The organism is Streptomyces nymphaeiformis (assembly GCF_014203895.1).
GTDB classification, from domain to species: domain Bacteria; phylum Actinomycetota; class Actinomycetes; order Streptomycetales; family Streptomycetaceae; genus Streptomyces; species Streptomyces nymphaeiformis.
Genome location: NZ_JACHJY010000001.1, coordinates 1,194,434 through 1,250,528, shown reverse-complemented (window position 1 = coordinate 1,250,528; position 56,095 = coordinate 1,194,434). Strand labels below are relative to the sequence as shown.

The 56,095-nt window shown below is 72.2% G+C and carries 51 protein-coding genes (2 of these 51 cut by a window edge); 17 read left to right on the top strand and 34 right to left on the bottom strand.

What is annotated here, in order from left to right:
- Positions 1-2,691 carry the 3' portion of a SpoIIE family protein phosphatase gene (locus GGE06_RS05570; protein ID WP_184930124.1) on the top strand. It extends 72 nt beyond the left edge of the window, so 2,691 of the gene's 2,763 nt are visible here — the last part of the coding sequence; its start codon lies beyond the left edge, outside the window; it ends in the stop codon at positions 2,689-2,691.
- A gap of 51 nt (positions 2,692-2,742) precedes the next feature.
- Entirely contained in the window at positions 2,743-3,978 is a 1,236-nt protein-coding gene (locus GGE06_RS05565; RefSeq protein WP_184930123.1) for an amidohydrolase, read from the top strand.
- A 57-nt stretch (positions 3,979-4,035) separates the two neighbouring features.
- On the opposite strand, the gene GGE06_RS05560 is transcribed toward GGE06_RS05565, so the two are convergent.
- Together GGE06_RS05560 and GGE06_RS05555 are read right to left on the bottom strand one after the other, a co-directional pair.
- The gene (locus tag GGE06_RS05560) at positions 4,036-5,493 is read right to left on the bottom strand and encodes an APC family permease (protein ID WP_184930122.1); all 1,458 of its coding nucleotides are present in this window, start codon (positions 5,491-5,493) and stop codon (positions 4,036-4,038) included.
- Entirely contained in the window at positions 5,490-6,761 is a 1,272-nt protein-coding gene (locus GGE06_RS05555) for an amidohydrolase (RefSeq protein WP_184930121.1), read from the bottom strand. Before GGE06_RS05555 ends, GGE06_RS05560 begins: the two co-directional genes overlap by 4 nt.
- Positions 6,762-6,964: 203 nt before the next feature.
- Here GGE06_RS05555 and GGE06_RS05550 point away from each other — a divergent pair, with 203 nt between their 5' ends.
- Both GGE06_RS05550 and GGE06_RS05545 read left to right on the top strand, forming a co-directional pair.
- On the top strand, positions 6,965-7,660 hold the full coding sequence (locus GGE06_RS05550) for a GntR family transcriptional regulator (RefSeq protein WP_184930120.1): 696 nt from the start codon (positions 6,965-6,967) through the stop codon (positions 7,658-7,660).
- Positions 7,661-7,788: 128 nt separating this feature from the next.
- The gene (locus GGE06_RS05545) at positions 7,789-8,598 is read left to right on the top strand and encodes an NAD-dependent epimerase/dehydratase family protein (protein ID WP_116161640.1); all 810 of its coding nucleotides are present in this window, start codon (positions 7,789-7,791) and stop codon (positions 8,596-8,598) included.
- Positions 8,599-8,911: 313 nt separating this feature from the next.
- On the opposite strand, the gene GGE06_RS05540 is transcribed toward GGE06_RS05545, so the two are convergent.
- Positions 8,912-9,916, bottom strand: coding sequence for an AraC family transcriptional regulator (locus GGE06_RS05540; protein WP_221517663.1), 1,005 nt, complete (start codon positions 9,914-9,916; stop codon positions 8,912-8,914).
- Between the two features lie 115 nt (positions 9,917-10,031).
- Here GGE06_RS05540 and GGE06_RS05535 point away from each other — a divergent pair, with 115 nt between their 5' ends.
- Positions 10,032-11,267 (top strand): TerD family protein, encoded by a 1,236-nt coding sequence (locus GGE06_RS05535; RefSeq protein WP_246532308.1) that lies wholly within the window; start codon positions 10,032-10,034, stop codon positions 11,265-11,267.
- A gap of 3 nt (positions 11,268-11,270) precedes the next feature.
- On the opposite strand, the gene GGE06_RS05530 is transcribed toward GGE06_RS05535, so the two are convergent.
- From GGE06_RS05530 to GGE06_RS05515, 4 genes are all read right to left on the bottom strand, one after another.
- Entirely contained in the window at positions 11,271-12,287 is a 1,017-nt protein-coding gene (locus GGE06_RS05530) for a 1-aminocyclopropane-1-carboxylate deaminase (RefSeq protein ID WP_116161637.1), read from the bottom strand.
- Between the two features lie 53 nt (positions 12,288-12,340).
- Complete coding sequence (locus tag GGE06_RS05525) at positions 12,341-13,180, bottom strand: GntR family transcriptional regulator (protein WP_184930119.1); 840 nt, start codon at positions 13,178-13,180, stop codon at positions 12,341-12,343.
- A gap of 54 nt (positions 13,181-13,234) precedes the next feature.
- Positions 13,235-14,659, bottom strand: coding sequence for an alkaline phosphatase PhoX (locus GGE06_RS05520; protein ID WP_116161636.1), 1,425 nt, complete (start codon positions 14,657-14,659; stop codon positions 13,235-13,237).
- Between the two features lie 197 nt (positions 14,660-14,856).
- A complete protein-coding gene (locus tag GGE06_RS05515; RefSeq protein ID WP_184930118.1) occupies positions 14,857-16,311 on the bottom strand; it encodes a hypothetical protein in 1,455 nt (484 codons plus the stop codon).
- Positions 16,312-16,521: 210 nt separating this feature from the next.
- Between GGE06_RS05515 and GGE06_RS05510 the strand changes: the two genes are divergently transcribed.
- Entirely contained in the window at positions 16,522-18,387 is a 1,866-nt protein-coding gene (locus GGE06_RS05510) for a DUF8508 domain-containing protein (protein WP_184930117.1), read from the top strand.
- 12 nt (positions 18,388-18,399) lie between these two features.
- On the opposite strand, the gene GGE06_RS05505 is transcribed toward GGE06_RS05510, so the two are convergent.
- Complete coding sequence (locus tag GGE06_RS05505; protein ID WP_184930116.1) at positions 18,400-19,113, bottom strand: antibiotic biosynthesis monooxygenase; 714 nt, start codon at positions 19,111-19,113, stop codon at positions 18,400-18,402.
- 100 nt (positions 19,114-19,213) lie between these two features.
- Between GGE06_RS05505 and GGE06_RS05500 the strand changes: the two genes are divergently transcribed.
- Both GGE06_RS05500 and dapA read left to right on the top strand, forming a co-directional pair.
- Positions 19,214-19,657, top strand: coding sequence for a GNAT family N-acetyltransferase (locus GGE06_RS05500; protein ID WP_116161632.1), 444 nt, complete (start codon positions 19,214-19,216; stop codon positions 19,655-19,657).
- 105 nt (positions 19,658-19,762) lie between these two features.
- Positions 19,763-20,635 (top strand): 4-hydroxy-tetrahydrodipicolinate synthase, encoded by an 873-nt coding sequence (dapA, locus tag GGE06_RS05495; protein WP_184930115.1) that lies wholly within the window; start codon positions 19,763-19,765, stop codon positions 20,633-20,635.
- On the opposite strand, the gene dapD is transcribed toward dapA, so the two are convergent.
- From dapD to GGE06_RS05480, 3 genes are read right to left on the bottom strand one after another with little or no spacing between them, the layout of a single operon-like run.
- The gene (dapD, locus tag GGE06_RS05490) at positions 20,636-21,619 is read right to left on the bottom strand and encodes a 2,3,4,5-tetrahydropyridine-2,6-dicarboxylate N-succinyltransferase (protein ID WP_116161630.1); all 984 of its coding nucleotides are present in this window, start codon (positions 21,617-21,619) and stop codon (positions 20,636-20,638) included.
- 44 nt (positions 21,620-21,663) lie between these two features.
- Positions 21,664-22,260 (bottom strand): TetR/AcrR family transcriptional regulator, encoded by a 597-nt coding sequence (locus tag GGE06_RS05485; protein ID WP_116161629.1) that lies wholly within the window; start codon positions 22,258-22,260, stop codon positions 21,664-21,666.
- A complete protein-coding gene (locus GGE06_RS05480) occupies positions 22,260-22,580 on the bottom strand; it encodes a DMT family transporter (protein ID WP_116161628.1) in 321 nt (106 codons plus the stop codon). The genes GGE06_RS05485 and GGE06_RS05480 overlap by 1 nt, the downstream gene beginning before the upstream one ends.
- Positions 22,581-22,643: 63 nt before the next feature.
- Between GGE06_RS05480 and GGE06_RS05475 the strand changes: the two genes are divergently transcribed.
- A complete protein-coding gene (locus tag GGE06_RS05475; RefSeq protein ID WP_116161627.1) occupies positions 22,644-23,717 on the top strand; it encodes a DUF7847 domain-containing protein in 1,074 nt (357 codons plus the stop codon).
- Positions 23,718-23,774: 57 nt separating this feature from the next.
- Here GGE06_RS05475 and GGE06_RS05470 read toward each other — a convergent pair whose 3' ends face one another.
- From GGE06_RS05470 to GGE06_RS05430, 9 genes are all read right to left on the bottom strand, one after another.
- A complete protein-coding gene (locus GGE06_RS05470; RefSeq protein ID WP_017238620.1) occupies positions 23,775-24,113 on the bottom strand; it encodes a metal-sulfur cluster assembly factor in 339 nt (112 codons plus the stop codon).
- Positions 24,110-24,571: a Fe-S cluster assembly sulfur transfer protein SufU gene (gene sufU / locus GGE06_RS05465; RefSeq protein ID WP_116161626.1), complete on the bottom strand. Its 462-nt coding sequence runs from the start codon at positions 24,569-24,571 to the stop codon at positions 24,110-24,112. The genes GGE06_RS05470 and sufU overlap by 4 nt, the downstream gene beginning before the upstream one ends.
- Before the next feature lie 10 nt (positions 24,572-24,581).
- Complete coding sequence (locus GGE06_RS05460) at positions 24,582-25,850, bottom strand: cysteine desulfurase (protein WP_116161625.1); 1,269 nt, start codon at positions 25,848-25,850, stop codon at positions 24,582-24,584.
- Positions 25,847-26,611, bottom strand: a complete 765-nt coding sequence (gene sufC / locus GGE06_RS05455) for a Fe-S cluster assembly ATPase SufC (RefSeq protein ID WP_041128637.1) — start codon at positions 26,609-26,611, stop codon at positions 25,847-25,849. The genes GGE06_RS05460 and sufC overlap by 4 nt, the downstream gene beginning before the upstream one ends.
- Positions 26,612-26,618: 7 nt before the next feature.
- Positions 26,619-26,936: a bifunctional 3-phenylpropionate/cinnamic acid dioxygenase ferredoxin subunit gene (locus GGE06_RS05450; RefSeq protein WP_030322524.1), complete on the bottom strand. Its 318-nt coding sequence runs from the start codon at positions 26,934-26,936 to the stop codon at positions 26,619-26,621.
- Positions 26,936-28,117 (bottom strand): Fe-S cluster assembly protein SufD, encoded by a 1,182-nt coding sequence (gene sufD / locus GGE06_RS05445; protein ID WP_116161624.1) that lies wholly within the window; start codon positions 28,115-28,117, stop codon positions 26,936-26,938. The genes GGE06_RS05450 and sufD overlap by 1 nt, the downstream gene beginning before the upstream one ends.
- Positions 28,118-28,182: 65 nt before the next feature.
- Complete coding sequence (gene sufB, locus GGE06_RS05440; RefSeq protein ID WP_116161623.1) at positions 28,183-29,598, bottom strand: Fe-S cluster assembly protein SufB; 1,416 nt, start codon at positions 29,596-29,598, stop codon at positions 28,183-28,185.
- Positions 29,595-30,320: a helix-turn-helix transcriptional regulator gene (locus tag GGE06_RS05435; RefSeq protein WP_116161622.1), complete on the bottom strand. Its 726-nt coding sequence runs from the start codon at positions 30,318-30,320 to the stop codon at positions 29,595-29,597. Before GGE06_RS05435 ends, sufB begins: the two co-directional genes overlap by 4 nt.
- 103 nt (positions 30,321-30,423) lie before the next feature.
- Entirely contained in the window at positions 30,424-31,233 is an 810-nt protein-coding gene (locus GGE06_RS05430; RefSeq protein WP_184930114.1) for a DUF72 domain-containing protein, read from the bottom strand.
- 114 nt (positions 31,234-31,347) lie between these two features.
- On the opposite strand from GGE06_RS05430, the gene GGE06_RS05425 reads away from it, so the two are divergent.
- The 3 genes from GGE06_RS05425 (at position 31,348) to GGE06_RS05415 (ending at position 34,184) form a co-directional block, all read left to right on the top strand.
- A complete protein-coding gene (locus GGE06_RS05425; RefSeq protein WP_116161620.1) occupies positions 31,348-32,298 on the top strand; it encodes an ABC transporter ATP-binding protein in 951 nt (316 codons plus the stop codon).
- Between the two features lie 88 nt (positions 32,299-32,386).
- On the top strand, positions 32,387-33,151 hold the full coding sequence (locus GGE06_RS05420; RefSeq protein ID WP_116161619.1) for an ABC transporter permease: 765 nt from the start codon (positions 32,387-32,389) through the stop codon (positions 33,149-33,151).
- A 64-nt stretch (positions 33,152-33,215) separates the two neighbouring features.
- The gene (locus tag GGE06_RS05415) at positions 33,216-34,184 is read left to right on the top strand and encodes a COX15/CtaA family protein (protein WP_116165605.1); all 969 of its coding nucleotides are present in this window, start codon (positions 33,216-33,218) and stop codon (positions 34,182-34,184) included.
- 22 nt (positions 34,185-34,206) lie between these two features.
- On the opposite strand, the gene GGE06_RS05410 is transcribed toward GGE06_RS05415, so the two are convergent.
- From GGE06_RS05410 to GGE06_RS05400, 3 genes are all read right to left on the bottom strand, one after another.
- Positions 34,207-35,301, bottom strand: coding sequence for an amidohydrolase family protein (locus GGE06_RS05410; RefSeq protein WP_184930113.1), 1,095 nt, complete (start codon positions 35,299-35,301; stop codon positions 34,207-34,209).
- 70 nt (positions 35,302-35,371) lie between these two features.
- On the bottom strand, positions 35,372-35,692 hold the full coding sequence (locus tag GGE06_RS05405; protein WP_116161617.1) for a hypothetical protein: 321 nt from the start codon (positions 35,690-35,692) through the stop codon (positions 35,372-35,374).
- Between the two features lie 100 nt (positions 35,693-35,792).
- On the bottom strand, positions 35,793-36,746 hold the full coding sequence (locus GGE06_RS05400; protein WP_376773499.1) for a heme o synthase: 954 nt from the start codon (positions 36,744-36,746) through the stop codon (positions 35,793-35,795).
- A gap of 342 nt (positions 36,747-37,088) precedes the next feature.
- Here GGE06_RS05400 and tkt point away from each other — a divergent pair, with 342 nt between their 5' ends.
- From tkt to pgl, 5 genes are read left to right on the top strand one after another with little or no spacing between them, the layout of a single operon-like run.
- On the top strand, positions 37,089-39,176 hold the full coding sequence (tkt, locus tag GGE06_RS05395; protein ID WP_116161616.1) for a transketolase: 2,088 nt from the start codon (positions 37,089-37,091) through the stop codon (positions 39,174-39,176).
- A 37-nt stretch (positions 39,177-39,213) separates the two neighbouring features.
- On the top strand, positions 39,214-40,332 hold the full coding sequence (tal, locus tag GGE06_RS05390; RefSeq protein ID WP_116161615.1) for a transaldolase: 1,119 nt from the start codon (positions 39,214-39,216) through the stop codon (positions 40,330-40,332).
- Between the two features lie 5 nt (positions 40,333-40,337).
- Positions 40,338-41,870 (top strand): glucose-6-phosphate dehydrogenase, encoded by a 1,533-nt coding sequence (zwf, locus tag GGE06_RS05385; protein ID WP_184930112.1) that lies wholly within the window; start codon positions 40,338-40,340, stop codon positions 41,868-41,870.
- Complete coding sequence (gene opcA, locus GGE06_RS05380) at positions 41,867-42,937, top strand: glucose-6-phosphate dehydrogenase assembly protein OpcA (protein WP_184930111.1); 1,071 nt, start codon at positions 41,867-41,869, stop codon at positions 42,935-42,937. The genes zwf and opcA overlap by 4 nt, the downstream gene beginning before the upstream one ends.
- A complete protein-coding gene (gene pgl / locus GGE06_RS05375; RefSeq protein WP_116161612.1) occupies positions 42,934-43,716 on the top strand; it encodes a 6-phosphogluconolactonase in 783 nt (260 codons plus the stop codon). Before opcA ends, pgl begins: the two co-directional genes overlap by 4 nt.
- A 31-nt stretch (positions 43,717-43,747) precedes the next feature.
- On the opposite strand, the gene GGE06_RS05370 is transcribed toward pgl, so the two are convergent.
- The 11 genes from GGE06_RS05370 to GGE06_RS05320 all read right to left on the bottom strand — a co-directional run.
- A complete protein-coding gene (locus tag GGE06_RS05370) occupies positions 43,748-45,334 on the bottom strand; it encodes a PH domain-containing protein (RefSeq protein ID WP_184930110.1) in 1,587 nt (528 codons plus the stop codon).
- Positions 45,331-45,831, bottom strand: a complete 501-nt coding sequence (locus GGE06_RS05365) for a PH domain-containing protein (RefSeq protein WP_116161610.1) — start codon at positions 45,829-45,831, stop codon at positions 45,331-45,333. The genes GGE06_RS05370 and GGE06_RS05365 overlap by 4 nt, the downstream gene beginning before the upstream one ends.
- Positions 45,832-45,836: 5 nt before the next feature.
- Complete coding sequence (gene pgi, locus GGE06_RS05360; protein ID WP_246532351.1) at positions 45,837-47,540, bottom strand: glucose-6-phosphate isomerase; 1,704 nt, start codon at positions 47,538-47,540, stop codon at positions 45,837-45,839.
- Positions 47,541-47,709: 169 nt separating this feature from the next.
- Positions 47,710-48,045, bottom strand: a complete 336-nt coding sequence (locus GGE06_RS05355) for an RNA polymerase-binding protein RbpA (RefSeq protein ID WP_078908267.1) — start codon at positions 48,043-48,045, stop codon at positions 47,710-47,712.
- A gap of 77 nt (positions 48,046-48,122) precedes the next feature.
- Positions 48,123-48,353 (bottom strand): preprotein translocase subunit SecG, encoded by a 231-nt coding sequence (secG, locus tag GGE06_RS05350; RefSeq protein WP_116161609.1) that lies wholly within the window; start codon positions 48,351-48,353, stop codon positions 48,123-48,125.
- 97 nt (positions 48,354-48,450) lie between these two features.
- A complete protein-coding gene (gene tpiA / locus GGE06_RS05345) occupies positions 48,451-49,230 on the bottom strand; it encodes a triose-phosphate isomerase (protein ID WP_116161608.1) in 780 nt (259 codons plus the stop codon).
- 7 nt (positions 49,231-49,237) lie between these two features.
- Positions 49,238-50,449, bottom strand: coding sequence for a phosphoglycerate kinase (locus tag GGE06_RS05340; protein ID WP_184930109.1), 1,212 nt, complete (start codon positions 50,447-50,449; stop codon positions 49,238-49,240).
- A 112-nt stretch (positions 50,450-50,561) separates the two neighbouring features.
- Complete coding sequence (gene gap / locus GGE06_RS05335) at positions 50,562-51,572, bottom strand: type I glyceraldehyde-3-phosphate dehydrogenase (RefSeq protein WP_116161606.1); 1,011 nt, start codon at positions 51,570-51,572, stop codon at positions 50,562-50,564.
- 218 nt (positions 51,573-51,790) lie between these two features.
- The gene (locus GGE06_RS05330; RefSeq protein ID WP_184930108.1) at positions 51,791-54,742 is read right to left on the bottom strand and encodes a M14 family metallopeptidase; all 2,952 of its coding nucleotides are present in this window, start codon (positions 54,740-54,742) and stop codon (positions 51,791-51,793) included.
- Between the two features lie 167 nt (positions 54,743-54,909).
- Positions 54,910-55,899 carry a DNA-binding protein WhiA gene (gene whiA / locus GGE06_RS05325; RefSeq protein WP_030205188.1) on the bottom strand — a complete coding sequence of 330 codons (990 nt, stop codon included), beginning with the start codon at positions 55,897-55,899 and terminating at the stop codon, positions 54,910-54,912.
- Positions 55,890-56,095 carry the final stretch of a gluconeogenesis factor YvcK family protein gene (locus GGE06_RS05320; protein ID WP_116161604.1) on the bottom strand. Its footprint extends 820 nt past the window's final position, so 206 of the gene's 1,026 nt are visible here — the last part of the coding sequence; its start codon lies off the right edge, out of view — the gene reads right to left on this strand; its stop codon occupies positions 55,890-55,892. Before GGE06_RS05320 ends, whiA begins: the two co-directional genes overlap by 10 nt.

The window sequence follows — 56,095 nt, the reverse complement described above, 5'->3', positions numbered from 1 at the left end:
GTGTTCGCCCTGGAGGCGCTGATCGCGCTCCTGGTGATCGCGGTGGCGGCGTTCGTGGTCTTCCACCAGGAGCGGCGGGACACCGAGCGGGACGCCCGGATCCGCTCGCTCGCGGTCGCGGAGGCCTTCGCGCACGCGCCCGGCATCGACGCGGCGCTGACCTCGCCGAATCCGACGGCGGAGCTGCAGAGCCGGGCGGAGGCGACCCGGAAGGCGACGGGCGTGGACTTCATCGCGGTCCTGAGCCCGTCCGGGGTGCGGTACACCGACTCCCAGCCGGAGCTGATCGGCCAGAAGGCGACCGGGGACCTCTCGCGGGCGGTGGTGCAGGGCGAGGCGTACACCGAGCTGTTCCGGGGCGCGCCGAACGACGCGGTGCGGGCCGTCGTCCCGGTGGTGGACGACAAGGGCCGGATCGTGGGCCTGGTCAGCAGCGGCATCGAGGTGGAGAGCATCGCGCACTCGGTGCAGGACCGGCTGCCGCTGCTCATCGGCGCGGCGGGCGGCGCCCTGGCGGCGGCCGTGGGCGGGGCGGCGCTGGTGAGCCGGCGGCTGCGGCGGCAGACGCACGGGCTCGGGCCGGCGGAGATGACCCGGATGAAGGAGCACCACGAGGCGGTCCTTCACGCGGTGCGCGAAGGGGTCCTGATCGTGGGCGCCGACCACCGTCTGCTGCTCGCGAACGACGAGGCCCGCCGGCTGCTCGGCCTCTCGGCGGAGGCGGAGGCGCGGCACGTCTCGGAGCTGGGGCTCGATCCGCGGACGGTCGAGCTCCTGGAGTCGGGGCGGTCCGCGACGGACGAGGTGCACCGGGCGGGCGACCGGCTGCTCGCGGTGAGCGTGCGGCCCACGCTGACGCACGGTTCGGAGTCCGGGTGCGTGATGACGATGCGGGACACCACCGAGCTGGCGGCCGTGACCGGCCGGGCGGCGGTGGCCCGCGGGCGGCTGCAGCTGCTGTACGAGGCGGGGGTGCGGATCGGGACGACGCTGGAGGTCGTACGGACGGCGGAGGAGCTGGCGGAGGTGGCGGTGCCGCGGTTCGCGGACTTCGCGACGGTGGAGCTGCTCGAACCGGTGCTGCGCGGGGAGGAGCCGCCGGAGGGCGCGGCCGCGGCCGCGGAGATGCGGCGGACGGCGCTGAGCGGGCTGCGGCCCGACCAGCCGCTGCAGCCGGTCGGGGACACGGTCCACTTCGACGTCCGCAACACCCCGATGGCGAAGGCCCTGCAGGCGGGGCACGCGGTGGTGGAGCCGGAGCTGTCCGTGGCGGAGGGCTGGCGGGCGCAGGATCCCGAGGGGGCTGCGCAGGCCCTGGCGTACGGGATGCACTCGCTGCTCACGGTGCCGCTGCTGGCCCGTGGGGTGATCCTCGGGATGGCCAACTTCTGGCGCGCGGACACCCCGGAGCCGTTCGGGGAGGAGGACCTGTCGTTCGCGGAGGAGCTGGCGGCGCGGGCGGCGGTCGCGATCGACAACGCGCGCCGGTTCACGCGGGAGCACGCGATGGCGGTGACGCTCCAGCGGAGCCTGCTGCCGCGGGTGCTGCCGGAGCAGAGCGCGGTCGAGGTGGCGTACCGCTATCTCCCGGCGAAGGCCGGGGTCGGCGGCGACTGGTTCGACGTCATCCCGCTGCCGGGCGCGCGGGTGGCGCTCGTCGTCGGGGACGTGGTGGGGCACGGGCTGCACGCGGCGGCGACCATGGGGCGGCTGCGGACGGCCGTGCACAACTTCTCGACCCTGGACGTGCCGCCGGACGAGCTGCTCGGCCATCTCGACGAGCTGACGGGCCGGATCGAGAACGGGGACACGGAGGGCGCGGCCGGTGAGGCGCGGCGGCGGGACGAGGGCATCACCGGCGCGACCTGTCTCTACGCGATCTACGACCCGGCGTCCGGGCTCTGCCAGGTGGCGAGCGCGGGGCATCCCGGTCCGGCGCTCGTGGATCCCGACGGGAGGGTCGAGTTCCCGGAGCTGTCGCCGGGCCTGCCGCTGGGGCTCGGCCTGGGCGACGTGCCCTTCGAGTCGACGGAGCTGCGGCTGCCGGAGGGCAGCAAGCTGGTCCTGTTCACGGACGGGCTCCTGGAGGACCACGGGCGGGACATCGACACGAGCCTCGGGCTGCTGAGGTCGACGCTGTCCCGGGCGGACCGGAGCCCGGAGCAGACCTGCGCGGACGTGCTCGCGACGCTGCTGTCCCCGACGCCGCGCGACGACATCGCGCTGCTCGTGGCGCAGACCCGGCTGCTCGACCGGGGCCGGATCGCCGAGTGGGAGGTGCCCCGGGACCCGTCGGCGGTGTCGCCGGTGCGGAACGCGGCGGCGGCGAAGCTGTCGGAGTGGGGGCTCGACGGGCTCGCGTTCACGGCGGAGCTGATCCTCAGCGAGCTGATCACGAACGCGGTGCGGTACGGGGCGGATCCGGTACGCGTACGGCTCCTCCACGACCGGACCCTGATCTGCGAGGTCTCGGACGGCAGCAGCACCTCCCCGCACCTGCGCCACGCGGCGACGACGGACGAGGGCGGCCGCGGCCTCTACCTGGTCGCCCAGTACGCGGAGCGCTGGGGCACCCGGTATGCCAGACGCGGCAAGACGATCTGGGCGGAACTGAGGGTGGGAGCAGACGGCTCGGAACCGGTGGCGATGGTGGTACCGGACCTGGACGCCTTGGAGGACCTGGCCTGGTGAGCATGGTGGGCCCGCACCACGGGTACACCCCCAGGACCCGTGGTATACCAAATGGGGCATCAGCTGACCCCGCACCCAAGGAGCGCCCCCGTGACCGTCACCGTCTTCCACAACGTCCGCCCCTTCGGGGAGCAGCCCCGCGACCTGATCGCCGTGGACGGCGAACTGGTCGCGGAGATCCCCCCGGGCGCCGAGGTGGAACGGATCGACGGCGCCGGCCGCCTGGCCCTCCCCACCCTCGTGGACGCCCACATCCACCCCGACAAGACCTCCTGGGGCGAGCCCTGGCACAGCCGCCGCCCCGCGCACGGCATCGCCGAGTACGTCGCCGGTGACGTGGAGCTGGCCCGCGCCCTGCCGACCCCGGTGGGCGAGCGGGCGCTGCGGCTCATGTCGCACGCCGCCGCCCGGGGCACCCGGGCGATGCGCGCCCACGCGGACGTGGCCCCGGCCTACGGGCTCTCCGGCATCGAGGGGGTCGCCGAGGCGGCCCGGAAGCTCGCCGGGATCGTGGACGTCGAGCTGGTCGCGTTCCCGCAGCACGGGGTGGTCCGGACGCCGGGGGTGGCCGAGCTCCTGGCGGAGGCGGCCGCGAGCGGGCTCGTCACGCACATCGGCGGCATCGACCCGGCGGGCTTCGACGCGGACGGCGGTCGGGAGGGCGACAACGGCGACCAGCTCAGCACGGTCTTCGGGCTGGCCGAGAAGCACGGGCTCGGGCTCGACATCCACCTCCACGACCGGGGCGAGCAGGGCCTCGCGCCGCTGCGGGACATCGCCGCCCGCACCCGGGCCCTCGGCCTGCAGGGCCGGGTGAACGTGGGGCACGCCTTCGCGGTCGCCGCCCTCTCCGGCAGGGAGCTCGACGAGACGGCCGACCTGCTCGCGGAGGCGGGGATCTCGCTCACCACGGTCGCGCTGTCCGTGACGACGATCCTGCCGTTCGCGCGGCTCGCGGAGCGCGGGGTGACGGTCGGTCTCGGCTCGGACGGGGTCCGGGACAGCTGGAGCCCGTTCGGCGACGCGGACATGCTGCACCGCGCCTGGCTGGCCGCGTGGGCCCTGGACGCCCGGCTCGACGAGGAGCTGGAGGCCTGCTTCCGGGTCGCGGCCGACGGGGGCGCGGAGCTGCTCGGCCTGCCGGAGGCGGACCTCCGGCCGGGCTCGCCCGCCGACTTCATGCTGATGGACGGCGAGTGCCTGCCGCAGGCGGTGGTGGACGTGCCGCGCCGTGACCTGGTGGTCCGCGCGGGCCGGGTGGTGGCCCGGGACGGCCGCCTGGTCTGAGCAGCACGGCCGGGCGTACGGGGCGGGGGGCGGCCCCCGCCCCGTACGCGCACCCGGTCAGTCCCGCTCCACGTCCACCGTCGTGAGGGAGGCGTACCGCTCGGGGTCCGTGCGGCGGATGCGCCGGGCCACGAGCAGGCCGGCCACGAGGACCACCGGCAGCGGCACCAGGAGGGCCGTGTTCACGGCGCCGGTGCGGCCGGTGAGCAGGTCGAAGTGGACCACGGCCAGGACGGTCAGCAGGGCGAGGCCGGCGCAGGAGACGAGCGGCGCCCAGACGACGCGGGCGGCCGAGAGGCCCATCCGGTCGCGCCGGAAGTAGGCCCAGACGGCGAGCGCGGCGAGGGCCTGCATGCCCATGATGCCGAGGACGCCGACGCTGTTGGTCCACAGGAAGACCTCGCCGTACGGGTCGGCGGCGAGGAGCGCCCCGACGGCGACGACGGCCAGGTTGAAGCCGGTCTGGGCGACGACGGCGCCGCCGGGCGAGCCGTGCCTGCCGGAGACCGCGCCGAGGCGGCGGGGCAGCAGGCCTTCGCGGCCGAGGGCGTAGAGGTAGCGGGCTCCGGCGTTGTGGAAGGCGAGCGTGGCGGCGAAGGCGCTGACGATGATGAGGCCGTGCATGGCGTCCGCCAGCCAGGGCCCCGCGTACAGTTCGGCGGCCTTGAAGGTGAGTTCGGGTCCGTCGGCCGTGCGGGCGAGCTCGACGGCCCGGTCGGTGCCGAACGCGCCCATGATCAGCCAGCAGCCGAGGGAGTAGAAGACGGCGAGGAAGCCGATCGCGATGAAGGTGGCGCGGGGCACGGTCCTGCGGGGTTCGCGTACCTCCTCGGCGAAGATCGCGGTGGCCTCGAAGCCGGTGAAGGCGCCGATGACCAGGACGAACATGCCCGCGACGCCGCCGGCGGCGAGGGTGGAGGGGGCGAAGGAGGCGGTGTCGAGGGCGGCGGTGCCGCGCTCGCCGAGGATGCCGCCGTCCATGACGACGAGCGAGAGGACCTCCAGGACGAGGGCGATGCCGAGGACCTTGGCGCTGAGCGTGACCTTCAGCCAGCCGAGCACGCCGACGGCGAGGACGCAGAGTCCGGAGAGCAGCCACCAGGGCACGTCGGCGCCGGTGGCGTCGCGGACCGATCCGGCGGCGAAGTAGCCGAAGGCGGCGGCGACTCCGGGGGTGACGAGGTTGTACGAGACGACGGCGACGTAGGCGGTGCCGACGCCGAGGCCGCGGGCGACGTACGCGTAGAAGGCGCCGGCGTTGCGGACGTGCAGGCTCATCGCGGTGAACCCGGCGGCGAAGAGGGCGAGCAGGACGCCGGAGACGAGGTAGGCGAGCGGGGCGCCGGGGCCGCCGATGCCGATGGCGAAGGGGGCGACGCCGGCGAGGACGGTGAGCGGCGCGGCGGCGGCCACGACGAAGAAGACGAGGTCGAAGGTGCCGATCCGGCCGGCGGCGAGACGGCCCGCCGTCTCCGGGGCCTTCGGAGCCGTACGGGATGCGGTGTCGGTGTTCACGCGGCTCCTCCGGCGGACGGGACGAGCGCGGACGGGCCGGACGCGGACGGGACGAGCGCCGGGTAGTCGTCGTCGGCGAAGGGACCGACGACCTTCCCGGCGTGCAGGACGAGCAGCCGGCGGGGGTGGGCGGCGACGGCCTCCGCGACGGAGCCGGCGGCGACCGCGACGAGGTCGGCGCGGGCGCCGGGGGCGAGGCCGTAGTCGACGAGGCCGAGCGCGGCGGCGGCCTCGCCGGTGACGAGGGAGGCGGCGACGGACAGTTCGGGGTCGGTCATGAGACCGGTCCTGAGGCCGATGATCGTGGCGCGTTCGAGCATGTCGGCGGTGCCGTAGGGCCACCAGGTGTCGCGGATGTTGTCGGAGCCGGCGAAGACCCGGACGCCGTGCTCGCGCAGCCGGAGGACGGGCGGCACGGGGCCGCTCGGGCCGTTGGTCATGATCGCGACGCCGGCGGCGGCGAGGGCGGTGGCGGTGCGGTCGAGGTCGCCGTCGTCGACGTCACCGAGGGCGTAGGCGTGGCTGACGGCGACCTTGCCGCCGAGGCCGAGGGCGGCGGTGCGGGCGGCGATGTCCCGCAGCTGGGCGGTGCCGGTCTCGCCGCCGTCGTGGAGGTGCAGGTCGATGCCCTTGCCGTGGCGCTCGGCGAGGCCGAAGACGAGGTCGAGCTGGCCGGCCGCGTCGCCGTCGAAGCCGACGGGGTCGAGGCCGCCGACGAGGTCGGCGCCGTCGGCGAGGGCCGCGTCGAGGAGGTCGGCGACGCCGGGCGCGGCGACGACCCCGGACTGCGGGAAGGCGACGAGCTGGATGCCGAGCCGGTCGCGGAACTCCTCGCGGACGCCGAGGAGGGCGTGCAGGTGGTCGAGGCCGGTGTCGGGGTCGACGTCGACGTGGGAGCGGACGTGTCCGGTGCCGAGGGAGACCATGCGGCGGGCGAGCGCGGCGGCCCGTTCGGCGACGGGCACCTCCTCGGTGCGGCGGGACTCGCGCTCGGACTCGATCTGCTCCTGCAGGGTGGCGGTGGCCCGGTGCGGGCGCCAGGGGGCGCCGAGGAGCGTCTTGTCGAGGTGGGCGTGGCCGTCGACGAGGGCGGGCAGCAGCAGCGCGCCGCCGAGGTCGAGCGCGCCGGGCAGGGCCGGACGGCCCGGTACGTGCGGCTCGACGGCGCTCACCCGGCCGTCCTCGAGGTGGACGTCGGCGGTGCGGCCGTCGGGGAGGGCGGCCCCGAGGAGGGCGGTGGGCCCGGGCGGGGCGGAGGCCTCGCTCATGGTGTCTCCTTGGCGAAAGGTACGTACGAGTCGCAGGGGGCACGCCGGGATCCCCCTGGTGATCGCGGCGCGGCGCCAACGTAGCTGGTATACCGAATACCAGGCAATGGTGTGCGGGCCCTCACTTCGAGCCCCTCCCGAACCGGTCTGCGAAGATCGGGGAAGCACCGTCTCCGCCGCACCTCCCGACTGGAGCCCTCCCGATGACCACCCCCCGTCCCGCCGCCCGCAGCACCGCCATCGGGGACACCCACCCGTCCCTGCGGGAGCGGGTGTACGTGGAGCTGCGCGAGCGGATCATCGAGGGCGACTACCCGGCGGGGCTGCGGCTCGTCGAGCGGGAGATAGCCGACGAGCTGCGGGTCTCCCGGGTGCCGGTGCGCGAGGCGATGCAGCGCCTGGAGTCGGAGGGCTTCCTCTCGGTGCAGCCGCGCCGGGGTTCGGTGGTCGCGGAGTTCGGCCCGCGGGACGCCGAGCACCTCTTCGACGTACGGGAGAACCTGGAGGGCCTGGCCGCGCGGCTCGCCGCCCGGCACGCGAGCCCCGCGCAGCTGCGGGACCTGGAGCGGCTCCTGGCGCGGGCGAGGAGGGCGGCGGAGTCCGGGCGGCTGCGCGAGGCCGTCTCGCTCAACGCCGACTTCCACCGCCACGTCGTCGAGCTCTCCGGGAACCCGCTCCTGATGGACCTGATGGCCCCGCTCGACTCCCGGCTGCGCCGGCTCTTCCGGCTCACCTCGGCGCAGGCGGACGGCGAGCCGATGTGCGGGGCGCACGAGCGGCTGTACGAGGCGGTCCGCGACCGCGACGAGGACGGTGCGGAGGCCCTGGCCCGCGCCCACGTCGCCGACACCCGTGCCTCGGCCCAGCGCCTCCTCGCGGCGCTGCCGGACGCTCCCTAGGCCGGTCCGGTCAAGGCGATTGCGCACCTCCGTCAAGGTTCTTGACGCTCCGTCGGGCGCCTTCCTAGCGTGCCCACGGGGGTGAACAGCGCCCCCGCGCACGCCGCTCGACAGAGGAGACCCGCCCCATGACCGCACCCCGCACCGTCCTGCTCACCGGCGCCGCCGGAGCCGTCGGCACGATGATGCGGGAGCTGCTGCCCCCGTACGGCCACGAGCTCCGCCTCCTGGACGTCAACCCCGTGCCGGGCGCTCCCGACGCGGTCCGCGCCGACCTCGCGGACCGGGCGGCGCTGCGCGAGGCGGCCCGGGGCGTCGACGCGATCGTGCACCTGGCGGGCATCTCCCTGGAGGCCGACTTCGAGAAGATCCTGGCCGTCAACATCGCCGGCACCCACCACCTCTACGAGGCCGCCCGCGAGGAGGGCGTCCGGCGCGTGGTCTTCGCCTCCAGCAACCACGCGGTCGGCTTCACCCGGCGCCCGCGCGAGGGCGAGCCGCCGGTCCCGGTCGGCACCCCGCACCGGCCCGACACCTTCTACGGCCTCTCCAAGTGCTTCGGCGAGGACCTCGCCCAGCTCTACTGGGACCGGCACGGGATCGAGACCGTCTCCCTGCGCATCGGCTCCTGCACCCCGGAGCCCACCTCGGCCCGGATGCTCTCGACGTGGCTGAGCCCCGCCGACTGCGCCCGTCTCGTGCACGCCTCGCTCACCGCGCAGGACGTGGCCCACACGGTCGTGTACGGCTCGTCCGCCAACACGCGCGCGTGGTGGGACCTCTCCGCGGCCCGGGCGCTCGGGTACGCGCCGGAGGACGACGCGGAGGCGTACGCGGAGAAGATCCTCGCCGAGCAGGGCCCCCTGGTCGAGGGCAGCCCCGACGACCTGTACGTGGGCGGCCAGTTCTGCGCGGACGCGCCGCGCTGGCCGCACTGAGCGCGGGGCACGGAGGTACGCAGGACCCGGCCGGACTGATACGGGGGAGCCGGCCGGGGCCCGGGTCACGGGCGCGGGACTGCGCGCCGGACCTGCTCACCGTAGGCCCGCCCGAAGATCATCGCGAGCCGCAGAACGCGGCACCTGTCCGGAATGCGCGACGGGTCGATGCAGGCCCGGAAGCGCACGGTGCGCCCCTCCCGGTGGTGGGCTCGCGCTCCGTTCCCGATCGGGCGCCCGCTTCCTGTGGTCGCTCATGCGCCCCGCCCCCGACCCCGGTCAGGCGCCCGCCCTACGGCCGCCCAGCGACCCGTCAGGCGCTCGCCCTCAGCGTCCGGGACGGCGGCTCGCCGAACCGCTCCCGGTAGTGGGCCGCGAACCGGCCCTGGTGGGCGAAGCCCCAGCGCCAGGCCACCTCGCTCACGCTCACCTCGTCCGGCGCGGCCGCCCGCAGCTCCTCGCGGACCCGGTCGAGCCGGACCTCGCGCACGTACGCCATCGGTGACATCCCCACGTACTCGCGGAAGGACTCCTGGAGGCGGCGCACGCTCACCCGGGCCAGGGTCGCGAGTTCGGTGGTCGTGAACGGGTGCTCGGGTCGCTCCCGCACCGCGTCCATGGCGCGTTTGACGGGGGCCGGGCGCCGCGGTTCCCCCGGGTGGGCGAGCGCCTCGCGCCAGGGGTGCTCGGCGGCCAGGAGCAGCCCGTTGAGCAGGGCCTCCTGGAGGGGCCTCGCGACCAGCTCGTGCGTGGCGAGGCCCTCCCCGGCGAGCGCCTCGGCGGCGACCTGACGGGCGAAGCGCACCCAGCTCAGGCCGGGGCCGCGCGTGATGTCCAGGCGGGGCGCGAAGACGAGCGGGCCGCGCGGGGGACGGCCCATCAGCTGTTCGAGGCGGTCGCGCAGTTCGGCCGCGCCGACCTTCACGGACAGGGTCCGGCAGTCCCCGCTCCAGCGGTCGAGGAAGGTGTCGCCGGCCGGGTCGAGGAGCAGCGCCTCGGCGGGCGTGGCGACGATCCGGGAGCTGCCGCCCTGGCGCATTTCCATCGTTCCGCTCATGGGTGCGTTGAGGTGGTACGCGCCGAGCTCGCCGAAGCTCATCCGCACGTCGGCGCCGCAGCTGAGGTCGCCGATGACCAGCGGCCCGAGCGCCACGGTGTCGAAGCGGGCCGCGAAGGGGCGCCGCTCCCCGTCGACGACGGCCATGCGGTTCGCGTAGTACCGCGCGTCGAGCTCCTCGCGGGCCTCGTCCACGTCCTCCGTCCGGAACGAGCTCCCGCCCGATGTCCCCGCGCCGCCCGCGGCCCCCGCTTCTCCCATGGGTCGAAAGAATATTCTTATGGCGGATCTGACCGGGAATGGCCCCCGTCACCGGGGTGGCCGAACCGGTCGTCGGTAAGGGAACGGCAAAGGGGGCCTGATCGTTACCCCTGGCATGACCGCTATGACCCCCGGCTCGAACATCCCTCTCACCGCCGCGCGCGTGGCGGTGGACGTGGCCGCCCCCGTGCGGCTCGACGTCTCGGGCCTGCTGCTCGGCGCCAACGGCAAGGTGCGCTCGGACGACGACTTCATCTTCTACAACCAGCCGGCCGGGCCCGGTGTCACCTACCGCTCCGGCGGCGGGGCCGCGCCCGACGCGATCCTGGTGGACACCGGCGCCCTCCCCGCCGGCATCGAGCGGATCGTCGTCACGGCGAGCCCGGACGCCGCCGGCCAGACCTTCCAGGGCATCGAGCCGACGGCCACGATCCGGAACGCGGACGACGGCTCCGTGATCGCCACGTTCACGCCGCCGCAGCTGGCCACGGAGACGGCGCTCGTGGTCGTCGAGATCTACCTGCGGAACGGCGCGTGGAAGGCCCGCGCGGTCGGCCAGGGGTACGCGAACGGGCTCGCCGGCATCGCGACCGACTTCGGCGTCTCGGTGGACGACGAGCCCGCCGCCGCACCGGCCCCCGCGCCCGTCGCCGCAGCCCCCGTCGCCCCGCCGGTGCCGCCCGCGCCGCCCGCCGCCCCGGTGGACCCGCGCGTCGCGGCCTCCGTGCCCCCGGCCCCGGCCGCCGCCCCTGCCGCCGGCCCCGTCTCCACCGGCAAGATCAACCTCGACAAGGGCCGGGTCAGCCTCCAGAAGAACCAGACGGTGTCCCTGGTCAAGGGCGGCCGCCCGCTGCTCTCCCAGGTCAAGATGGGCCTCGGCTGGGAGCCCGCCTACCGGGGCAAGGACATCGACCTGGACGCCTCCGTCATCGCGTACGGCCCGCAGCGCAACCACCTGGACAGCTGCTACTTCGGCAAGCTGTCCATCCTGAACGGCTCGATCAAGCACTCCGGCGACAACCTGACCGGCGAGGGCGCGGGCGACGACGAGGTGATCACGGTCGACCTCGGCCGCCTCCCGGCCGACGCCACCGGGCTGGTCTTCACGGTCAACTCCTTCTCCGGCCAGAAGTTCACCGAGGTCGCCAAGGCCTACTGCCGGCTGCTCGACGCGGCGACGGGCGAGGAGCTGGTCCGCTTCGACCTGACCACGGCCGAGCCGCAGACCGGCGTGATGATGGCCAAGCTGATCAAGCAGTTCTCCGGCGAGTGGGAGATGACGGCGATGGGCGAGTTCGTGAAGTCGCGGACCGTCCGGGGCATGGTCAAGCCGGCCGCCCAGGCGCTGTAGGCCTCAGAACAGGGCGCTGTAGGCGTTGAGGGCGGGCTGGCCGCCGAGGTGGGCGTAGAGCACGGTCGAGTCCCGGCCGATCTCTCCCCGGTCCACCAGGTCGACCAGACCCGCCATCGACTTCCCCTCGTAGACGGGGTCGGTGACCATGCCCTCGGTGCGGGCGGCGAGCCGCATCGCGTCGAGGGTGGTCTCGTCCGGGATGCCGTACACCCCGGCGTGGTAGCGCTCGTCGAGCTCGACGTCGGCCGCCGTCACCTCGCGCTCGACGCCGATGAGGGCGGCGGTGTCCCGGGCGATCCGGGTGATCTGCTCGTGCGTCGGGACGGGCTTCGCGGAGGCGTCGATGCCGATGATCCGCCGGGCCGGGCCGCCCTCCTCGGCGAGCGCGGCGAAGCCCGCGACCATGCCGGCCTGGGTGGAGCCGGTCACCGAGCAGACGACGACCGTGTCGAAGAGGACGCCGAGCTCCCGCTCCTGTTCGGCGACCTCGTAGGCCCAGTTCGCGAAGCCGAGACCGCCGAGCCGGTGGTCGGAGGCGCCCGCGGGGATCGCGTACGGCTTCCCGCCGCCCTCCTCGACCTCGCGCAGGGCCTGCTCCCAGCTCTCCTTGAAGCCGATGCCGAATCCGGCCTTCACCAGGCGCACGTCGGCGCCCGCGAGGCGGCTGATCAGGATGTTCCCGACCTTGTCGTAGACGGAGTCGGGCCAGTCGACCCAGCTCTCCTGCACGAGGACGCACTTGAGGCCGGCGCGGGCGGCGACGGCGGCGACCTGGCGCGTGTGGTTGGACTGGACGCCGCCGATGGAGACGAGGGTGTCGCAGCCCTGGGCGAGCGCGTCGGCGACCAGGTACTCCAGCTTGCGGGTCTTGTTCCCGCCGTACGCGACGCCGGAGTTGCAGTCCTCGCGCTTGGCCCACAGGGCGGCGCCGCCGAGGTGGTGGGTCAGCCGTTCGAGCGGGTGGACCGGGGAGGGTCCGAAGAGGAGCGGATAGCGGTCGAAGTCGTTGATCGGCAAAGCGGCTCCCGGTGGGTGCGGCGACGGTCGACTGTCCTGGACGCGCTGGGGCCCTACGGAACCGGAGGCTCCGCGGGCACGAGCCTCTCGGGCACGGGCCTCTCGGGCACGGGCTTCCCGGGCACAGGATCCCCGGGCACGGGCTTCCCGGTGCCGGGCTCGTGGCTCCCGGGGGGCCTCCCACCCGCGATCTCCCCGGCCCCCTGGGCCGGTCCCGCGAAGATGCCCGTGACCTCGGCCACCTCGATGGCGTCGTCCGCGAGCTGTTCGAGCGCGGCCCAGATCTCCGTGGTGACCCGCACCGCCTCCTCCGCGTCCCCCGCCGCGCACGCCTCGATGAGCCGGGCGTGCAGTTCGGCCGATCCGCAGCTCCCGGCGTCGCCGAAGAGCCGCCGCTCGACGCGGCGGATCAGGGGGGTGTAGCGCGCGATCGTCGCGGCGGCGGCGTGGTTGCCGCTGGCGACGACGAGGACCTGGTGGAGCTCGTCGTCGGCGTCGAGCGCGGCCTCCACGTCGGAGGCGCGGACGGCCGCCGCGAAGCGCTCGTTGGCCTCGCGCATGGTGCGGATGCCCTCGGGGCCGAGCAGCGGCACCCCGGTCCTGGCGGCGAGCTCGTGCATCACCCGCACCACCGAGGCGGCGTCCCGGACGACCCGGCTGACCGGCCGGGTGACCCGGGTGTAGCTCTGCGGCTTGGACTCGACGAGTCCCTCGGCGCCGAGCCGGGCCAGGGCCTCGCGCACGGGTGCGCGCGAGAGCCCGAGCCGTTCGGCGAGATCGGCGTCCTTCAGCGGGACACCGGGGGCGAGGTCGCCGCGCACGATGGCCTCGCGCAGCGCCTCGTAGGCCCGGTCACGCAGCAGGGTCCGGCCCACGGGCCGCAGTGCGTCCATGGACTGACATGTTAGATGTCAGTCCATGGACCTGACCAGGGATCAGTTCAAGCCTCAACGACGGGGCTGGCGGCGCCAGGGACCGGTGATCGCGACCATGATGCCCGGGGTCTGGATGTTGGCGAACAGCGTGTCGCCGTCGGGCGAGAACGTCACGCCGGTGAACTCGCTGTCGTTGAGGTCGTTGCGGGCGATGGGGTAGGTGCGGCCGGAGTCGGTGGCACCGAAGAGGTGCTGGACGCCCTCGCCGTCCTCGGCGATGACGAGACCGCCGTACGGGGAGACGGTGATGTTGTCGGGGCCGTCGAAGGCGCCGTCCTCGTCCGGGGTGGCGTTCACGCCGAGGAGCACCTTGAGGGTGAGGGTGCGGCGCTTCGGGTCGTAGAACCAGATCTGGCCGTCGTGCGCGGCGCCGGGGCTCTCCTCGCGCGCGTAGGAGGAGACGATGTACGCGCCGCCGTCGCCCCACCACATGCCCTCCAGCTTGCGGGCACGGGTGACCTGGCCGTCCGTGAACTGCTTGCGGACGGAGGTGGTGCGGGCGTCGCGGTCGGGGACGTCGATCCAGTCGACGCCGTAGACGGTGCCGATCCGGGTGGCGCGGGACAGGTCGTCCACGAAGCGGCCCGAGGAGTCGATGCACTTGAAGGCCTGGAGCGCGCCGGCGTCGTCGGCGAGGGCGCGGAGCCGGCCGCGGCCGTGCTCGAAGTCCTGCGGCGGCACCCAGCGGTAGAGCAGTCCGTTGGGGCCGGAGGCGTCCTCGGTGAGGTAGGCGTGGCCGCGCTTGGGGTCGACGACGACGGCCTCGTGGGCGTACCGGCCGAAGGCCTTGACCGGCTTCGGGGCGAGGTTGGCGCGGCGGTCGTGCGGGTCGACCTCGAAGATGTAGCCGTGGTCCTTGGTCATGCCGTTCTTGCCGGCCAGGTCCTCGGTCTCCTCGCCGGTCAGCCAGGTGCCCCAGGCGGTGCGGCCGCCCGCGCAGTTGGTGGAGGTGCCGGCGAGGCCGACCCACTCGGCGACGGTGCCGTCGCGGTGCACCTCGACGACGGTGCAGCCGCCGGCCGCGGCCGGGTCGTAGACGAGGCCCTCGGCGAGCGGGACGGGGTGGGGCCACGAGGCGCGGGGGCCCTTGAGCTCGTGGTTGTTGACCAGGTACGTGGTGCCGCGCGGCCCGTCGAAGGCGGCGGTGCCGTCGTGGTTGGAGGGGGTGAACTCGCCGGACTCGAGGCGGGTCTCACCGCTGTGGGTGATGACGCGGTACGAGAAGCCCTCGGGCAGCGCGAGCATCCCGTCGGGGTCGGCGACCAGCGGGCCGTACCCGAGCGCGGGCTCGTGACGGTGGCCCGCCCCGTACGCCTCCGGCTCGTCGGAGGCGAGCGCCTCGGGCGCGGTGGCGAGAGCCCCGACGACACCGGTGAGGGCGAGCCCCGCACCGGCGACGGCGGACTGCTTGGCGAACTCTCTGCGGTTCAGCGGCATGGTGGTGGCGTCTCCCTGTGGTGGCCGGATCTCGCGGGCCACCCTCCCGCGCGCCCACGAACTCCACCTGAACACCACGGGAACACCACCGGGCGCGGTGCCGCGCGGAACCCGGGCCCGTACGGGCGCCCCCTCCCGGGACACCACCTCGGCCGCCCCTCGCGGAGGATTCCTCCGGGACCCGCCCAGGCCTCCGCTCAGGCCCCCGAGCGCGACCTCGCCTTGAAGGCCGCCTTGCGGGCGTCCTTCGCCGCAGCCTTGTCGCGGTGGAGGCGGCCCATCGCCTCCAGGACCTCCGCCGTCGCCGGGTGCTCCACGCGCCAGGCCGCCTCGAAGAAGCCGCTGTGGCGGCCGGTGAGGCCCTCGATGAGCTCCTGGAGCTCCTCCAGGTCCCCGTCCGAGTCGAGCTGGGCCGCGATCGTGTCGATGGCCAGCCAGAAGATCATCGACTCCGGCGGTGCGGGCACGTCCGCCGCGCCGCGCTCCGCGAGCCAGACCCGGGCGAGGCCGCCGAGTTCCGCGTCGTCCAGGACCTCCCGGACGGCGGGCTCGGCCTCGGCGCCCACGAGGGAGAGCGTCTGCTGGCAGTGGAGGCGGCGGAGCGGGGAGCCGGCGTCGGCGCCCCGGGCGGCGTGCAGCAGCTCGCGGGCCGCGTCGAGCGCGTCGCGCCCGGCCAGCCACGCGGCGGTCTCCTCGCGGGCCGCGGCCTCCGGGTAGCCGGCGATCCCGGTGAGGAGCACGTCGGCGCCCTTCTCCGTCAGGTCGCCGACGGCGGGCGCGTCGACGCCGGCCTCCAGCATCCGGGCGCGGACGCCGTAGAGCCCGAGCGGGGTGAGCCGGACCATGCCGTAGCGGGTGACGTCCTCGTCGTCGACGGGCGGCGCGGGCTCCTCGCCCTCCTCGGCCATGAGGGCCTCGTCGACGGGCTGGTACTCGACGAGCCCGATCGGTTCGAGCAGCCGGAACTGCTCGTCGAGCCGCATCATCGCGTCCGAGACCTGCTCCAGGACGTCGTCGGTGGGCTCGCCCATGTCGTCGGGGACGACCATCGACGCGGCGAGCGCGGGCAGCGGTACGGGGCCTTCGCCGGCGCCGCCCTCGCTGACGGTCAGCAGGTAGAGGTTGCCGAGGACGCCCTCCAGGAAGTCGGCCTCCGCCTCGGGGTCCCAGTCGAGCGCGTCGAAGTCGATCTCGCCGTCCTCGCCGACGAGCGCGTCCAGGTCGTCGAGGACGGGGGCGACGGCGTCGGCGAAGACGGCGTCGAAGCCGTCCAGCCAGAGGCCGAGGACGTCCTGGGGCGAACCGCCCGTGACCAGCGCGAGGTTCTCGCCGGGGCCGGCCTTGCCGGGGAGGTCGGCGTCCTCGCCCTCCTCGCCGTCCTCGACGGCGACGAGCCCGGTGTCGACGGCGAGCCGCCAGGCGTCGCCGGCCCAGGTCTCGCCGTCCTCGTCGTCGCCGAGGCCCAGGACCTCCGCGGCCTCGGGGAGTTGCTCGTCGACGAGCTCGCCGCCCGCGTCGACCCGGGTGTCGGGGCCGGCCCAGCGGGCGAGCCGTACGGCCTGGGCGAGGAGGGGGGCGGCCAGGGCGTCCCGCGCCAGCTCCGCGTCCGCACGCAGCCGAACGGGGGGAAGGGTGGGGTGCTCCGCTGACATGTGGGGGGTCTCCTCGACGCGTGCGTGGGTGGAGCCGAAAGGGGCTCGACGAGCTCCTCAGGGTAGACGCATCCGGGACCCCGTCCGGCGGTTCACGGAGCCGTCAGCCTTCGTACACCCCGTCGACTCTTGACAAGTGCCGCCCTCTCACAAGAGATTGACGCGCGTAGATTCATCTGCCGATCCTCCAAGCACCTTCGGAGCCTCTTGATGTCTTCGTCCATACCGAGATTCGCCGCGGTCTCCGCCGTCGTCGCCTCCGCCCTCGCCGCCGGCCTGCTCGCGGGTCCGTCGAGCGCGGCCGCGGAGAGCACCGTCGCGGAGGCCGCCGCCACGGACGGCGCCGCCGGCGTCCGTATCCACGACATCCAGGGCACGACGCGCGTCTCCCCCCTCGTCGGCAAGCAGGTCACCGGCGTCACGGGCATCGTCACCGGCGTCCGCACCTACGGCTCCCGTGGATTCTGGATCCAGGATCCGGAAGCCGACGCGAACCCGGCCACCAGCGAGGGCGTCTTCGTCTTCACGAGCTCCGCCCCGACCGTCGCCGTCGGCGACGCGGTCCGCCTCAACGGCACGGTCACCGAGTACGTCCCCGGCGGCCTGACCTCGGGCAACCAGTCGATGACCCAGATCTCGAAGCCGGTCGTCACGGTCCTCTCGAAGGGCAACCCGGTCCCGGCCCCCGTGACGATCTCGGACGAGTCGGTCCCCGAGGAGTACGCCCCCGAGGGCGACCCCGCCGCGGGCGGCTCGATCAACGGCCTGACCCTGGACCCCGAGACGTACGCCCTGGACCACTACGAGTCCCTGGAGGGCATGAACGTCGAGATCGGCTCCTCGCGCGTGGTCGGCGCCACCGACCCGTACTCCGAGCTCTGGGTGACGGTGAAGCCCTGGGAGAACGACAACGAGCGCGGCGGCACGGTCTACGGCTCGTACGAGTCCCAGAACACCGGCCGGCTCCAGATCCAGCAGCTCGCCCCGGTCTCCCAGCAGCCCTTCCCCAAGGCGAACGTCGGCGACTGGCTGGACGGCACCACCGAGGGCCCGCTCGACTTCAACCAGTACGGCGGCTACACGCTGGTGGCCCGCACGCTGGGCGAGCGCGTGGACGGCGGCCTGGAGCGCGAGGTGACGGACCGCCAGCACAAGAACGAGCTCGCGGTCGCCACGTACAACGTCGAGAACCTCGACCCGACCGACCCGCAGGAGAAGTTCGACGCGCTCGCGAAGGCGGTCGTCGAGAACCTCTCCTCGCCCGACGTCGTCGCCCTGGAGGAGATCCAGGACAACAACGGCGCCAAGAACGACGGCACCGTCGCCGCCGACCAGACGGTGAAGAAGTTCACCGACGCGATCGTGGCGGCCGGCGGCCCGGCGTACGAGTGGCGCTCGATCGACCCGCAGGACGGCAAGGACGGCGGCGAGCCCGGCGGCAACATCCGTCAGGTCTTCCTCTTCAACCCCGCGCGGGTGTCCTTCGTGGACCGCGCGGGCGGCGACGCCACCACCCCGGTCGCGGTCACCGGCGAGAAGGGCGACGCCCACCTCACCGTCTCCCCCGGCCGCATCGACCCGGCGAACACCGCCTGGGAGAGCAGCCGCAAGCCGCTCGCCGGCGAGTTCCGCTTCCGCGGCCGCACGGTGATCGTGGTCGCGAACCACCTCAGCTCGAAGGGCGGGGACGAGTCGATCGTCTCCCACCACCAGCCGCCGAACCGTTCCTCCGACGCCAGGCGACTGCTCCAGGCGCAGGCCGTCAACGCCTTCGTCAAGGACATCGAGGCCGTCGACAAGCAGGCGGACGTGCTCGTGGTCGGCGACATGAACGACTTCGAGTTCTCCGGCACCACGCAGGCGATGACGGACGGCGGCGCGCTCCGCCCGGCGATGCTGTCGCTGCCGGAGAGCGAGCGCTACTCGTACGTCTACCAGGGCAACAGCCAGGTCCTCGACCAGATCCTGACCAGCCCGGGCGTGCACCACTTCGAGTACGACAGCGTGCACATCAACGCCGAGTTCGCCGATCAGGACAGCGACCACGACCCGCAGGTCCTGCGCTTCCGCCCCTGACGGCCCGCCCCGTCACACGCCCGCGCTCAGACTGAGCGCGGGCGTGTACCGCATCACCCGGCCGCCCACGAGCTCCGGGTGGTCATGCACCCGCTTCCAGGCCTCGCTCTGCCCGGCGTCGTCCGCGAGCCACTCCTCATGGGCCCGCTCGCTCTCCCACTCGGCGTAGTTCAGGACCCGGACGCCGTCGGTGGACAGGTGGAAGTGGGCGTCGAACCCGCCGGTCGTACGCCCCGTCGCCGCGTCCTCGTCCAGGGCGGTGAACACGCTGTCCACCCAGGCCTCCCGGCGCCCGGCGACGGACCCGTCGAAGTCGGCCTCGGCCACCACGACGATCCCGGGCAGCTCCCCCGTGGCCGTCCCGCCGCGGACGGCGGACCGGTGGATCGGCGCGTAGCGGCGGAGCTCCACCCGCTCGATGCCGGGCACGGCGGCGTCGATCTCGGCGTTCCGGTCGTCGCGGTAGGTGCGGACGAAGTCCTCGTAGGCCTGCTCCTCGGTCCACTGCGAGTAGTGCAGCAGCGTGTCCCCGTCGGTCCCGATCGCGACGCTGTACGAGAGCAGGCCGAGGTCCGGCCACGCGCGGCTCTCCCAGGCCTTCCGGACGGCCTCGACGGCGGCGTACTGGCGCTCGGGGGTGCCGACCCTCCAGGTGCTGATGAGGACGGCGCCGACTCCGGGCCGGTGGAGGTCGGGACGGGCATCGGGGCGTGCGACGGCGTTCATGGAAGGTCTCCTCCTGCTGCCTGCTCGGTTCGGATGACCCGACCCTCCTCCCTCAACCATGGTTGAGGTCAAGGGCGTTCGCCGTGGGAGACTGCACGACATGATCCTTCGCCCCGCCACCCGCGCCGAACTGCCCTCCGTCCTCGCCCTGCTCGCCGACGAGGACCGGGTCGTGGACCCCGCCTCCGTCCCCGTCACCGAGGCGTACGAGCGCGCCTTCGCGGACATCGAGGCCGATCCGCGCAACGAGATGCTGGTCCTGGTGGACGGCGGTCTCGTCCTGGGCTGCCTCCAGGCCACGTACATCCCGGGGCTCGGCAAGGGCGGTGCCGAGCGGGCCCTGATCGAGGCGGTCCGGATCAGGGCCGACCGGCGCGGCGGCGGGCTCGGCCGGGAGCTGATGGAACGGGCCGTCGCGCGGGCGAAGGGGCGCGGCTGCGCGCTCGTCCAGCTGACCAGCAACAAGCAGCGGACGGAAGCCCACCGCTTCTACGCCCGGCTGGGCTTCGCGCGCAGCCACGACGGCTTCAAACTGGTCCTCTAGCCGGGCAGCAGGTCGCGCCGGACGGCCATCGTTCACGGAAACTGAATCCTCGAAGCAAGAAGATCTAAGTGGACCTTCACGGTCATGGGCGCACAGACTTCTCGAATGAACACTGAACGCCCCTTCGGGCGCGCCCTGTGCGCGATGGTCACCCCGTTCACCGCCGACGGCGCCCTCGACCTGGACGCGGCGGGGGACCTCGCCGCCCGGCTCGTCGCGGAGGGCTGCGACGGCCTGGTCCTCAACGGCACGACGGGCGAGTCCCCGACCACCACCGACGCCGAGAAGTCCGCGCTCGTCCGCGCCGTCCGCGCGGCCGTCGGCCCCGGCCCCTCGGTCCTGGCGGGGGTGGGCACCGCCGACACCCGGCACACCGCGGAGCTGGCGCGGCAGGCCGAGGAGGCGGGGGCGGACGGGCTGCTCGTCGTCACCCCGTACTACAGCCGTCCCCCGCAGGAGGCCGTCGAGGCGCACTTCCTGAAGGTCGCGGACGCGACCGGGCTGCCGGTGATGGTCTACGACATCCCGGGCCGCACCGGCACCCGGGTCGAGCCCGCGACGATGCGGCGGCTCGCCCGGCACCCGCGGATCGTGGCGGTGAAGGACTGCGCGAACGACCTGCTCGGCTCGGCCCGGCTGATCGCGGAGACGGGGCTCGCGTACTACTCGGGCAGCGAGGAGTCGAACCTGCCGCTGTACGCGGTGGGCGGCGCCGGATACGTCAGTACGGTGGCGAACGTGGCGCCGCGTCGGACGCGCGCGGTCCTGGACGCCTTCGACGCGGGCGACACCACGCGCGCGGCCCGCCTCAACGCCGAACTCCTGCCGCTGGTCGAGCTGATGATGGCCTCGGGCCTGCCGGGCACGGTGACCGTGAAGGCGATCCTCGGCGGTCCGGTGCGCGAACCGCTGCAGCCCGCCGGCCGGGAGGCGGCCGACGGGCTGCGCGCGGCGCACGGGGCGCTGCTGGACGCCTGATCAGTTGTGGCTGTGCAGGATGTCGTTCAGCCCGCCCCAGACCGCGTTGTTCGGGCGGGCCTCGACGGCACCGGTGACCGAGTTGCGGCGGAAGAGGATGTTCGAGGCGCCGGAGAGCTCGCGGGCCTTCACGACCTGGCCGTCGGGCATGGTGACCCGGGTGCCGGCGGTGACGTACAGACCGGCCTCCACGACGACCTCGTCGCCCAGCGCGATGCCGACGCCCGCCTCGGCGCCGATGAGGCAGCGCTCACCGATCGAGATGACGACGTTGCCGCCGCCCGAGAGGGTGCCCATGGTGGAGGCGCCGCCGCCGATGTCGGAGCCGTTGCCGACGACGACGCCGGCGGAGATGCGGCCCTCGACCATGGAGGTGCCGAGGGTGCCGGCGTTGAAGTTGACGAAGCCCTCGTGCATGACGGTGGTGCCGGCGGCGAGGTGGGCACCGAGGCGGACGCGGTCGGCGTCGGCGATGCGGACGCCGGCGGGCACGACGTAGTCGGTCATGCGCGGGAACTTGTCGATCGAGGTGACCTGGAGGTGCAGGCCCTCGGCGCGGGCGTTGAGCCGGACCTTCTCGACGTCGTCGACGGCGACCGGGCCGAGCGAGGTCCAGGCGACGTTGGCGAGCAGGCCGAAGACGCCGTCCAGGCTCTGGCCGTGCGGCTTGACCAGCCGGTGGCTCAGCAGGTGGAGGCGCAGGTAGGCGTCGTGGGCGTCGAGCGGCTTCTCGTCGAGCGAGGCGATGACGGTGCGGACGGCGACCACCTCGACGCCGCGGCGGGCGTCCACGCCGAGGGCCTTGGCGGCGCCTTCGCCGAGGGCGTTGACGGCCTCGTCGGGGCCGAGGCGCTCGGTGCCGGCGGGGCCGGGGGCGTCGGTCAGCTCGGGGGCGGGGAACCAGGTGTCGAGAACGGTGCCGTCGCCGGCGATGGTGGCGAGGCCGGCGGCGACGGCGCCGGTGGTGCGAGGAGCAGTGGTCATGACGGAAAACCTAACGGGCGGGCCCCGGCGCGGGCCAACCGGTCTCAGGTGTCGGTCGGCCGCGTGGGCGGTTCCGACGAGGTCCCGGCCTGCCGTTTCGGGTCTTCGTTCAGGATCCGGGCCAGCATCTCCCGGGCGTACCCCTCGTCGTACGGGACGCCCGTGAGCAGCACCTGGAGGCTGATGCCGTCCATGAGGGCGACCAGGGCGCGGGCGGTGACGGGTCCGGTGCGCGGGGCGAGGGCGGAGACCACCTCGTCGGCCCACTCGGCGGCGACGGGGCGCAGGGCGGGGCGGCGCAGGGCGGCGAGGTAGAGCTCGTACTCCAGCTCCACGCCGGTGCGTTCGGCGGACAGCCACTCCCCCATGAGCGCGGCCAGGCCGGCGGCCAGGTCGGGTGCGGCGATCTCGGGTCCCTGCCGGAGGCGGGCACCGAAGGTGCCGTTGACCCGGTGGAGCGCGGCGACGAGGAGTTCGTCGAGGGAGGCGAAGTGGTACGTGGTGGAGCCGAGCGGCACGTCGGCCTCGGCGGCCACCGTGCGGTGGCTGAGGCCGGCGATCCCGGCGCGGCCGACGACGGCGAGGGCGGCGTCGACGATCCGCTCGCGCCGGTCGGGGTCGTGTCTGCGGGTGCGTGCCATCAGTGCGCTCCGCCGAGGTTGAGGACGACGACGCCGGCGATGATGAGGGCGATGCCGGCGATCTTGGCGACGCTCAGGCTCTCGCCGAGCAGGAGGTAGCCGATGAGGGCGACGACGGCGGTGCCGACTCCGGACCAGATGGCGTAGGCGGTGCCGATCTGGAGCGTCTTGAGCGCCTGGGCGAGGAGCGCGAAGGAGACGACGTAGCCGACGCCGGTGAGGAGGGAGGGCCAGAGCCTGCTGAAGCCCTCGCTGTACTTCATCGAGGTGGTGGCGAATATCTCCGCCGCGATGGCGCCCGCGAGCAGTCCGTAACCCATGTGTACGAGCGTACACAGCAGGGCGTACGGGTGTACATGTCAGCCACCGATACGGTGTCCCGCATGACGTATCCCCCAGGCCCGCCGGGTCCGCCGTACGGCTACGGCTATCCGCCGCCGCCCCCACCGCCGCAACCCGGCGTGATACCCCTGGCGCCGCTCGGCTTCGGCACGATCCTGTCCGGCGCCTTCGCGACCCTCGGCCGCTACTGGAAGCAGCTGCTCGGGGTGACGGGGGCGGTCTACGGCGGCGCGCTGCTCGTCGTCGGGGCGGCGCTCGGCATCGCGTACGCCGCCGTCGGCGACCTCCTGCCCGAGGTGTTCGACCTGCCGGACGGCCAGGACCCCCGGTCGGACGACGTCCGGGCGCTGATCATCGCGTTCGTCTGCGTCTGGCTCGTCGCCATGGTCGCGATGGTCTGCGCGAGCGCCGTGACGGCGGCGGCCTGCCCGGCCGTGGTCCAGGAGGCGGTCCTCGGCCGGCCCACGACCTTCCGCGCGGTCTGGCGCCGCTCCTGGTCCCGGATGCCGGCCGTCCTGGGCACGGTGGTGCTGACGGGCCTCGCCCTGGTGATCCCGCTGGCGCTGTTCGTCGTGGCCTTCGTCTGGATGGTCGTGGCGACGCTCGTGGCCGCGGACGACTCCACGGGCACCCCGGTGACCGGCCTGCTGCTCGTCCCCCTGCTCGCCATCGGCACGGCCCTGCTCATCGCCCCGCTCGCGCTGTGGATCTGGGTGAAGTTCAGCCTGGCCCAGGCGGCGGCGGTGATGGAGGGGCAGGGCGCCTTCGCCTCGATGCGCCGCTCCTCGTCCCTGGTCCGCGGCTCGTGGTGGCGCGTGTTCGGCTGCCTGCTCGTGGCCGGTCTGATGGCCTCCGTGGTGAGCGGGCTGATCCAGCAGGCGCTCTCGCTCCTCGTCTCGGCCCCGCTCTCGGCCGTCGACTTCTCCGGTGACGACAAGGGCGCCCTGATCGCCTCCTTCGCGGTCCTCATCGGCTTCCTGGTCGTCGGCCAGATGGTCGTCCAGGCGGTCGTCTCGCTCTTCCCGCCGATCGTCACCGGTCTGCTCTACGTCGACCAGCGCATCCGCAAGGAGAACCTGGCCCCGGAGCTGGCCCGCGCGGCGGGTCTGTTCTGAGAACGTGAGAACGGCCGCGCCCCGAAGGGCACGGCCGTTCTCACGTACGCGTACGGATCAGACGTTGAAGCCGAGCGCGCGGAGCTGCTCGCGGCCGTCGTCCGTGATCTTGTCCGGGCCCCACGGGGGCATCCAGACCCAGTTGATCTTCAGCTCGTTGACGATGCCGTCCGTCGCGGACTTCGCCTGGTCCTCGATCACATCGGTCAGCGGACAGGCCGCCGACGTCAGGGTCATGTCCAGCGTCGCGACGTTCGAGTCGTCGATGTGGATGCCGTAGATCAGGCCCAGGTTGACGACGTCGATCCCCAGCTCGGGGTCGACGACGTCGTACAGCGCCTCACGGACTTCTTCCTCGGAGGCCGGCTTCATCGTGGCCTCGGCGTTCTCGGTCATGCCGACTTCCTCTCCGCGTCGCCCAGCGCCTGGGCGGTCGCGTCCTTCCACGCCATCCAGCTGAGCAGCGCGCACTTCACACGGGCCGGGTACTTGGAGACCCCGGCGAACGCGACCGCGTCCTCCAGGACCTCCTCCATCGCCTCGTCCGGCTCGATCTGGCCCTTGGACTGCATCAGCTCCAGGAAGGTGCCCTGGATCTTCTGCGCCTCGGCCAGCTCCTTGCCGACGAGCAGCTCGTTGAGGACGGACGCCGAGGCCTGGCTGATGGAGCAGCCCTGGCCCTCGTACGACACGTCCTCGATGCGCGAGCCGTCGTACTTCACGCGAAGCGTGATCTCGTCGCCGCACGTCGGGTTGACGTGGTGCACCTCGGCGTCGCCGTCCCGAAGACCGCGCCCGTGCGGGTGCTTGTAGTGGTCCAGGATGACGTCCTGGTACATCGAATCCAGCTTCACGAGGTGTCCCCTAGCCGAAGAAGTTCCGGACGTGCTCCAGACCCTCGACCAGGGCGTCGACCTCGGCCGGGGTGGAGTACAGATAGAACGACGCCCGCGTGGTCGCAGGAATTCCGTACCGCAGGCAGACCGGCCGCGCGCAGTGGTGGCCGACCCGGACCGCGATGCCCTGCTCGTCGAGGACCTGGCCCACGTCGTGCGGGTGGATGTCGCCCAGGGTGAAGGAGATCGCCGCGCCGCGGTCCTCGGCCGTGGTGGGACCGATGATCCGCAGGTCGGGAACCTCCTGGAGGCGCCGGACGGCGTACTCGGTGATCGCGTGCTCGTGGCGCGCGATGTTCTCCATGCCGATCGCCGACAGGTAGTCCACGGCCGCGCCGAGGCCGACGGCCTGGGCGATCGGGGGCGTACCCGCCTCGAACTTGTGCGGGGCCGGCGCGTACGTCGAGGAGTGCATCGAGACGGTCTCGATCATCTCGCCGCCGCCGAGGAAGGGCGGGAGGTCCTCCAGGAGCTCCTGCCGTCCCCACAGCACGCCGATGCCGGTCGGGCCGCACATCTTGTGGCCGGTGAAGGCCACGAAGTCGGCCTGGAGCGCCTGCACGTCCAGGACCATGTGCGGGGCCGCCTGGGAGGCGTCGATGCAGACGAGCGCACCGACCTCCTGGGCGCGGCGGATGATCGTCTCCACCGGGTTGATCGTGCCGAGCAGGTTCGAGACCAGCGTGAACGAGACGATCTTGGTCTTCTCGGTGATGACCTCCTCGATGTTCGAGAGGTCGAGACGGCCGTCGTCGGTGAGGCCGAACCACTTCAGCTTCGCGCCCGTGCGCTGCGAGAGCAGCTGCCACGGCACGATGTTGGAGTGGTGCTCCATCTCCGTGATCGCGATCTCGGTCTCGTGGTCCACGCGGTAGGGCTCGTCGGCCCAGCCCAGCATGTTGGCCACGAGGTTGAGCGACTCGGAGGCGTTCTTGGTGAAGATCACCTCGTCGCGGCTCGGCGCGTTGATGAAGGCCGCGATCTTGTCACGGGCGCCTTCGTACAGCGCCGTCGCCTCCTCGGCGACCGTGTAGACGCCGCGGTGGACGTTGGCGTTGTGACGCTCGTAGTACTGGTTGAGCGCGTCGAGGACCTGCCGCGGCTTCTGCGAGGTCGCCGCGGAGTCGAGGTACACGATCTTCTTGCCGTCGTGGACCACGCGATCCAGGAGCGGGAAGTCCTTGCGGATCGCCTCGGTGTCGAGGAGGCCGGTCAGCCCCTGATGGGCGGAAGTCACGCGGATGCGCCACCCTTCACGTACTTGTCGTAGCCCTCGTTCTCCAGCTGGTCGGCGAGCTCGGCGCCGCCGGACTCGACGATGCGGCCGTTCGCGAACACGTGCACGAAGTCGGGCTTGATGTAGCGCAGGATGCGCGTGTAGTGGGTGATCAGCAGGGTGCCGACCTCACCGGTCTCGCGGACGCGGTTGACGCCCTCGGAGACGATGCGCAGGGCGTCGACGTCGAGGCCGGAGTCGGTCTCGTCGAGGATCGCGATCTTCGGCTTGAGGAGCTCCAGCTGGAGGATCTCGTGGCGCTTCTTCTCACCGCCGGAGAAGCCCTCGTTCACGTTGCGCTCGGCGAAGGCCGGGTCCATCTGGAGCTGCTCCATCGCGGACTTGACCTCCTTCACCCAGGTGCGCAGCTTGGGCGCCTCGCCGCGGACGGCGGTGGCGGAGGTGCGCAGGAAGTTGGAGACCGAGACGCCGGGGACCTCGACCGGGTACTGCATGGCGAGGAAGACGCCGGCGCGGGCGCGCTCGTCGACCGACATCTCCAGGACGTCCTCACCGTCGAGGGTGACGGTGCCGCCGGTGACGGTGTACTTCGGGTGCCCGGCGAGGGAGTACGCCAGGGTCGACTTGCCGGAGCCGTTGGGGCCCATGACGGCGTGCGTCTCGCCCTGCTTGATGGTCAGGTCGACGCCCTTGAGGATCTCGCGGGGGCCGTTCTCCGCCTCGACGGAGACGTGCAGGTCGTGGATTTCAAGCGTAGCCATGGGTGACTCAGGACTCCTGGGTGACGGAGACGAGCACATCGTCCCCTTCGATCTTGACGGGGTATACGGGGACGGGGCGCGTCGCGGGAAGGCCGGAGGGCTTGCCGGTGCGCAGGTCGAAGCTGGAGCCGTGCAGCCAGCACTCGATCGCGCAGTCCTCGACCTCGCCCTCCGAGAGGGAGACGTTCGCGTGCGAGCAGATGTCGTTGATCGCGAACACCTCGCCCTCGGTGTGCACGACGGACACCGGCGTGCCGTCGACCTCGACCCGCTTCGGGGTGTCGGCCTCCAGCTCGCTCAGCGCGCAGACTCGGACGAAGGCCATCAGACGGAGGCCTCCAGCTCGGCCTCGATCTTGGCGAGGAGGCGCTCCTGGACGTCCGGCAGACCGATCTGCTGGACGAGCTCCGCGAAGAAGCCGCGGACGACGAGGCGGCGGGCCTCGGCCTCCGGGATGCCGCGGGCCATCAGGTAGAAGAGCTGCTCGTCGTCGAAGCGGCCGGTGGCCGAGGCGTGACCGGCGCCGGCGATCTCGCCGGTCTCGATCTCCAGGTTCGGCACGGAGTCGACCCGGGCGCCGTCCGTGAGGACCAGGTTCCGGTTGAGCTCGTACGTGTCGGTGCCCTCGGCCGCGGCCTGGATGAGCACGTCGCCGATCCAGACGGCGTGCGCGTCCTGGCCCTGCAGCGCGCCCTTGTAGGCCACGTTGGACTTGCAGTGCGGGGTGTTGTGGTCGACCAGGAGGCGGTGCTCCTGGTGCTGGCCGGCATCGGTGAAGTACAGGCCGAAGAGCTCGGCCTCGCCGCCGGGGGCCGCGTACCGCACGCGCGGGTGGATGCGGACGACGTCGCCGCCGAAGGTGACGACGACCGACTTGAAGGAGGCGTCGCGGCCGACCAGCGCGTTGTGCTGGGCGACGTGGACGGCGTTCTCGTCCCAGTCCTGGACGGAGACGACCGTCAGCTTGGCTCCGTCGCCGAGGACGTAGTCCACGTTGGCGGCGAGCACGGCGTCACCGGTGTGGTCGAGGACCACGACGGCCTCGGCGAAGGCGCCGAGCTCGATCACCTGGTGGCCGAAGGCGACGCCGCCCTGGCCGTGCACGGAGATGCGGATCGGCTCGGTGAGCACCGCCTCCTTGGCGACGGTGATGACGCCGGCCTTCTCGAAGGAGGAGTACGCCTGGGCGGCGACGCGGTCGACGGGCGTGCCGGCCTTGCCGAGGCGCTCGTCGTCGCGGCCGACGGTCTCCACGGTGACGCCCTCGGGGGCCTCGACCTCGACCTTGACGCCCTCGCCGGAGGCGACGGCGGTGCCGTCGTGGAGGCCGCGCAGTCGCGCCAGCGGGGTGAACCGCCACTCCTCCTCGCGGCCGTGCGGGACGGGGAAGTCCGCGACGTCGAAGGACGGGGGCGCGCTCATGCGCGTGGCGACGGTGGACTCGGCGGCCACCGCGATCGAGCCGGCGGTGGTGGAGCCCGCCGGGATGTTCTGAGCCTCAGCCATGGCTGTCGTGTTGCTCTCTTCCTGCGTACGTAAAGAAAAGTCGGTCGCTGCGGGGCGGGGCGGCCTTAGCCGACCGCGCCTTCCATCTGCAGCTCGATCAGCCGGTTGAGCTCCAGGGCGTACTCCATGGGGAGCTCCTTGGCGATGGGCTCGACGAAGCCGCGGACGATCATCGCCATGGCCTCGAACTCGGTGAGGCCGCGGCTCATCAGGTAGAAGAGCTGGTCCTCGGAGACCTTGGAGACGGTGGCCTCGTGGCCCATGGAGACGTCGTCCTCGCGCACGTCCACGTAGGGGTACGTGTCGGAGCGGGAGATCGTGTCGACGAGCAGCGCGTCGCAGAGGACGTTGGACTTGGCGCCCGGGGCACCCTCGCCGATCTCGATGAGACCGCGGTAGGAGGTGCGGCCGCCGCCTCGCGCCACCGACTTGGAGACGATGTTGGAGGAGGTGTTCGGGGCCATGTGGACCATCTTGGCGCCGGCGTCCTGGTGCTGGCCCTCGCCCGCGAAGGCGATGGACAGGGTCTCGCCCTTGGCGTGCTCGCCCATGAGGTAGACGGCCGGGTACTTCATGGTGACCTTGGAGCCGATGTTGCCGTCGACCCACTCCATGGTGGCGCCCTCGTAGGCGACGGCGCGCTTGGTCACCAGGTTGTAGACGTTGTTCGACCAGTTCTGGATGGTCGTGTAGCGGCAGCGGCCGCCCTTCTTCACGATGATCTCGACGACCGCGGAGTGCAGGGAGTCCGAGGAGTAGATCGGCGCGGTGCAGCCCTCGACGTAGTGGACGTAGGCGTCCTCGTCGACGATGATCAGCGTCCGCTCGAACTGGCCCATGTTCTCCGTGTTGATGCGGAAGTAGGCCTGGAGCGGGATCTCGACGTGCACGCCCTTCGGCACGTAGATGAAGGAGCCGCCGGACCAGACGGCCGTGTTCAGGGAGGCGAACTTGTTGTCGCCGACCGGGATGACGGTGCCGAAGTACTCCTTGAAGAGCTCCTCGTGCTCCTTCAGCGCGGTGTCGGTGTCGACGAAGATGACGCCCTGCTCCTCCAGGTCCTCGCGGATCTGGTGGTAGACGACCTCGGACTCGTACTGGGCGGCGACACCGGCGACGAGGCGCTGCTTCTCCGCCTCCGGGATGCCGAGCTTGTCGTACGTGTTCTTGATGTCCTCCGGCAGGTCCTCCCAGGACTCGGCCTGCTTCTCGGTGGACCGCACGAAGTACTTGATGTTGTCGAAGTCGATGCCGGAGAGGTCGGAGCCCCAGGTCGGCATGGGCTTCTTGTCGAAGAGGCGCAGACCCTTGAGACGCAGCTTGAGCATCCACTCGGGCTCGTTCTTCTTCGAGGAGATGTCGCGGACGACGTCCTCGTTCAGTCCGCGCTTGGCGGTGGCACCGGCGGCGTCGGAGTCGGCCCAGCCGTACTCGTACCGACCCAGGCCCTCGAGCTCGGGGTGGCTGATCTCGGTGGTCATGCGGGGTTCCTCCCGGCCGTGCTTGCGGATGCTGATTCGGTGGTCTGTGGGGCGCCGTGCGGGATGAACGTGGTGCAGACGCCGTCACCATGCGCGATGGTGGCGAGACGCTGGACGTGCGTTCCCAGGAGGCGTGAGAAGAATTCCGTCTCCGCCTCGCACAGCTGGGGGTACTGCTCGGCGACGTGGGCTACCGGGCAGTGGTGCTGGCAGAGCTGCTCGCCGACCGGCGCGTTCCGCGCAGTGGCAGCGTACCCGTCCGCCGTGAGGGCCTTGGCCAGTGCCTCGGTCCGGTGCTCGGGCTCGGCCGACTCGACGGCCTCGCGGTACGTCCCGGCCTGCGCCTCGATCCGGTCGCGGGCGAAGGCGGCGACGGCCGCCTCTCCGCCGGCGTTGCGCTCGATCCAGCGGAGCGCCTCGACGGCGAGGGAGTCGTACGACTGGTCGAAGGCGTCCCGGCCGCAGTCGGTGAGCGCGAAGACCTTCGCGGGGCGACCGCGGGACCGGGTCCCGTAGACGCGCTGCTCGCGGGCTTCGACGACGTTCTCGGCGACCAGCGAGTCCAGGTGGCGGCGGACGGCGGCCTGGGTGAGGCTGAGCCGCCCGGCGAGGTCGGCGACGGTCGAGGGACCGTGGTCCAGGATCGACCGCGCGACCCGGTTGCGCGTCGAACGCTCTCGGGTCGCGAGTTCCTCCACCGGAGCCGCGCCAACGTTTTTCACAACGCCATTGTTGCGTAATTAATCGGGGAGTGACAAGCGGCGCCCCGACCAGCGACGATGTCGTGCGTCACTCAGGTAAGGCTTACCTGACCTGCGGAAACGATCATTCGTGGGATGAATCGCGACCGCCCGGACCAGCGGTTTCCCAGCCCTCCGCCGGCTCGGCCGGCACTGCCACCGTCCGGCCCGCCCCGCTCATCAGACGCCGGAAGGAGGCCGCGTCACGGACCGCCTCCACGCCCGGATCGTTGTTGAAATAGACGTACGCGTCGGCCCCCTCCGGCCAGCCCTCGACGATCCGCCCGGCCCACCCCTCCAGCGCCCGGCGGCCGTACGCGGGCCAGGGCCGGGCCCGGCCCTCGTGCAGCCGCAGATAGCACCAGTCCGCCGTCCGCCACAGCGGCGTCACCGGCCTCGACCGCCGGTCCGCCCAGCAGAGCGCGGCACCCCGCTCCACCAGCACCGCCTCGATCCGGTCCGTCCACCACGAGGCGTGCCGGGGCTCGACGGCGACCCGCACCCCCGCGGGGAAACGGGCGAGGACCGCGTCGAGCAGCCCGGGGTCGGCCCGCAGCGACGGCGGGAACTGGAGCAGGACCGGCCCGAGCCGGTCCCCGAGCCCCTCCGCCCGCTCCATCAGCTGCGCCACCCTCTCCGCCGGCTCCCGCAGCCGCTCGACGTGCGTCAGCCGGCGGTTCGCCTTGACCGCCATCACGAAGCCCTCGGGCGTCCGCTTCCGCCAGGTGGCGAAGGTGTCGCGCTCGGGCAGCCCGTAGAAGGCGCTGTTGTTCTCCACGGTGGCGAACCGGCGCGCGTACTCCTCCAGCCAGAGCCGCTGCGGGACGCCCTGGGGATAGAACGTGCCCCGCCAGTCCTTGTACTGCCACCCCGAAGTGCCCACGAAGACCGTCATACGGATCCCCTGCCCCGTCCGCGGCCGCTCATCCGGCGCCGCCCGGTCCCGCCCCGGGCACACCCGCCGGGGGCGCGGCCCGTCCCGTACCGGCGGGTCCTTAGACTTCCCGGCATGCACGGGAAGCCCGCACCGAGTGAATCCGCCGACACCGCCGTCCGCGTCCGCGGCCTGGTCAAGCGGTACGGCGCCAAGACCGCCGTCGACGGCCTCGACCTGGACGTCCGCGCGGGCACCGTCACCGCCGTCCTCGGCCCCAACGGGGCCGGCAAGACCACCACCATCGAGACCTGCGAGGGCTACCGCCGGCCCGACGCCGGCACCGTCCGCGTCCTCGGCCTCGACCCGGTCGCCGACGCCGCCGCCCTGCGCCCCAGGATCGGCGTGATGCTCCAGTCCGGCGGCGTCTACTCCGGCGCCCGCGCCGACGAGATGCTCCGCCACATGGCCAAGCTGCACGCCCACCCCCTGGACGTCGACGACCTGATCGAGCGGCTCGGCCTCGGCTCCTGCGGCCGCACCGCCTACCGGCGCCTCTCCGGCGGCCAGCAGCAGCGCCTCGCGCTCGCCATGGCCGTCGTCGGCCGCCCCGAGCTCGTCTTCCTCGACGAGCCCACCGCCGGGCTCGACCCGCAGGCCCGCCGCGCCACCTGGGACCTGGTACGCGAGCTGCGCGCCGACGGCGTGACCGTGGTCCTCACCACCCACTTCATGCAGGAGGCCGAGGAGCTCGCCGACGACGTGGCCATCGTCGACGGCGGCCGGGTCGTCGCCCAGGGCAGCCCCGAGGAGCTCTGCCGCGGCGGCGCCGAGAACACCCTGCGCTTCACCGGCCGCCCCGGCCTCGACCTCGGCTCCCTGCTCAAGGCGCTGCCGGACGGCTCGGCCGCCGCGGAGCCCCTCCCCGGCACGTACCGGATCACCGGCACCGTCGACCCGCAGCTGCTCGCCACGGTCACCACCTGGTGCGCCCAGCACGGGGTCATGCCGGACGGCATCGCCGTCGAGCGCCACACCCTCGAAGACGTTTTCCTGGAGCTGACCGGCAAGGAGCTGAGGTCATGAAGTCGGGCGCCACCATGCACTACCGGGGGTCCGGGGGTCGCCCCCCGGGCAAGCACAGCCTGGAGCCGACCGGCAAGGAGCCGAGGTCGTGAGCACTGGTACGTACACGCCGAAGCCGGGCGCCGCCCCCGTCGGGCGGATGATCGCCGCGCAGACCGCCCTGGAGACCAGGATGCTGCTGCGCAACGGCGAGCAGCTGCTGCTGACGGTGATCATCCCCTCGCTGCTCCTGGTCCTGTTCTCCAAGGTCGACATCGTCGACACGGGCGCCGGCGAGGCCGTCGACTTCCTCGCCCCCGGCGTCCTCGCGCTCGCCGTGATGTCCACCGCCTTCACCGGCCAGGCCATCGCCACCGGTTTCGAGCGGCGGTACGGGGTGCTCAAGCGGCTCGGCGCCTCACCGCTCCCCCGCTGGGCGCTCATGACCGCGAAGACGCTCTCCGTCCTGGTGACGGAGGTCCTCCAGGTCCTGCTCCTGACGGCGATCGCCCTGGCGCTCGGCTGGTCCCCGCAGGGCAACCCCCTGTCGGTCCTGCTGCTCCTGGTCCTCGGCACGGCCGCCTTCTCCGGACTCGGCCTGCTCATGGCCGGCACCCTGAAGGCCGAGGCCACCCTGGCCGCCGCGAACCTGGTCTTCCTGCTGCTCCTGGTCGGCGGCGGGGTCATCGTCCCGCTGGAGAAGTTCGGCGCCGCGGGCGACGTGCTCGCCCTGCTCCCGATCTCCGCGCTCTCCGACGGCCTGCGCGACGTCCTCCAGAACGGGGCGGCGATGCCGTGGGGCGACGCGCTCGTCCTGGCCGTCTGGGCGGTCCTGGGCCTCGGTGCGGCGGCGAAGTTCTTCCGCTGGGAGTAACCGTAAGGTTCCGTTCCGCCATATACGCCCCCCTCGTGAAAGCGCGCACAAGCGCCGCCCTACGATAGGGCCCGTGCAGACCCCCCTCGCCTCCATCGCCCAGCGCTGGACCCCGTCCCCCCGGACGCTCCGGCGCGCCGCGCTCGCAGCCGTCGTGATGAGCGTGCTCATCATCGTCACGGGCGGCGCGGTCCGGCTGACCGGTTCCGGTCTCGGCTGCGACACCTGGCCGAAGTGCACGGACGACAGCCTCATCGTGACGCCCGAGCAGGGCTACCGCGGCGCGATCGAGTTCGGCAACCGGATGCTGACGTACGTGCTGTCGGCGGCGGTCGGCTGGGCGATCGTCGCCGCCCGCTCCACCAAGCCGTGGCGCCGCGGGCTCACCCGGCTCGGCTGGGCCCAGTTCTGGATCGTGATGAGCAACGCCGTCATCGGCGGCATCACGGTGTGGATGGGCCTCAACCCGTGGACGGTGGCCGGCCACTTCATCGCCGCGAACTCCCTGCTCACGGTCGCCGTCATCACCTGGCACCGCACCGGCGAGGGCGACACCGCCCCCCGCCCGCGCGTGCCGCGCCCGGTCCGCAAGCTGTCCTGGGCGATCACGATCGTCTCCGCCCTGCTGATCGTGCTCGGCACGACGGTGACCGGCGCCGGCAAGCACGCCGGTGACAGCAGCGACGTCCCGCGCATGCCGTGGGACTGGACGAACGCCGCGCACGTCCACGCCATCGCCGCCTGGGTCGTCTGCGCCCTCGCCCTCGCGATGTGGCTGGTCCTGCGCGTGGTCGACGCCCCGGACGACACGAGGGCCCGCGCCCGCGACCTGCTGATCGTGCTGGTGGCGCAGGGCGGCATCGGTTACGTCCAGTACTTCACGGGCGTCCCCGAGCTCCTGGTCGCCGCCCACATGCTCGGCTCCTCGCTGATGTGGATCGCGGTCCTGCGGCTCGCCCTGAGCATGCGCGAGCGCCCGCTCGCCGTGCCGGACATCCCGGCCCAGGCGGACCCGGAACTGGCGAAGGCCTGACGGTCCCGGGATCCTGACGGGTCTACCTGCTCCCCGCGAGCCGGTAGACCCGTCTCGCGTTGTCCGCCGCGATCATCTCCGCCACCCGCTGCGCGTCCGTACGGGACCAGGCGCCGTCCATGACCCACTCCCCGAGCACCCGGGTGAGCGCCGAGCGGAACGCGTGCGCGGCGACCACGTGGAGCTCGGGCAGTCCCTGGGCGCCGCTGGAGAACAGCAGCTTGCCGAAGGGCGCCCGTTCCAGGACCTCGGCGAGGACGGCCGCCGCCCGGGCCCCCGTGTGGGCGAGGACGGGGCCGAGGTCGGCGTACACGTGCGGGTGAAGTCCGGTCAGGTGCGCGGCCGCGCGGTGGTACGGGTAGCGGTGCAGCACCACCAGGTCGGCGCCGAGCCCCGCGGTGGCGGCGGCGAAGCCGTCCAGGGCGGCCGGATCCTCCGTGTGCAGCTGGAGGGGGCGCCCCGCGGTGACCGCGATCCAGAGCAGATGGCGCAGCAGGACGGGGTCCGTGAGCGGGCCGCCCGCCGCGCGGCCCGCGAGCCAGCGCCCGGCGGCCCCGCGCACCTCGCCGGGGCCCGGCGGCTCGGGCAGGGCCGCGAGCCCGCCCCGTACCCCCGACGCCGAACCGAACGCGACGGCGTCCGCGGCGGCCCCGTGGACGGCTTCGGCGAGGTCGGCGAGGAAGGCCTCGACGGTGTCCGAGGCGTCGGCGACCCGCTCGGCGAGGGCTTCGAGGCGGACGATCTCGTGGGCCTCGGCCGCACCCGCCGCGGCGAGCTCCGCGGGGCGCGTGAGGTCACCGGGGAGGCCCGTGTCGACGAGGTAGGTGGAGATCCCGGAGGCGCGCAGGAGCCGGCGGCCGGCCTCGGCGGCGCCGAGTTCCCGGCGGCGGGCGAGGTAGCGGGCGGGCGGGCAGTGCGGTTCCAGACCGAGGAACGGCGGGCACCAGCGGCGCACGGCGAAGCCGGTCTGGGTGTCGAAGAAGGTGGTGCCGGCGGCGGGCAGGGCCTCGGCCCCGCCCAGGTGCGCGCCGAGGCGGGCCTCGAAGGTGCCGAGGCCGAGCTCCGTACGGAGCACCCCGTGGCAGTACTGGTCCACCAGGTGCGGCGTGTCGATCATCTCGGGGGGCTCCCTGTGTGGGCGTGTCTCCACACGTCCTAACGGGTGAGCCCCGCGCGAGGTTGTTGCCTCAGCTGTTGGAGGGACCGCCGACCTGGATGCCGGCCATCCGGGTCCACTCGTACGGGCCGGTGGCGACCTTGGCGGCGAACTCGCCGTCGAACTCCTCGTGGAGGGTCAGGCCGGCCTTCTCGGCGGCCTGCTGCGCGATCCCGTACGACTTCGCGACGAGGTCGCCCCAGCCGCCGTCCGTGCCGACCAGGACGATCCGGGTGCCCGCCTGGCCGATGTGCGCGAGGTGCCCCTCGGCACCGCCGTGCGCCTTGGAGAAGGCCTTGATCTCCTTGGCGAGCCTGGCCGCCCTGCGCTCTTCCTGCTTCGTTTCTGCCATGACACGGATGCTACCGAGCGGTAGAACGAACGGCGACGGCCGGGTCACGTGGCCTATCCCACGTGACCCGGCCGTCGGACCGGTCTGATCATCTGAGCGACTAGCGGAGGAAGGGGTCCACCGCGACCGCCACGAAGAGCAGGGAGACATAGGTGATGGACCAGTGGAAGAGGCGCATCTCCTTGAGCTTGGCGCCCGTCACCTCGGCCTTGGCGCGGTTGAGGAGCGCGTGCGCCTCCCAGAGCCAGAAGCCGCCGGTGAGCAGCGCCACCGCCGTGTAGAACCAGCCCGTGTAGCCGAGCGGCGTGAGCAGCAGGGACACGGCGACCATGACCCAGCTGTAGACCACGATCTGCTTGGCGACGACCTTGTTGGAGGCGAGCACCGGCAGCATCGGCACGCCCGCGCGGGCGTAGTCGTCCTTCACCTTCATGGACAGCGGCCAGTAGTGCGGCGGCGTCCAGAAGAAGATGACGAGGAAGAGGATGACCGCGGCCCACGACATCGAGTTGGTCACGGCCGACCAGCCGATGAGCACCGGGAGGCAGCCGGCGATGCCGCCCCACACGATGTTCTGCGCGGTGCGCCGCTTCAGGATCATCGTGTAGACGACGACGTAGAAGAGGAGCGCGCCGAGCGAGAGGGCGGCGGACAGCCAGTTGACGAGCAGGCCGAACCAGAGCGTGGAGACCACGGCGAGGGTGAGTCCGAAGACCAGGCCCTCGCGCGGGGTGAGCACGCCGGTGACCAGCGGGCGCTGGGAGGTGCGGTCCATCAGGGCGTCGATGTCCCGGTCGATGTACATGTTCAGCGCGTTGGCGCCGCCCGCCGAGAGGTAGCCGCCGAAGCAGGTGGCGAGCACCAGCCAGAGGTTCGGCACACCCTGTTCGGCGAGGAACATCACCGGAACGGTCGTGATGAGCAGCAGTTCGATGATCCGCGGCTTGGTCAGCGCCACGAATGCCTTGACGCGGGCCCCGAACGGCCTGTGGCCCCCCGGGCTGGGAGTCAAGACGACCCCTGAGGGTCGGGACTCGACGGCCGTCACGCACACCCCTGACAGAGAAATTCCCAGCGAGCCACCCGCGTGAAGACGGGGTAAAGCTCGCACGTACCACGCCACTGTAGACGTTGCCCAGAGCCCGATCTTCGCGGGGGTGGGGTCGTGTTGGTGCGGTACGTCCCAAGGGGTGGACACGGTTCGCGGGCGGCTCCGGGCGCGGCTCGGGAGGCGAACTCCCACGACCACCGGCACTCTTGCTGTGTCCTTTCATTTCTCCGCTCATTTGAGGGGCATGGACACGAAAAGAGGGGCGTTCCGCGGGGGTAGGCTCGACAGCGCCGGTACACCCTCAGTCACCGGCTCAAGACATGTGGAGAGGAGCCCTGACCCAGGGTGAGCACTAAGCCGACCACCACAGACCTCGAGTGGACCGAATTGGACCAGCGGGCCGTCGACACCGCCCGCGTCCTGGCCGCGGACGCCGTACAGAAGGTCGGCAACGGCCATCCCGGTACGGCGATGAGCCTGGCGCCCGCCGCGTACACCCTCTTCCAGAAGGTGATGCGGCACGACCCCGCCGACCCCGAGTGGGTCGGACGTGACCGGTTCGTCCTCTCCGCCGGCCACTCGTCCCTGACCCTCTACACCCAGCTGTACCTGGGTGGCTTCGGTCTCGAGCTGGACGACCTGAAGACCTTCCGCACCTGGGGCTCGAAGACCCCCGGCCACCCGGAGTACGGCCACACCGCCGGCGTCGAGACGACCACGGGCCCGCTGGGCCAGGGCGTCGCCAACGCCGTGGGCATGGCGATGGCCGCCCGCTACGAGCGCGGTCTGTTCGACCCGGAGGCCGCCACGGGCGCCTCTCCGTTCGACCACCGGATCTACGTGATCGCCGGTGACGGCTGCCTGCAGGAGGGCATCTCCGCAGAGGCGTCCTCGCTGGCCGGCCACCAGAAGCTCGGCAACCTGATCCTGCTGTGGGACGACAACCACATCTCGATCGAGGGCGACACCGAGACCGCCGTGTCCGAGGACACGATGAAGCGGTACGAGGCGTACGGCTGGCACGTCCAGCGCGTCGAGCCGCAGGCCAACGGCGACCTGGACCCGGCCGCGCTGTACGCGGCGATCAAGGCCGCCGAGGCCGAGACCGAGCGTCCGTCGTTCATCGCGATGCGCTCGATCATCGCCTGGCCCGCGCCGAACGCGCAGAACACCGAGGCCGCGCACGGCTCGGCGCTCGGCGACGAGGAGATCGCGGCCACCAAGCGCGTCCTGGGCTTCGACCCGGAGCAGACCTTCGAGGTCACCGACGAGGTCATCGCGCACACCCGCGCGCTCGGCGACCGCGGCCGCGAGGCCCGCGCCGCGTGGGAGAAGCAGCTCTCCGAGTGGCGTACGGCCAACCCGGAGCGCGCCGCCGAGTTCGACCGCATCCAGGCGAACGAGCTGCCGGCTGGCTGGGCCGAGAAGCTCCCGGTCTTCGAGGCCGGCAAGGGTGTCGCCACCCGTGCCGCGTCCGGCCAGGTCCTCCAGGCGCTCGGCGCGGTCATTCCGGAGCTGTGGGGCGGTTCGGCCGACCTCGCCGGCTCGAACAACACGACGATCGACAAGAACTCGTCGTTCCTGCCCGAGGGCAACCCGCTGCCGGAGGCCGACAAGTACGGCCGCACGATCCACTTCGGCATCCGCGAGCACTCCATGGCCGCGGAGATGAACGGCATCGCGCTGCACGGCAACACCCGCGTCTACGGCGGCACCTTCCTGGTGTTCTCCGACTACATGCGCAACGCCGTGCGCCTGTCGGCCCTGATGCACCTGCCCGTGACGTACGTCTGGACCCACGACTCGATCGGTCTGGGCGAGGACGGCCCGACGCACCAGCCGGTGGAGCACCTCGCCTCGCTGCGCGCGATCCCGGGTCTGAACGTGGTCCGGCCGGCCGACGCCAACGAGACGGCCCTCGCCTGGCGCGAGATCATGCAGCGCCACACGAAGGTCTTCGGCAAGGGCGCCCCGCACGGTCTGGCGCTCACCCGCCAGGGCGTGCCGACGTACGCCCCGAACGAGGACGCGGTCAAGGGCGGCTACGTGCTGTTCGAGGCCGAGGGCGGCGAGCCGGAGGTCGTGCTGATCGGTACCGGTTCCGAGGTGCACCTGGCCGTCGAGGCCCGCGAGCAGCTCCAGGCCGCCGGCGTCCCGACCCGCGTGGTCTCGATGCCGTCCGTGGAGTGGTTCGAGGAGCAGGACCAGGCGTACAAGGACTCCGTCCTGCCGCCGTCGGTCAAGGCCCGTGTCGCGGTCGAGGCCGGTATCGGTCTCACCTGGCACAAGTACGTCGGTGACGCCGGCCGGATCGTCTCGCTCGAGCACTTCGGTGCCTCGGCGGACGCGAAGGTCCTGTTCCGCGAGTTCGGGTTCACGCCGGAGGCGATCGTCGCCGCCGCGCGGGAATCTCTCGACGCCGTCGCGCGCTGACGCGAACACGTACGACTTAATTGGAGATGCAACTCCCATGACAGACGCTCTCAAGCGCCTCTCCGACGAAGGCGTCGCGATCTGGCTGGACGACCTCTCGCGCCAGCGGATCACGTCCGGCAACCTGGCCGAGCTGATCGACCAGAGCCACGTGGTCGGGGTCACCACGAACCCGTCCATCTTCCAGAAGGCCATCTCGGAGGGGCACGGCTACGACCAGCAGCTCGCCGACCTGGCCGCCCGCAAGGTGACCGTCGACGAGGCCATCCGCATGATCACGACGGCGGACGTCCGTGACGCCGCCGACATCCTGCGCCCGGTCTTCGACGCGACCGACGGCCAGGACGGCCGGGTCTCCATCGAGGTCGACCCCCGCCTCGCCCACGAGACGGCCGCCACCATCGCCGAGGCCAAGCAGCTGGCCTGGCTGGTGGACCGCCCCAACACGCTGATCAAGATCCCGGCCACCAAGGCGGGTCTGCCGGCGATCACCGAGGTCATCGGCCTCGGCATCAGCGTCAACGTCACGCTGATCTTCTCGCTGGAGCGCTACCGCGCGGTCATGGACGCCTACCTGGCGGGTCTGGAGAAGGCCCGCGAGCGCGGCCTCGACCTCTCCAAGATCCACTCGGTGGCCTCCTTCTTCGTGTCCCGCGTGGACACGGAGATCGACAAGCGCCTGGACGGCATCGGCACCGACGAGGCCAAGGCGCTCAAGGGCAAGGCCGCCCTGGCCAACGCCCGCCTGGCCTACGAGGCCTACGAGGAGGTCTTCTCCTCGGACCGCTGGGCCGCCCTCGACAAGGCGCAGGCCAACAAGCAGCGTCCGCTGTGGGCCTCGACCGGCGTCAAGGACCCGGCGTACAAGGACACGCTGTACGTCGTGGACCTGGTCGCCCCCGGCACGGTGAACACCATGCCGGAGGCCACCATGGAGGCCACCGCCGACCACGGCGAGGTCACCGGTGACACCATCCGCGGCACGTACGAGCAGTCCCGCGCCGAGCTGGCGGCCGTCGAGAAGCTGGGCGTCAGCTACGACGACGTCGTGCAGCTCCTGGAGGACGAGGGCGTCGACAAGTTCGAGGCGTCCTGGAACGACCTGCTCAAGTCCACCGAGGCGGAGCTCGAGCGCCTCGCACCTTCGGAGGCGTAAGCACTTTGAGCGCAGTCCACGGAGCCAACCCGCTCCGTGACGCCGCAGACCGACGGCTCCCGCGCATCGCGGGGCCGTCGGGTCTGGTGATCTTCGGCGTCACGGGCGATTTGTCCCGTAAGAAGCTGATGCCCGCCGTCTACGACCTGGCCAACCGCGGCCTGCTGCCGCCGGGCTTCTCGCTCATCGGCTTCGCCCGCCGCGAATGGGCGGACGAGGACTTCGCGCAGGAGGTCTACGAAGCCGTCAAGCAGCACGCGCGCACCCCCTTCCGCGAGGAGGTGTGGCAGCAGCTGATCCAGGGCATGCGGTTCGTCCAGGGCGACTTCGACGACGACACGGCCTTCGAGCAGCTCAAGGCGACGATCGAGGAGCTCGACAAGGCGCAGGGCACGGGAGGCAACTTCGCCTTCTACCTGTCCGTGCCGCCGAAGTTCTTCGAGCTCGTCGTCCAGCAGCTCAAGAAGCACGGCCTGGCCGACCAGAAGGACGGTTCCTGGCGCCGCGCGGTCATCGAGAAGCCCTTCGGCCACGACCTGGTCTCCGCCAAGGAGCTCAACGAGGTCGTCCATGAGGTCTTCCCGCCCGACGCGGTCTTCCGGATCGACCACTACCTCGGCAAGGAGACCGTCCAGAACATCCTGGCGCTCCGCTTCGCCAACACCCTCTTCGAGCCGATCTGGAACCGGTCGTACGTCGACCACGTGCAGATCACCATGGCCGAGGACATCGGCATCGGCGGCCGCGCCGGCTACTACGACGGCATCGGCGCCGCCCGTGACGTCATCCAGAACCACCTGCTGCAGCTGCTCGCGCTGACCGCGATGGAGGAGCCCGCCTCCTTCGACGCCGACGCGCTGGCCGCCGAGAAGACCAAGGTCCTCGGCGCGGTGAAGCTGCCCAAGGACCTGGGCAAGTCCACGGTCCGCGGCCAGTACGCGGCCGGGTGGCAGGGCGGCGCGAAGGCCGTCGGCTACCTCCAGGAAGACGGCATCGACCCCCAGTCGAAGACCGACACCTACGCGGCCGTCAAGCTGGAGATCGACAACCGCCGCTGGGCGGGCGTCCCGTTCTACCTGCGGACCGGCAAGCGCCTGGGCCGCCGCGTCACCGAGATCGCGGTCGTCTTCCAGCGCGCCCCGCACTCCCCCTTCGACCACACCGCGACCGAGGAGCTCGGCCGCAACGCCATCGTCATCCGGGTCCAGCCGGACGAGGGCGTGACGGTGCGGTTCGGCTCCAAGGTGCCCGGCACCCAGATGGAGATCCGGGACGTGTCGATGGACTTCGCGTACGGCGAGTCCTTCACGGAGTCCAGCCCCGAGGCGTACGAGCGGCTCATCCTCGACGTCCTGCTCGGCGACTCGAACCTCTTCCCGCGCGTCGAGGAGGTCGAGCTGTCCTGGAAGATCCTCGACCCGATCGAGCAGTTCTGGGACACGCACGGCAAGCCCGCGCAGTACCAGTCCGGGACCTGGGGTCCGGTCGAGGCGGACGAGATGCTCGCACGAGACGGCAGGAGCTGGCGCCGGCCATGAAGACCGACCTGACGGACACCACGTCCTCCAAGATCAACAAGGCGCTGGTGCTCGGGCGGCGGGCGATCGGCACGCCGGCCGTCGGCATGGTGCTCACCCTCGTGATCGTCACCGACGAGGAGAACGCCTACGACGCGCTCAAGGCGGCCAACGAGGCGTCCCGCGAGCACCCCTCGCGGACCCTCGTCGTCATCAAGCGGGTCTCGCGCACCCCGCGGGACCGCGCGCAGGCGCGGCTCGACGCCGAGGTCCGCCTCGGCGCCGACGCCAGCACCGGCGAGACGGTGGTGCTCCGGCTGTACGGCGAGGTCGTCGACCACGCCCAGTCGGTGGTGCTGCCCCTGCTCCTCCCGGACGCCCCCGTCGTCGTCTGGTGGCCGGTGAACGCGCCGTCCGACCCGGCGAACGACCCGCTGGGCGCGCTCGCCCAGCGCCGGGTGACCGACACGTACGCCGCCGAGCAGCCCATCCAGGAGCTGACCGCGCGCGCGGACGCGTACACCCCGGGCGACACGGACCTGTCGTGGACCCGGATCACCCCGTGGCGTTCGATGCTGGCCGCCGCGCTCGACCAGGTCGCCTGCGAGGTCACCTCGGCCGAGGTGGAGGGCGAGGAGTTCAACCCGAGCGTCGAGCTGCTCGCGATGTGGCTCGCGGACCGGCTGAAGGTGCCGGTGCGGCGCTCGAAGTCGGGGGGCCCCGGTCTCACCTCCGTACGGATGGAGACCAACGCCGGCCCGATCGTGCTCGACCGGCCGGACGGCTCGCTCGCGACGCTGTCGATACAGGGCCAGCCGGACCGTGCGGTGGCGCTCAAGCGCCGCGACACGGCCGAGCTCATCGCGGAGGAGCTGCGCCGGCTCGACCCGGACGACACCTACGCGACGGCGCTGAGGTTCGGCCTGGAGCGGCTCGACGAGGAGGCGGCGACGACCGCGCCCGCAACCGTCGTCGACACGGTCGTGGAGACCGTGGTGGAGGACGTGGTGGAGACCGTCGAGGAGAAGGCTCCCGCGCCCAAGCCCGCTCCGAAGAAGGCCCCGGCCAAGAAGGCGGCGGCCAAGTGAGCACCCCTCAGCTGGTCGTCCACCGCGACAAGGAGCTGATGGCCGAGGCCGCCGCGGCCCGGCTGATCACGAAGATCGTGGACGCCCAGGCCGCCCGCGGCTCCGCATCGGTCGTCCTGACCGGCGGCCGCAACGGCAACGGCCTGCTCGCGGCGCTCGGTTCGGCGCCCGCGCGGGACGCCGTCGACTGGTCGCGCCTCGACCTGTGGTGGGGCGACGAGCGGTACCTGCCCGAGGGCGACCCCGAGCGGAACGTCACCCAGGCCCGTGCGGCGCTGCTCGACCGGGTGCCGCTCGACCCGGCCCGGGTGCACGCCATGCCGGCCTCGGACGGTCCGTACGGCAGCGATGTCGACGCCGCCGCGGCCGCGTACGCGGAGGAGCTGGCCGCCGCCGCGGGTCCCGGCGACCACGGCGGGGTGCCGACCTTCGACGTGCTGATGCTGGGCGTCGGCCCGGACACGCACGTGGCCTCGCTCTTCCCGGAGCTGCCGGCGGTCCGCGAGACCGAGCGGACGGTGGTCGGGGTGCACGGCGCGCCGAAGCCGCCGCCGGTCCGGATCTCGCTGACCCTCCCGGCCATCCGGGCGGCGCACGAGGTGTGGCTGCTCGCGGCCGGAGAGGACAAGGCGAAGGCCGCGGCGATCGCGCTGTCCGGCGCGGGCGAGGTGCAGGCCCCGGCGGCCGGCGCCCGTGGCCGCTCGCGGACGCTGTGGCTGCTCGACGCGGCGGCCGCGTCGGAGCTGCCGCGGAGCCTGTATCCGCCGGCCTCGGCCTGAGTCCCCGGTACGGCCCGTACGGAGGTCCGGTTCACCTTTCGGTGGGCCGGGCCTCCGGCGTTTCCACGAAAGGCGTTCCCAGGTCGGGCGTTTCCAGGGCGGGCGTTCCCGGGTCGGGCGTTTCCAGGTCGGGCGTTTCCAGGAACGGCGCCAGGAGCCCCGGTACGGCCTCGGCGGCGAAGGCGAGGCCCTGGCTCTCGCCCGCGTCGAGCACGTCGTACGCGCCCTCGCCCGCTGCCGTGGTGGCGGTGACGGTCAGGATGCCGGCGCGCCGCTGGAAGTACGACTGCTTGACGGTCCAGCCGATGACGCCGGAGCGCTGGAGGGCGACCGTCGTCCGCCGGACGCTGCCCGAACGGGCCACCAGGTAGCCGCCGCTGACGCCGTGTCCGAGGGAGCGGTACGCGTCGAGGGCGAGCAGCACCGCGACGGGCCCGAGGACGAGGGCGCAGCCGGCCGCCACGTACAGCAGGACCGGGGTGAGGAGCGCGCCGAGGACGGCGAGGACCGCGGCGGGCCCGAGGACGCTCCACAGGGCCCGGCGCAGCCGCCGGGCGCGGGCGGCCCGGGGGTGGGCGGCGAGGGGCGTCCCGGTCGGCGGCTGCGGTTCGCGGAGCACCAGGGCGGCGACCCGCTCGGCCCGCTCCCGGGGCGCGGCGGGCAGCAGGTTCTTCAGGTCGGCGTGCTTGTCGTCGTCGTCCTGGGCGAGGCCGGTGGCGACGGCGTCGACGCGGGCGGCCCCGAACAGCCGTACGCCGAGCGGCTCGACGAGCTCGATGCCGCGCAGCCGGCGCTCCTCCAGGGTGACCGACCGGGCGGTGAAGAGGCCTCGGCGGACGCGGAGGGTGCCGCCGGGCTCGCGCTCCAGGCGGTAGTTCCACCACATCTCGATCCAGAGGCCGAGGGCGCCGACGGCCCCTGCGGCGGTGGCGAGCAGGACCAGGTCGGTGATCGCCCAGGTCAGGGAGGTGTCCCGGAAGCGGTCCCCTATCCAGTCGATGACCTCCGCCTGGGCGCCGAACCACTCGCTGACCTGGAGGACGGCTCCGGCCGCCGCGCCGCCGAGGGCGGGGGCGAGGAAGGAGACGGGGGCGTAGCGGATCCAGCGGGGGTCGAGGACGGCCAGGACGCCGTCGTGGTCCGGCTCCTGACGGTCGGTCGGGCGGGTGAGGAGCTCCCGGCGGAGCCGTTCGCCCTCGGTGCGGGTGACCAGTTCGAGTTCGAGGGTGGACTCGCCTCCGGTGTGCTCGCCGGTGCCGATGCGGACCTTGACGAGGCCGAGGAAGCGCTGGAGCGGGTTGGCCGTGAGGTCGACGCTGCGGATCCGCTCACGGGCCAGGGAACGGCGCTTGAGCAGCAGGAGCCCGGTGTGGAGGTCGACCCGCTCGGTGCCGACGCGGTACCGGGTGCGGCGCAGCCGGACCCAGTCGGCGGCCGTACCGCCGAGGACGAGCAGCGCGGCGCCGGCGAGGACCCAGGCGACGGCCTGCCACAGGGGCCGGCCGCCCGAGAGGCCGGCCACGGCGGGGAGGGCGGCGCCGCCGGCCACCCCGCACAGGACGGCGGCGCCGGCGAGCAGGGTGCGCGGGTCGAGCCGCCGCCACTCCCCCTCGCTCATGTGGCGTCCCCGGGGGTGGCCCGGGTGATGAGGGTGAGCCGCTCGGCGAGCTCGGCGGCGAGCTCGTGGTCGAGCCCCTCGATGCGGATCGCCCCCTTGGAGGAGGCGGTGGTGACGGTGACGGTGGCCAGCCGGAACGTCTGCTCCAGCGGCCCCCGTACGGTGTCGACCGTCTGGATCCGGGACATCGGGGCGATCCGCCACTCCTGCCAGAGGGCACCGGTCCGCACGTAGACGGCCTCGTCGGTGACCTCCCAGCGGTGCACCCGGAACCACCAGGCGGGGAGGAACGCGGTGCATCCGAGGCCGAGGACCGCCACGGCCCCGGCCGCGAGCAGCAGCCAGGACCGGGCGGGCCCGATCAGCGCGCCGAGCACGGCCAGGACCGCCACCGGGACGGCGGTGGTCATGAGCAGCCGGGTCCGCCACCAGGTGACGGCCCGCTGGTCGACGGCGTTCCTCGGCGGCCGCAGCCGCACCGCGTCCTCCCCCGTCATCCTGATTACCGGCCGCGCAGCGAGCGGTAGGCCGAGACGAGTCCGGCGGTGGAGCTGTCGAGCTGCTCGGCTCCCTCGCCCTGCGTCAGGACCGGCTCGATCTTCTTGGCGAGGACCTTGCCGAGCTCGACGCCCCACTGGTCGAAGGAGTCGATGTTCCAGACGGCGCCCTGGACGAAGACCTTGTGCTCGTAGAGCGCGATCAGCTGGCCGAGGACGGACGGGGTGAGCGCGTCGGCGAGGATCGTGGTGGTCGGGTGGTTGCCCTGGAAGGTCTTGTGCGGGACGAGCTCCTCGGCGACGCCCTCGGCCCGTACCTCCTCGGGCGTCTTGCCGAAGGCGAGCGCCTGGGTCTGGGCGAAGAAGTTGGCCATGAGCAGGTCGTGCTGGGCGACGAGCCCGGGCAGCAGGTCGTCGACGGGCCGGGCGAAGCCGATGAAGTCGGCGGGGATGACCTTGGTGCCCTGGTGGATCAACTGGTAGTAGGCGTGCTGCCCGTTGGTGCCGGGGGTGCCCCAGACGACGGGTCCGGTCTGCCAGTCGACCCGGTTGCCCTGGCGGTCCACCGACTTGCCGTTGGACTCCATGTCGAGCTGCTGGAGGTAGGCGGTGAACTTCGACAGGTAGTGGGAGTACGGCAGGACGGCGTGCGACTGGGCGTCGAAGAAGGCGCCGTACCAGACGCCGAGGAGGCCGAGCAGCAGCGGCGCGTTCTCCTCGGGCGCGGCGGTGCGGAAGTGCTCGTCGACGAGGTGGAAGCCGTCGAGCATCTCGCGGAAGCGCTCCGGGCCGATGGCGATCATCAGGGAGAGGCCGATGGCGGAGTCGTACGAGTAGCGGCCGCCGACCCAGTCCCAGAACTCGAACATGTTCGCGGTGTCGATGCCGAACTCCTCGACCTTCTCGGCGTTGGTCGAGAGGGCCACGAAGTGCTTGGCGACGGCCTCCTGGCCGGCGCGCAGCCCGGTGAGGAGCCAGTTCCGCGCGGAGGTGGCGTTGGTGATCGTCTCGATGGTGGTGAAGGTCTTCGAGGCGACGATGAACAGCGTCTCGGCGGGGTCGAGGTCGCGGACGGCCTCGTGGAGGTCGGCGCCGTCGACGTTGGAGACGAAACGGAACGTCAGGTCCCGCTGGGTGTAGGAGCGCAGGACCTCGTAGGCCATGGCGGGGCCGAGGTCGGAGCCGCCGATGCCGATGTTGACGATGTTCTTGATGGGCCGTCCGGTGTGGCCGGTCCACTCGCCCGCGCGGACCTTGTCGGAGAAGGCGGCCATCTTGTCGAGGACGGCGTGCACGGCGGGGACGACGTTCTCGCCGTCGACCTCGATGACGGCCTCGCGGGGGGCGCGCAGCGCGGTGTGGAGGACCGCCCGGTCCTCGGTGGTGTTGATCTTTTCGCCGCGGAACATGGCGTCGCGGAGTTCGGCGACGCCGGTGACGGCGGCCAGTTCGCGCAGCAGGGTCAGCGTCTCGTCGGTGACGAGGTGCTTGGAGTAGTCCAGATAGAGGTCGCCGACGCGCAGGGTGTAGCCGGTGCCCCGCTCCGGGTCGGCGGAGAACAGTTCACGCAGATGGGTCCCGCCCAGCTGCTCACGGTGCTTGCCGAGGGCCGCCCACTCGGGCAGCCGGTTGAGCCTGGTACGGCCCTCCCGTCGCCCACCACCGCCCTTCTGCGGAGCGCTTCGCGCACTGCCTTCAATGCTGTTCATCTCGGACATCGCCCAATCCTTCTCAATACTGCTTGTCTGCCCCGCTGCACCCCCAACCTAATTGATCTGGGGGACGGTCGACGCGAAGGCGGGCGCGAACGCCGAACGGGCCCCGCCCGCGAACCAGGTTCGCGGGCGGGGCCCGTTCGTCACACCGTCACACCACGCTTCAGATCTCGCCGCGCAGCTTGGCCAGCGCCTCGGCGAGGATGGCCTCGCCGTCCGCGTCGCTGCGGCGCTCACGCACATAGGCGAGGTGGGTCTTGTACGGCTCCGTGCGCGGCGGGTCCGGCGGGTTGTCCCGGTCCTGACCTGCCGGGAAGCCGCAGCGCGGGCAGTCCCAGGTATCCGGGACCGCCGCGTCGCTGGCGAAGCTCGGCTGCGTCTCGTGCCCGTTCGAGCACCAGAAGGAGATGCGGAGGCGCGGCGCCGACTCGCCCCGCTCGGCCTCACCCATCGGCCCCGCTCCGACCCGGCTTCCCCGGATCGCGTTGCCACTTGCCACGGTCGTAACTCCCTGCGTGATGGTGCTCGAAGATGCCCCAGTCTACGTAAGGCCCAACGCGCGTCCAGTGATTGGAGTTACCGGTCCAACTTCATCAGCAGACCAAGTACCACAATGCAGGAGAACCAGCACAGACCGACCACGACCGTGATCCGGTCCAGGTTCCGCTCGGCGACCGAGGAGCCGCCCACGGAGGACTGCATGCCGCCACCGAACATGTCGGAGAGGCCGCCGCCCTTCCCCTTGTGCATCAGCACGAGCAGCATCAGCAGCGCGCTGAAGATGATCAGGGCGATCGAGAACCCCATAACCACGGCTGGACCAACTTCCTCGGACTTATACGGACGGGGGCCGGGCACCTGCCCGACCCCCGCAAGGGTACGACGTAACTCCGCTACCGCATACTCACTGGTCGCGGAAGCGCACGATCTTGACGAACTCGTCGGCGTCCAGCGCCGCGCCGCCCACCAGGGCGCCGTCGACGTCCGGCTGCGCCATGATCGCGGCGACGTTGCCGGCCTTGACCGAGCCGCCGTACTGGATGCGGACCTTGTCGGCCAGCTCCTGCGAGTACAGCTCCGCGAGGCGGCCGCGGATCGCCCCGCAGACCTCCTGGGCGTCGTCGGGGGTGGCGACCTCGCCGGTGCCGATGGCCCACACCGGCTCGTACGCGATCACGATGCTCTCGGCCTGCTCGGCCGGGACGTCCTTCAGGCCGCCGTCGATCTGGGCCAGGGTGTACTCGACCTGGTTGCCCGCCTTGCGGACGTCGAGGCCCTCGCCGACACAGAGGATCGGGGTCACGCCGTGCTTGAAGGCGGCCTTCACCTTGGCGTTGCAGACCTCGTCGTTCTCGGCGTGGTACTGGCGGCGCTCGGAGTGGCCGACGGCGACGTAGGCGCACTTCAGCTTGGACAGCATGAGGCCCGAGATCTCGCCGGTGTAGGCGCCGGAGTCGTGCTCCGAGATGTCCTGGGCGCCGTACTTGATCTTGAGCTTGTCGCCGTCGACCAGGGTCTGGACGGACCGCAGGTCGGTGAAGGGGACCAGGACGGCGACCTCGCAGGCGTCGTAGTCCTTGTCGTTCAGGGCGAAGGCGAGCTTCTGGACGTGGGCGATGGCCTCGAGGTGGTTGAGGTTCATCTTCCAGTTGCCCGCCATCAGCGGGGTGCGGGTGCTGCTCATAAAGCGGTCAGTCCTCCAGTGCGGCGAGGCCGGGAAGCGTCTTGCCCTCGAGGTACTCGAGGGAGGCGCCGCCGCCGGTCGAAATGTGTCCGAATGCCTTCTCGTCGAAGCCCAGGATGCGGACGGCCGCGGCGGAGTCGCCACCGCCGACGACCGTGAAGGCCGGGGAGTCGACGAGAGCCTGGGCAACAGCCTTGGTGCCCTCGGCGTAGTCCGGGTGCTCGAAGACGCCCATCGGGCCGTTCCAGAAGACGGTGGCGGCGTCGGCGAGCTTCGAGGCGTAGAGCTTACGGGTCTCGGGACCGATGTCCAGACCCATCTGGCCGGCCGGCATGGCGTCCGCGGCGACGGTCTCCGGGTGGGCCGGGGCCTTGGTCTTCATGTCGGGGAACTCCGGCGCGACCAGGATGTCGACGGGGAGCACGAACTCCACACCGCGGGCCTTCCCGCGCTCCAGGTACTCCTGGACCACCGGGATCTGGTCCTCCTGGAGCAGCGAGCTGCCGACCTCGTGGCCCTGGGCCTTGAGGAAGGTGAAGACCATGCCGCCGCCGACGAGGATGCGGTCGGCCTTCTCCAGGAGGTGGTCGATCACACCGAGCTTGTCGGAGACCTTGGAGCCGCCGAGCACGACCGCGTACGGCCGCTGGACGTCCTCGGTGAGCTTCTTCAGGACGCCGACCTCGGTGGCGATGAGGTGGCCGGCGTAGTGCGGGAGGCGGGCCGGGAGGTCGAAGACCGAGGCGTGCTTGCGGTGCACGGCGCCGAAGCCGTCGCCGACGTAGATGTCGGCGAGGGCGGCCAGCTGGTCCGCGAAGGCGCCGCGCTCGGCGTCGTCCTTCGAGGTCTCGCCGGCGTTGAAGCGGAGGTTCTCGACGACGGCCACCTGGCCGTCGGCGAGCCCGGCGACCGTGGCGGTGGCGGAGTCGCCGACCGTGTCGGTCGCGAAGGCCACGTCGGCGCCGAGCAGCTCGCCGAGGCGGGCGGCGGCCGGGGCGAGGGAGAAGGCCGAGTCCGGGGCGCCCTTCGGGCGGCCCAGGTGCGAGGCGACCACGACGCGGGCGCCGGCGTCGGCGAGCGCCTTGACCGTGGGGACGACTGCGCGGATGCGGCCGTCGTCGGTGATGGTGGTGCCGTCGAGCGGCACGTTGAGGTCGGCGCGGACGAACACGCGCTTTCCTTCGACGCCCTCGCGGAGAAGCTCGTCGATCGTCTTCATCTGTTAACAGACTCCTTGGTACGGGGTGGAGCACACAAACAGGGCTCGCACAGCGCGGCATTGCGCTGCCCGAGCCCTGCTCACATCGAAAGCCTGCCCTGAACCCTAGAGCTTAGAGCCGGCCGCCGACGAAGACGGTCAGGTCGACGAGACGGTTGGAGTAACCCCACTCGTTGTCGTACCAGCCGAGGATCTTCACCGTGTTGCCTTCCTGGACCATTGTCAGGGAGGCGTCGAAGGTGCAGGACGCCGGGTCGCTGACGATGTCCGAGGAGACGATCGGGTCCTCGGTGTAGAACAGGATGCCCTTGAGGTCGCCGTCGTCGGAGGCCTTCTTGAACGCGGCGTTGACCTCGTCCTTGGTGACCTCGCGGTCGAGGGTGACGACCAGGTCGGTCGCGGAGCCGGTCGGCACCGGGACGCGCATGGCGATGCCGTCGAGCTTGCCCTTGAGCTGCGGGAGGACCAGGGCGGTGGCCTTGGCGGCGCCCGTCGTGGTCGGGATGATGTTCTCCGCGGCGGCGCGGGCGCGGCGCAGGTCCTTGTGCGGGAAGTCCAGGATGCGCTGGTCGTTGGTGTACGCGTGGACCGTGGTCATGAGGCCCTTGACGATGCCGAAGCTCTCGTCGAGCACCTTGGCCATCGGCGCGACGCAGTTGGTGGTGCAGGACGCGTTCGAGATGACGTGGTGCTGCGCCGGGTCGTACTTGTCCTGGTTGACGCCCATGACGATGGTGATGTCCTCGTCGGTGGCCGGAGCCGAGATGAGGACCTTCTTGGCGCCGCCGGCGATGTGCTTCGCGGCGTCGGCCTTCTTCGTGAAGATGCCGGTCGACTCGATGACGATGTCGACGCCCAGGTCGCCCCAGGGGATGTCGGCCGGGTCGCGCTCGGACAGCACCTTGATGGTGTGGCCGTCGACGGTGATGGTGTCGGCGGTGTGGGTCACCTCGGCCTTGAGGCGGCCCAGGATGGTGTCGTACTTCAGCAGGTGCGCGGTGGTCGCGGTGTCACCGAGGTCGTTGACAGCCACGATCTCGATGTCGGCACCCTGCTCAAGGAGCGCTCGGAAATAGTTCCGGCCGATGCGGCCAAAGCCGTTGATGCCTACGCGGATCGTCACGAACCGATCTCCTCGTCTGCTACGCCGGAGTTCTCGACGCCGGCGAGATTTGTGTTCTTTGGGATGTCCCCGACCGCTTACGACCCTACCTCCCCGTTCGTCGGCGGGGGACATCCTGCGCATCCGGGCGAGCCCGGAAAGTGAGGGAAAACGGCCGGCGGCCCGCCCCTACCCACGGGTACGGGCCGCCTTGGGACCTTTGTCCCCACTACTCTCCGTCAGCGCCGGAGCACCGCGAGGGCGCGTCCGACGACCCGTGCGCGGTCCGCCTCGCCGGGCACGTGCTCCAGGCCGTAGCCGAGGAGGACGGTGTCGCGGGTGGTGACCGCCGCCTGGGAGTGGAAGAGCGCCGCGGAGCGCGTCCAGTCGGAGGCGTTGCCGGGGCTTCCGGCCGGGGCGCCGGGTGTGGACCAGGCGCCGAGGGAGGTCTCGAAGCCCTCCGCCTCGGTGGTGGTCCCGGTGACGAGCCGGGTGTCGTCGACGAAGGCGCCCATCTCTCCCGTACCGGGGTCGGAGACGTACGAGATCGCGAGCTCGACCTTCTTGCCGGCCCAGGCGCTCAGGTCGACGGAGGCCTGCCGCCAGCCGTTCGAGGGGCCGGTGAAGGCGTTCCAGGTGCCGGTGGTGCCGGTGGTCGCGCAGCCGTCCTCGCCGACGGTGAGGTAGTGGGCGAGGAAGGGGTGGCCGCGGACGTAGAAGCCCTCGCCGCAGTCGGCCGGGGGCTGCGTGGAGGTGCCGCCGTTGGTGTCGGGCAGGGTCGTCCAGTCGTCCTGGCCGACGGTGTGGGCCTCGACGACGAGGTTGTCGTAGCCGGGCTCGGTGTCGTAGCTGACCTGGAAGTCCAGACGCGGGGCCGCCGCGGCGGCGACGCCGGTGAGGTCGACGGTCCTGGCGAGCCGGGCCCAGGTGTCGTCGGTGTGCTTGACGGCCGCGAAGCTCGATCCCTCGGCGGGCTCGAAGGGGGTGCGGATGCCCGGGTAGTCACCGGCGGAGGCGCTGCTCGCGAACTGCGGGAACCGGTCCGGCTTCAGCGTGTCCGAGGTGACGGTGTACGCGCCCGCGTTGTCCAGGGGGTTGTCGGCGGCGGCGGCGAGCGTCGCGCCGACGCCCGCGAAGGCGCCGCTGCCGGCGAAGGCGGGCGGGTTCTTGAGGCCCGCGCGGCGGTAGGCGCCGAGGTAGTACTGGGCGAAGTCGTTGGTCTCGGCGAGGCCGACCTCGGTGAGCCCGCCGGCCTTCTCACCGGCGTTGATCAGCTTGCCGCCCTCGTTGAGGTAGGCGCGGACGGCGAGCTCGGCTGCGCCGGTGGGGCGCTCGGCGCCGGTGTACCAGACGACGGTACGGAAGTGGGAGAGCACGCCGAGGGCGTCCGGGGCGCCCTGGGTGGCGACGTCCCAGACGGCGGCCTTGCGGCCGTTGTCGGCGAGCGCCTTCACGTACTCCGCGGTGTGCCGGGCGGCCGTGCTGCCGCCCTCGTCGGCGAGGACGAGCACGTCGCCGCGGGGACGCTCGGCCACCTTGTACGTGAAGGGGGCGGAGGAGGTGGCGCGGCCCTCGCGGGTGCGGGCGGTGAACCAGACCTCGACGGAGTCGCCGGGGCGGGTTCCCTCGACCTCGGCGCGGTACTCGTCGAAGTAGAGGTTGTCCTTGCCGCCGTAGGTCTCGCCGCCCTTCCAGGCGTCGAGCTCCTCGCTGTGGGTGCGGCCGCCGTTGACGCGGTACTTGAGGGTCTTGCCGCGCAGCGACTTGCGGGCGGTGACGGCGACCTCCTGCTCCTGGCCGCGGGCGTAGGAGGTGGTGAAGGTCTTCGGGGTGAGGTCGGGGGCGTCGATGCCGACCGGGGACACGGGCCGGTCCGGGTGGGCGGTGGTCTCGGCGACGGCGAGCGCGAAGGGGATGTTCTTGGCGAACTCGGCCTGGATCAGCTTCTCGTCGTCCGGGAAGGTGAAGACGGAGGCGCAGTCGGCCGGGTTCCACGCGTCGTTCGGGTCGACGCGGGAGGCGGTGGCGCAGGTCGACATCTCCGGGGTGAACATCTGCATCCCGTTGACGTTGGCGGCGTGTCCGTCCGCCTCGCCGTTGGTGATGTACAGCTCGGAGGAGACCTGCGGGCGGTAGCCGGGCACGGCGGACTTCTGCGGGGTGCCGGCGAGGGCCTTCAGGGCCACGTCGTCGGGGGTGTCGGTGGCGACCTGCCAGCCGACGCCGTACAGCAGGAGCTGGGCGGCGGAGTGGTAGTTGATGCCGTACGCGAAGCCGATGCGCTTCTGGAAGGCGTCGAGGGCCCTCGTCTCGGGCTCCGACATGGGGCCCTTGCCGCGGAAGGTCTCGTCGGTGGGGTCGGGGGACGAACCCTCGTCGTCGTAGCCCCACTTGTAGGCGAAGTTGCGGTTGAGGTCGACGCCGTCGCCGGGGCCGATCTTCCCGTCGCCGTCGTTGTCGTGGAGGTTCTTCCGCCACTGGCGGTTGGCGGGGTCGGCGTGCGTGTAGTCGTAGCCGTCCGGGTTGGCGGAGAGCACGAACCACAGCTCGGTGGAGTCGACGATCTTCGTGACCCGGGGGTCCTTGCCGTAGCCGTCGAGGTAGTAGTGCATCAGCCGCCGGGTCATCTCGGGGGTGATCCACTCGCGCGCGTGCTGGTTGGACATGTACAGCGTGGCGGGCTTCGAGCCGTCCTTGGCCTTCCGCGCGCCCTTGGTCAGCTTGAGGGCGAGGATGTCCTGGCCCTTGAGGGTCTTGCCGATGGAGACGACCTTGGTCAGGCCGGGGTTGGCCCGCGCGGTGTCCAGGATCTCCTGCTTGAGGCCGTTCGGGCCGCCGTACGGACGGAAGACGCCGTCCCCGGCGGCGGCGACCCGCTTCTCGGCCTGGGCGGTGAGGTTGTGCTCGGCGATCTCGACGCCCTGGCCGCGCAGCCGCCCGGCCTGCCTGCCGGTGAGGAAGAGCTCGACGGTCGCGGAGCCCTTCGCCGGGACCTGCTCGGTGAGTTCGTGGGCGTCGGCACCGGCGTCGAGGAGCAGCGGGACCTGCTCCTTGGTGACCTGGGCGCGCCACACGGACAGGGCGTCGCCGCCGTCCCGGTCGTTCGGCTGCGCTCCGGCGACGGGTGCCGCCGCCACTCCCGCGATCAGCAGTGAAGCCGCGGCGAGGATCGATCTCGCTCTGCGTCTCATGAGCCCCCCTTGCTGTTGTCAGTCACGAAGGTGAACAGACGCCAGGCTCTTGGGCGCTCATGGCACTGTCAAGGGTGCCTCGCGGAGTGCACGAAAAAGCTGCCGGTGCCTCAGAAAGGCACCGGCAGCGCGGAGTTCGGGGTTCCGTACGGGGTCGCCCGTACGGCTCAGCCGACCAGGCTGTCGTCGAGCTCCTCCGTCAGGTTGGACTCGGTCCCGGGGATGCCCAGGTCCTGAGCCCGCTTGTCGGCCATCGCGAGGAGCCGGCGGATCCGTCCGGCCACCGCGTCCTTGGTCAGCGGCGGGTCGGCGAGCGCGCCCAGCTCCTCCAGGGACGCCTGCTTGTGCTCCATGCGGAGCCGGCCGGCCGCGGCGAGGTGCTCGGGCACCTCCTCGCCGAGGATCTCCAGGGCGCGCTGCACCCGGGCCCCGGCGGCGACGGCCGCGCGGGCCGAGCGGCGCAGGTTGGCGTCGTCGAAGTTGGCCAGGCGGTTGGCGGTGGCGCGGACCTCGCGCCGCATCCGCCGCTCCTCCCAGGCCAGCACCGACTCGTGCGCGCCGAGCCGGGTGAGGAGGGCGCCGATCGCGTCGCCGTCGCGGACGACGACCCGGTCCACGCCCCGTACCTCGCGGGCCTTCGCCGCGATGGAGAGCCGGCGCGCCGCGCCGACCAGGGCGAGGGCCGCCTCCGGTCCCGGGCAGGTCACCTCGAGGGAGGAGGAGCGGCCGGGCTCGGTCAGCGAGCCGTGCGCGAGGAACGCGCCGCGCCAGGCCGCCTCTGCGTCGCAGGTGGCCCCGGAGACCACCTGCGGCGGCAGGCCGCGGATGGGGCGGCCGCGGCCGTCCACGAGACCCGTCTGCCGGGCCAGCTGGTCGCCTCCGGCCACCACCCGCACCACGAAGCGCGAGCCGCGCCGCAGCCCGCCGGGAGCCATCACGATCAGCTCCGAGCTGTGCCCGAAGATCTCCAGGATGTCCCGCTTGAGGCGGCGGGCCGCCATCGCGGTGTCGAGCTCCGCCTCGATCACGATGCGGCCGCTCACCAGGTGCAGCCCGCCCGCGAACCGCAGGATCGACGAGACCTCTGCCTTCCTGCAGCAGGTCCGGGTGACGGGAAGCCGGGAGATCTCGTCCTTCACCGCTGCCGTCATCGCCATGGGCCGATCCTTCCATGCATCCGAAAAATACGGTCGTACGCGGCGGCCAACAGCTCCGGGTCATGCTTCGCGGAGCCGTCGGGCCGGGCCACCGGCGCCAGCTCGACCGCGGCACCGAGCCGCTTGGCGGCATCGGCGAGGGACTCGCGGTCGGGCACGGCGGCCTCGTCGGCCAGCACCACGTCCAGGGCGAGTT

Coding starts and splice junctions, on each gene's coding strand:
- GGE06_RS05450 (WP_030322524.1), bottom strand. CDS start 26,936: ATGGCCTTCGTCCGAGTCTGCGCGCTGAGCGAGCTGGAGGCCGACACC.
- GGE06_RS05425 (WP_116161620.1), top strand. CDS start 31,348: ATGCACGGGAAGCCCGCACCGAGTGAATCCGCCGACACCGCCGTCCGC.
- GGE06_RS05535 (WP_246532308.1), top strand. CDS start 10,032: ATGACCGCTATGACCCCCGGCTCGAACATCCCTCTCACCGCCGCGCGC.
- GGE06_RS05515 (WP_184930118.1), bottom strand. CDS start 16,311: ATGTCAGCGGAGCACCCCACCCTTCCCCCCGTTCGGCTGCGTGCGGAC.
- GGE06_RS05500 (WP_116161632.1), top strand. CDS start 19,214: ATGATCCTTCGCCCCGCCACCCGCGCCGAACTGCCCTCCGTCCTCGCC.
- sufB (WP_116161623.1), bottom strand. CDS start 29,598: ATGACCACCGAGATCAGCCACCCCGAGCTCGAGGGCCTGGGTCGGTAC.
- GGE06_RS05555 (WP_184930121.1), bottom strand. CDS start 6,761: ATGAGCGAGGCCTCCGCCCCGCCCGGGCCCACCGCCCTCCTCGGGGCC.
- GGE06_RS05475 (WP_116161627.1), top strand. CDS start 22,644: ATGACGTATCCCCCAGGCCCGCCGGGTCCGCCGTACGGCTACGGCTAT.
- GGE06_RS05505 (WP_184930116.1), bottom strand. CDS start 19,113: ATGAACGCCGTCGCACGCCCCGATGCCCGTCCCGACCTCCACCGGCCC.
- GGE06_RS05410 (WP_184930113.1), bottom strand. CDS start 35,301: ATGATCGACACGCCGCACCTGGTGGACCAGTACTGCCACGGGGTGCTC.
- GGE06_RS05430 (WP_184930114.1), bottom strand. CDS start 31,233: ATGACGGTCTTCGTGGGCACTTCGGGGTGGCAGTACAAGGACTGGCGG.
- GGE06_RS05480 (WP_116161628.1), bottom strand. CDS start 22,580: ATGGGTTACGGACTGCTCGCGGGCGCCATCGCGGCGGAGATATTCGCC.
- GGE06_RS05510 (WP_184930117.1), top strand. CDS start 16,522: ATGTCTTCGTCCATACCGAGATTCGCCGCGGTCTCCGCCGTCGTCGCC.
- GGE06_RS05525 (WP_184930119.1), bottom strand. CDS start 13,180: ATGGACGCACTGCGGCCCGTGGGCCGGACCCTGCTGCGTGACCGGGCC.
- whiA (WP_030205188.1), bottom strand. CDS start 55,899: ATGGCGATGACGGCAGCGGTGAAGGACGAGATCTCCCGGCTTCCCGTC.
- tpiA (WP_116161608.1), bottom strand. CDS start 49,230: ATGAGCAGCACCCGCACCCCGCTGATGGCGGGCAACTGGAAGATGAAC.
- dapA (WP_184930115.1), top strand. CDS start 19,763: ATGAACACTGAACGCCCCTTCGGGCGCGCCCTGTGCGCGATGGTCACC.
- sufD (WP_116161624.1), bottom strand. CDS start 28,117: ATGGCTGAGGCTCAGAACATCCCGGCGGGCTCCACCACCGCCGGCTCG.
- GGE06_RS05485 (WP_116161629.1), bottom strand. CDS start 22,260: ATGGCACGCACCCGCAGACACGACCCCGACCGGCGCGAGCGGATCGTC.
- GGE06_RS05370 (WP_184930110.1), bottom strand. CDS start 45,334: ATGAGCGAGGGGGAGTGGCGGCGGCTCGACCCGCGCACCCTGCTCGCC.
- pgi (WP_246532351.1), bottom strand. CDS start 47,540: ATGAACAGCATTGAAGGCAGTGCGCGAAGCGCTCCGCAGAAGGGCGGT.
- secG (WP_116161609.1), bottom strand. CDS start 48,353: ATGGGGTTCTCGATCGCCCTGATCATCTTCAGCGCGCTGCTGATGCTG.
- tal (WP_116161615.1), top strand. CDS start 39,214: ATGACAGACGCTCTCAAGCGCCTCTCCGACGAAGGCGTCGCGATCTGG.
- GGE06_RS05340 (WP_184930109.1), bottom strand. CDS start 50,449: ATGAAGACGATCGACGAGCTTCTCCGCGAGGGCGTCGAAGGAAAGCGC.
- GGE06_RS05330 (WP_184930108.1), bottom strand. CDS start 54,742: ATGAGACGCAGAGCGAGATCGATCCTCGCCGCGGCTTCACTGCTGATC.
- dapD (WP_116161630.1), bottom strand. CDS start 21,619: ATGACCACTGCTCCTCGCACCACCGGCGCCGTCGCCGCCGGCCTCGCC.
- opcA (WP_184930111.1), top strand. CDS start 41,867: ATGAAGACCGACCTGACGGACACCACGTCCTCCAAGATCAACAAGGCG.
- GGE06_RS05550 (WP_184930120.1), top strand. CDS start 6,965: ATGACCACCCCCCGTCCCGCCGCCCGCAGCACCGCCATCGGGGACACC.
- GGE06_RS05365 (WP_116161610.1), bottom strand. CDS start 45,831: ATGACGGGGGAGGACGCGGTGCGGCTGCGGCCGCCGAGGAACGCCGTC.
- GGE06_RS05565 (WP_184930123.1), top strand. CDS start 2,743: ATGGGGCATCAGCTGACCCCGCACCCAAGGAGCGCCCCCGTGACCGTC.
- GGE06_RS05540 (WP_221517663.1), bottom strand. CDS start 9,916: ATGGGAGAAGCGGGGGCCGCGGGCGGCGCGGGGACATCGGGCGGGAGC.
- GGE06_RS05470 (WP_017238620.1), bottom strand. CDS start 24,113: ATGACCGAGAACGCCGAGGCCACGATGAAGCCGGCCTCCGAGGAAGAA.
- GGE06_RS05545 (WP_116161640.1), top strand. CDS start 7,789: ATGACCGCACCCCGCACCGTCCTGCTCACCGGCGCCGCCGGAGCCGTC.
- GGE06_RS05520 (WP_116161636.1), bottom strand. CDS start 14,659: ATGCCGCTGAACCGCAGAGAGTTCGCCAAGCAGTCCGCCGTCGCCGGT.
- GGE06_RS05405 (WP_116161617.1), bottom strand. CDS start 35,692: ATGGCAGAAACGAAGCAGGAAGAGCGCAGGGCGGCCAGGCTCGCCAAG.
- sufC (WP_041128637.1), bottom strand. CDS start 26,611: ATGGCTACGCTTGAAATCCACGACCTGCACGTCTCCGTCGAGGCGGAG.